The 55,874-nt window shown below is 69.1% G+C and carries 56 protein-coding genes (1 of these 56 running past the window's edge); 29 read left to right on the forward strand and 27 right to left on the reverse strand.

The window, feature by feature from the left end; translation table 11 throughout:
* Nucleotides 1–274: 274 nt before the first annotated feature.
* Nucleotides 275–508, reverse strand: coding sequence for a hypothetical protein (locus NVU01S_RS43915; RefSeq protein ID WP_156161580.1), 234 nt, complete (start codon nt 506–508; stop codon nt 275–277).
* A gap of 605 nt (nt 509–1,113) precedes the next feature.
* On the opposite strand from NVU01S_RS43915, the gene NVU01S_RS40590 reads away from it, so the two are divergent.
* The gene (locus NVU01S_RS40590) at nt 1,114–1,506 is read left to right on the forward strand and encodes a hypothetical protein (protein WP_209444800.1); all 393 of its coding nucleotides are present in this window, start codon (nt 1,114–1,116) and stop codon (nt 1,504–1,506) included.
* Nucleotides 1,507–1,561: 55 nt separating this feature from the next.
* On the forward strand, nt 1,562–2,206 hold the full coding sequence (locus NVU01S_RS40595) for an alpha/beta hydrolase-fold protein (protein ID WP_244896328.1): 645 nt from the start codon (nt 1,562–1,564) through the stop codon (nt 2,204–2,206).
* 29 nt (nt 2,207–2,235) lie between these two features.
* Here NVU01S_RS40595 and NVU01S_RS40600 read toward each other — a convergent pair whose 3' ends face one another.
* Nucleotides 2,236–2,919: a GntR family transcriptional regulator gene (locus NVU01S_RS40600; RefSeq protein WP_043670707.1), complete on the reverse strand. Its 684-nt coding sequence runs from the start codon at nt 2,917–2,919 to the stop codon at nt 2,236–2,238.
* Nucleotides 2,920–3,048: 129 nt separating this feature from the next.
* On the opposite strand from NVU01S_RS40600, the gene NVU01S_RS40605 reads away from it, so the two are divergent.
* From NVU01S_RS40605 to NVU01S_RS40635, 7 genes are all read left to right on the forward strand, one after another.
* The gene (locus NVU01S_RS40605; protein WP_043670704.1) at nt 3,049–4,500 is read left to right on the forward strand and encodes an amidohydrolase family protein; all 1,452 of its coding nucleotides are present in this window, start codon (nt 3,049–3,051) and stop codon (nt 4,498–4,500) included.
* A 43-nt stretch (nt 4,501–4,543) separates the two neighbouring features.
* On the forward strand, nt 4,544–5,395 hold the full coding sequence (locus NVU01S_RS40610) for a fumarylacetoacetate hydrolase family protein (RefSeq protein ID WP_043670702.1): 852 nt from the start codon (nt 4,544–4,546) through the stop codon (nt 5,393–5,395).
* Between the two features lie 24 nt (nt 5,396–5,419).
* Complete coding sequence (locus tag NVU01S_RS40615) at nt 5,420–6,343, forward strand: VOC family protein (RefSeq protein WP_043670699.1); 924 nt, start codon at nt 5,420–5,422, stop codon at nt 6,341–6,343.
* Nucleotides 6,344–6,367: 24 nt separating this feature from the next.
* Complete coding sequence (locus NVU01S_RS40620; protein ID WP_043670696.1) at nt 6,368–6,880, forward strand: SRPBCC family protein; 513 nt, start codon at nt 6,368–6,370, stop codon at nt 6,878–6,880.
* Nucleotides 6,881–6,966: 86 nt separating this feature from the next.
* A complete protein-coding gene (locus tag NVU01S_RS40625; protein WP_043670694.1) occupies nt 6,967–8,319 on the forward strand; it encodes a carotenoid oxygenase family protein in 1,353 nt (450 codons plus the stop codon).
* Nucleotides 8,320–8,321: 2 nt separating this feature from the next.
* A complete protein-coding gene (locus tag NVU01S_RS40630) occupies nt 8,322–9,740 on the forward strand; it encodes an MFS transporter (RefSeq protein ID WP_043670691.1) in 1,419 nt (472 codons plus the stop codon).
* 101 nt (nt 9,741–9,841) lie between these two features.
* The gene (locus NVU01S_RS40635) at nt 9,842–10,249 is read left to right on the forward strand and encodes a hypothetical protein (RefSeq protein ID WP_052280607.1); all 408 of its coding nucleotides are present in this window, start codon (nt 9,842–9,844) and stop codon (nt 10,247–10,249) included.
* A 120-nt stretch (nt 10,250–10,369) separates the two neighbouring features.
* On the opposite strand, the gene NVU01S_RS40640 is transcribed toward NVU01S_RS40635, so the two are convergent.
* Nucleotides 10,370–10,726, reverse strand: a complete 357-nt coding sequence (locus tag NVU01S_RS40640; protein ID WP_052280606.1) for a DoxX family protein — start codon at nt 10,724–10,726, stop codon at nt 10,370–10,372.
* Nucleotides 10,727–10,774: 48 nt separating this feature from the next.
* Here NVU01S_RS40640 and NVU01S_RS40645 point away from each other — a divergent pair, with 48 nt between their 5' ends.
* Together NVU01S_RS40645 and NVU01S_RS40650 are read left to right on the forward strand one after the other, a co-directional pair.
* Nucleotides 10,775–11,137 carry a winged helix-turn-helix transcriptional regulator gene (locus NVU01S_RS40645; protein WP_307685110.1) on the forward strand — a complete coding sequence of 121 codons (363 nt, stop codon included), beginning with the start codon at nt 10,775–10,777 and terminating at the stop codon, nt 11,135–11,137.
* A 114-nt stretch (nt 11,138–11,251) separates the two neighbouring features.
* Nucleotides 11,252–11,686 (forward strand): DoxX family protein, encoded by a 435-nt coding sequence (locus NVU01S_RS40650; protein ID WP_043670779.1) that lies wholly within the window; start codon nt 11,252–11,254, stop codon nt 11,684–11,686.
* A gap of 103 nt (nt 11,687–11,789) precedes the next feature.
* Here NVU01S_RS40650 and NVU01S_RS40655 read toward each other — a convergent pair whose 3' ends face one another.
* Entirely contained in the window at nt 11,790–12,518 is a 729-nt protein-coding gene (locus tag NVU01S_RS40655) for a dienelactone hydrolase family protein (RefSeq protein ID WP_043670684.1), read from the reverse strand.
* A 253-nt stretch (nt 12,519–12,771) separates the two neighbouring features.
* Here NVU01S_RS40655 and NVU01S_RS40660 point away from each other — a divergent pair, with 253 nt between their 5' ends.
* Nucleotides 12,772–14,283, forward strand: a complete 1,512-nt coding sequence (locus tag NVU01S_RS40660) for an FAD-dependent oxidoreductase (RefSeq protein ID WP_043670681.1) — start codon at nt 12,772–12,774, stop codon at nt 14,281–14,283.
* Between the two features lie 44 nt (nt 14,284–14,327).
* On the forward strand, nt 14,328–14,990 hold the full coding sequence (locus tag NVU01S_RS40665) for a GDSL-type esterase/lipase family protein (RefSeq protein ID WP_043670677.1): 663 nt from the start codon (nt 14,328–14,330) through the stop codon (nt 14,988–14,990).
* Between the two features lie 31 nt (nt 14,991–15,021).
* On the opposite strand, the gene NVU01S_RS40670 is transcribed toward NVU01S_RS40665, so the two are convergent.
* Together NVU01S_RS40670 and NVU01S_RS40675 are read right to left on the reverse strand one after the other, a co-directional pair.
* On the reverse strand, nt 15,022–16,470 hold the full coding sequence (locus NVU01S_RS40670; RefSeq protein ID WP_052280605.1) for an ankyrin repeat domain-containing protein: 1,449 nt from the start codon (nt 16,468–16,470) through the stop codon (nt 15,022–15,024).
* 156 nt (nt 16,471–16,626) lie between these two features.
* Entirely contained in the window at nt 16,627–17,028 is a 402-nt protein-coding gene (locus NVU01S_RS40675; protein ID WP_043670674.1) for a VOC family protein, read from the reverse strand.
* A gap of 56 nt (nt 17,029–17,084) precedes the next feature.
* On the opposite strand from NVU01S_RS40675, the gene NVU01S_RS40680 reads away from it, so the two are divergent.
* Complete coding sequence (locus NVU01S_RS40680; protein ID WP_043670671.1) at nt 17,085–17,531, forward strand: MarR family winged helix-turn-helix transcriptional regulator; 447 nt, start codon at nt 17,085–17,087, stop codon at nt 17,529–17,531.
* A 98-nt stretch (nt 17,532–17,629) separates the two neighbouring features.
* On the opposite strand, the gene NVU01S_RS40685 is transcribed toward NVU01S_RS40680, so the two are convergent.
* Nucleotides 17,630–18,193 (reverse strand): TetR family transcriptional regulator, encoded by a 564-nt coding sequence (locus tag NVU01S_RS40685; protein WP_043670670.1) that lies wholly within the window; start codon nt 18,191–18,193, stop codon nt 17,630–17,632.
* Between the two features lie 39 nt (nt 18,194–18,232).
* Between NVU01S_RS40685 and NVU01S_RS40690 the strand changes: the two genes are divergently transcribed.
* Together NVU01S_RS40690 and NVU01S_RS40695 are read left to right on the forward strand one after the other, a co-directional pair.
* Nucleotides 18,233–19,477: a KasA/KasB family beta-ketoacyl-ACP synthase gene (locus NVU01S_RS40690; protein WP_043670667.1), complete on the forward strand. Its 1,245-nt coding sequence runs from the start codon at nt 18,233–18,235 to the stop codon at nt 19,475–19,477.
* Between the two features lie 105 nt (nt 19,478–19,582).
* A complete protein-coding gene (locus NVU01S_RS40695) occupies nt 19,583–20,377 on the forward strand; it encodes a thioesterase family protein (RefSeq protein WP_042260149.1) in 795 nt (264 codons plus the stop codon).
* A 36-nt stretch (nt 20,378–20,413) separates the two neighbouring features.
* Here the strand turns inward: NVU01S_RS40695 and NVU01S_RS40700 are convergent, their stop codons facing one another.
* Entirely contained in the window at nt 20,414–20,821 is a 408-nt protein-coding gene (locus NVU01S_RS40700; RefSeq protein ID WP_043670664.1) for a VOC family protein, read from the reverse strand.
* 85 nt (nt 20,822–20,906) lie between these two features.
* Nucleotides 20,907–21,551, reverse strand: coding sequence for a TetR/AcrR family transcriptional regulator (locus NVU01S_RS40705; RefSeq protein WP_052280604.1), 645 nt, complete (start codon nt 21,549–21,551; stop codon nt 20,907–20,909).
* 85 nt (nt 21,552–21,636) lie between these two features.
* Between NVU01S_RS40705 and NVU01S_RS40710 the strand changes: the two genes are divergently transcribed.
* Together NVU01S_RS40710 and NVU01S_RS40715 are read left to right on the forward strand one after the other, a co-directional pair.
* A complete protein-coding gene (locus NVU01S_RS40710) occupies nt 21,637–22,722 on the forward strand; it encodes an epoxide hydrolase family protein (RefSeq protein WP_043670661.1) in 1,086 nt (361 codons plus the stop codon).
* Nucleotides 22,723–22,846: 124 nt separating this feature from the next.
* Complete coding sequence (locus NVU01S_RS40715) at nt 22,847–23,470, forward strand: NAD(P)-dependent oxidoreductase (protein WP_043670658.1); 624 nt, start codon at nt 22,847–22,849, stop codon at nt 23,468–23,470.
* A gap of 81 nt (nt 23,471–23,551) precedes the next feature.
* Here NVU01S_RS40715 and NVU01S_RS40720 read toward each other — a convergent pair whose 3' ends face one another.
* Nucleotides 23,552–24,751, reverse strand: a complete 1,200-nt coding sequence (locus NVU01S_RS40720; protein ID WP_043670655.1) for a GTP-binding protein — start codon at nt 24,749–24,751, stop codon at nt 23,552–23,554.
* Nucleotides 24,752–24,842: 91 nt separating this feature from the next.
* Here NVU01S_RS40720 and thiD point away from each other — a divergent pair, with 91 nt between their 5' ends.
* Entirely contained in the window at nt 24,843–25,688 is an 846-nt protein-coding gene (gene thiD / locus NVU01S_RS40725; protein ID WP_043670651.1) for a bifunctional hydroxymethylpyrimidine kinase/phosphomethylpyrimidine kinase, read from the forward strand.
* A 108-nt stretch (nt 25,689–25,796) separates the two neighbouring features.
* Here thiD and NVU01S_RS40730 read toward each other — a convergent pair whose 3' ends face one another.
* Both NVU01S_RS40730 and NVU01S_RS40735 read right to left on the reverse strand, forming a co-directional pair.
* Complete coding sequence (locus NVU01S_RS40730; RefSeq protein WP_043670649.1) at nt 25,797–26,519, reverse strand: TetR/AcrR family transcriptional regulator; 723 nt, start codon at nt 26,517–26,519, stop codon at nt 25,797–25,799.
* A gap of 204 nt (nt 26,520–26,723) precedes the next feature.
* Entirely contained in the window at nt 26,724–27,758 is a 1,035-nt protein-coding gene (locus NVU01S_RS40735) for an Lrp/AsnC family transcriptional regulator (RefSeq protein ID WP_043670646.1), read from the reverse strand.
* 106 nt (nt 27,759–27,864) lie between these two features.
* Here NVU01S_RS40735 and NVU01S_RS40740 point away from each other — a divergent pair, with 106 nt between their 5' ends.
* The 4 genes from NVU01S_RS40740 (at nt 27,865) to NVU01S_RS40755 (ending at nt 33,688) form a co-directional block, all read left to right on the forward strand.
* Nucleotides 27,865–29,379 carry an MFS transporter gene (locus NVU01S_RS40740; protein WP_043670643.1) on the forward strand — a complete coding sequence of 505 codons (1,515 nt, stop codon included), beginning with the start codon at nt 27,865–27,867 and terminating at the stop codon, nt 29,377–29,379.
* 106 nt (nt 29,380–29,485) lie between these two features.
* On the forward strand, nt 29,486–30,790 hold the full coding sequence (locus tag NVU01S_RS40745) for a bifunctional glycosyltransferase family 2/GtrA family protein (protein ID WP_244467244.1): 1,305 nt from the start codon (nt 29,486–29,488) through the stop codon (nt 30,788–30,790).
* Complete coding sequence (locus tag NVU01S_RS40750; RefSeq protein WP_043670640.1) at nt 30,787–32,784, forward strand: glycosyltransferase family 39 protein; 1,998 nt, start codon at nt 30,787–30,789, stop codon at nt 32,782–32,784. Before NVU01S_RS40745 ends, NVU01S_RS40750 begins: the two co-directional genes overlap by 4 nt.
* A 130-nt stretch (nt 32,785–32,914) precedes the next feature.
* Nucleotides 32,915–33,688, forward strand: coding sequence for an SDR family oxidoreductase (locus NVU01S_RS40755; protein WP_043670637.1), 774 nt, complete (start codon nt 32,915–32,917; stop codon nt 33,686–33,688).
* Nucleotides 33,689–33,691: 3 nt separating this feature from the next.
* Here the strand turns inward: NVU01S_RS40755 and NVU01S_RS40760 are convergent, their stop codons facing one another.
* On the reverse strand, nt 33,692–34,579 hold the full coding sequence (locus tag NVU01S_RS40760) for a phosphotransferase family protein (protein ID WP_043670634.1): 888 nt from the start codon (nt 34,577–34,579) through the stop codon (nt 33,692–33,694).
* Between the two features lie 257 nt (nt 34,580–34,836).
* Between NVU01S_RS40760 and NVU01S_RS40765 the strand changes: the two genes are divergently transcribed.
* Nucleotides 34,837–35,877: a hypothetical protein gene (locus NVU01S_RS40765; protein ID WP_043670630.1), complete on the forward strand. Its 1,041-nt coding sequence runs from the start codon at nt 34,837–34,839 to the stop codon at nt 35,875–35,877.
* A gap of 29 nt (nt 35,878–35,906) precedes the next feature.
* Here NVU01S_RS40765 and NVU01S_RS40770 read toward each other — a convergent pair whose 3' ends face one another.
* From NVU01S_RS40770 to NVU01S_RS40800, 7 genes are all read right to left on the reverse strand, one after another.
* Entirely contained in the window at nt 35,907–36,521 is a 615-nt protein-coding gene (locus NVU01S_RS40770; RefSeq protein ID WP_029893255.1) for a TetR/AcrR family transcriptional regulator, read from the reverse strand.
* A gap of 5 nt (nt 36,522–36,526) precedes the next feature.
* Nucleotides 36,527–37,309, reverse strand: coding sequence for an enoyl-CoA hydratase family protein (locus tag NVU01S_RS40775; protein WP_014988786.1), 783 nt, complete (start codon nt 37,307–37,309; stop codon nt 36,527–36,529).
* A gap of 58 nt (nt 37,310–37,367) precedes the next feature.
* The gene (locus tag NVU01S_RS40780) at nt 37,368–38,528 is read right to left on the reverse strand and encodes an acyl-CoA dehydrogenase family protein (protein WP_042260120.1); all 1,161 of its coding nucleotides are present in this window, start codon (nt 38,526–38,528) and stop codon (nt 37,368–37,370) included.
* 77 nt (nt 38,529–38,605) lie between these two features.
* Nucleotides 38,606–40,609 (reverse strand): acetyl/propionyl/methylcrotonyl-CoA carboxylase subunit alpha, encoded by a 2,004-nt coding sequence (locus NVU01S_RS40785; protein WP_043670627.1) that lies wholly within the window; start codon nt 40,607–40,609, stop codon nt 38,606–38,608.
* Between the two features lie 8 nt (nt 40,610–40,617).
* A complete protein-coding gene (locus NVU01S_RS40790) occupies nt 40,618–42,216 on the reverse strand; it encodes an acyl-CoA carboxylase subunit beta (RefSeq protein WP_043670624.1) in 1,599 nt (532 codons plus the stop codon).
* Complete coding sequence (locus tag NVU01S_RS40795; RefSeq protein ID WP_052280603.1) at nt 42,213–43,412, reverse strand: acyl-CoA dehydrogenase family protein; 1,200 nt, start codon at nt 43,410–43,412, stop codon at nt 42,213–42,215. Before NVU01S_RS40795 ends, NVU01S_RS40790 begins: the two co-directional genes overlap by 4 nt.
* The gene (locus NVU01S_RS40800) at nt 43,409–45,121 is read right to left on the reverse strand and encodes an acyclic terpene utilization AtuA family protein (protein WP_043670618.1); all 1,713 of its coding nucleotides are present in this window, start codon (nt 45,119–45,121) and stop codon (nt 43,409–43,411) included. The genes NVU01S_RS40795 and NVU01S_RS40800 overlap by 4 nt, the downstream gene beginning before the upstream one ends.
* 190 nt (nt 45,122–45,311) lie before the next feature.
* Here NVU01S_RS40800 and NVU01S_RS44440 point away from each other — a divergent pair, with 190 nt between their 5' ends.
* Entirely contained in the window at nt 45,312–45,482 is a 171-nt protein-coding gene (locus NVU01S_RS44440; protein WP_507762151.1) for a CG2302 family histidine operon protein, read from the forward strand.
* A gap of 1 nt (nt 45,483) precedes the next feature.
* On the opposite strand, the gene NVU01S_RS40805 is transcribed toward NVU01S_RS44440, so the two are convergent.
* The 6 genes from NVU01S_RS40805 to thiO form a co-directional block, all read right to left on the reverse strand.
* Complete coding sequence (locus NVU01S_RS40805; RefSeq protein WP_043670767.1) at nt 45,484–46,248, reverse strand: adenylate/guanylate cyclase domain-containing protein; 765 nt, start codon at nt 46,246–46,248, stop codon at nt 45,484–45,486.
* Nucleotides 46,249–46,786: 538 nt separating this feature from the next.
* Nucleotides 46,787–47,548, reverse strand: coding sequence for an ABC-2 transporter permease family protein (locus tag NVU01S_RS40810; protein WP_014988794.1), 762 nt, complete (start codon nt 47,546–47,548; stop codon nt 46,787–46,789).
* Nucleotides 47,548–48,492 (reverse strand): ABC transporter ATP-binding protein, encoded by a 945-nt coding sequence (locus tag NVU01S_RS40815; RefSeq protein WP_014988795.1) that lies wholly within the window; start codon nt 48,490–48,492, stop codon nt 47,548–47,550. The genes NVU01S_RS40810 and NVU01S_RS40815 overlap by 1 nt, the downstream gene beginning before the upstream one ends.
* A gap of 160 nt (nt 48,493–48,652) precedes the next feature.
* Nucleotides 48,653–49,417: a thiazole synthase gene (locus tag NVU01S_RS40820; RefSeq protein ID WP_042260109.1), complete on the reverse strand. Its 765-nt coding sequence runs from the start codon at nt 49,415–49,417 to the stop codon at nt 48,653–48,655.
* Nucleotides 49,410–49,628 carry a sulfur carrier protein ThiS gene (gene thiS, locus NVU01S_RS40825; RefSeq protein WP_043670615.1) on the reverse strand — a complete coding sequence of 73 codons (219 nt, stop codon included), beginning with the start codon at nt 49,626–49,628 and terminating at the stop codon, nt 49,410–49,412. Before thiS ends, NVU01S_RS40820 begins: the two co-directional genes overlap by 8 nt.
* Entirely contained in the window at nt 49,625–50,719 is a 1,095-nt protein-coding gene (gene thiO / locus NVU01S_RS40830) for a glycine oxidase ThiO (RefSeq protein ID WP_043670763.1), read from the reverse strand. The genes thiS and thiO overlap by 4 nt, the downstream gene beginning before the upstream one ends.
* 169 nt (nt 50,720–50,888) lie before the next feature.
* On the opposite strand from thiO, the gene thiE reads away from it, so the two are divergent.
* Complete coding sequence (thiE, locus tag NVU01S_RS40835; protein ID WP_029893276.1) at nt 50,889–51,587, forward strand: thiamine phosphate synthase; 699 nt, start codon at nt 50,889–50,891, stop codon at nt 51,585–51,587.
* Between the two features lie 46 nt (nt 51,588–51,633).
* On the opposite strand, the gene NVU01S_RS40840 is transcribed toward thiE, so the two are convergent.
* The gene (locus tag NVU01S_RS40840) at nt 51,634–52,299 is read right to left on the reverse strand and encodes an NUDIX hydrolase (protein ID WP_043670612.1); all 666 of its coding nucleotides are present in this window, start codon (nt 52,297–52,299) and stop codon (nt 51,634–51,636) included.
* A gap of 181 nt (nt 52,300–52,480) precedes the next feature.
* Between NVU01S_RS40840 and NVU01S_RS40845 the strand changes: the two genes are divergently transcribed.
* The 3 genes in view from NVU01S_RS40845 to NVU01S_RS40855 are tightly spaced (at most 6 nt apart) and all read left to right on the forward strand, a layout consistent with a single transcriptional unit that may run on beyond the window.
* Complete coding sequence (locus NVU01S_RS40845; RefSeq protein WP_043670761.1) at nt 52,481–53,869, forward strand: GlnX family signal transduction membrane protein; 1,389 nt, start codon at nt 52,481–52,483, stop codon at nt 53,867–53,869.
* A complete protein-coding gene (locus NVU01S_RS40850) occupies nt 53,866–54,846 on the forward strand; it encodes a glutamate ABC transporter substrate-binding protein (protein WP_042260103.1) in 981 nt (326 codons plus the stop codon). The genes NVU01S_RS40845 and NVU01S_RS40850 overlap by 4 nt, the downstream gene beginning before the upstream one ends.
* A 6-nt stretch (nt 54,847–54,852) precedes the next feature.
* On the forward strand, nt 54,853–55,874 hold the 5' portion of the coding sequence (locus NVU01S_RS40855; RefSeq protein ID WP_043670609.1) for a serine/threonine-protein kinase PknG. 1,381 nt of this gene lie beyond the right edge of the window; 1,022 of the gene's 2,403 nt are visible here — the first part of the coding sequence; it begins with the start codon at nt 54,853–54,855; its stop codon lies off the right edge, out of view.

Raw genomic sequence — 55,874 nt, forward strand, 5'->3', positions numbered from 1 at the left:
TGAGCGTGCGTTCGTGAGATCGGTCTGAGGGCCACTCTTGGGTCGGACCAGAGGGGGCACAGATCGGTCGGACTCGACAGCTACTCAGCATTGGCGCCAGGGCCTGATCCCGGCCAGGATCTGGTCCAGGTGTCCGGTGAGATGTTCTCGTTCAGCGGCTGCGCGCCCGCGGTATCGGTGTAGCTCGCACATGGCTTGCCGAACTGGGGCGGGCGATTCGCGGACAGCCCGCCCCGGATCGGCTCCGAGTGACGTCATTCACCGTTGAGTGGCGTCAGAGCCCCCAGCCACTGTCGTCACCGCCCTTCCAGTCTGTCGGCGCATCCGGCGCGACTTCACTGCACCGGATGGCAGCGCCCATGTGCTGCCACTGTGCGCTGTCCGCGCTCTTTCCGCAATGCAAGCCCCCCACAGACTGCGCCTCGGCCGGTCCAGCCATCGATACGACAGCACCGATCGCCACCGCGGAAAGAAAACCGACCACTCCACCCTTGTGCACCACAGACATCGCCACACTCCCTCATTCCTGTCACACCCCAGCGATGATCGCTCAACCGCCCGCCGCGCCGCGAAACCGGCGAACTCGGCGACTGGATACCGGGTCACCGGCAGGGTCGTCCCGTCGGCCGGCTCAGCTCCGGCCGGAACGCGGCCCGGTCGTCACAGTACACAGCGTGGTGGGTGAAAGCGGTTGCAGTACATAATCTTTCGATAACCGCGCCCGTCACGCATTCCGCGCGGCAGTCTCAGCGACGGTCGGGACGGGGTTCCGGCAGCCCCGGCGCCGGGATCAGCGCCTACGCCATATCCGCGGAAACTCCGGTAGGGAGCCCTGGGGCACGCCGGTCGAACACGCCGCATGATGGAGCAACCCGGTGATGCGACGAACTTCCGGAACAACACTCGGCACTGAAGACCGCCCCGAATTCGGCATTGCCGCGCGTCTCGAGGGCTGGTCCGGACAACCGAACTCACCATCGGATCCTGCCACCGGTTGACGCAAGACATCGGTCTTGTGCCGACAGGTTCAGCTGTCACCTTCAGGTTGCACCTGTCACCAGTCGACTTTCGTGCGCTGTGGCGTGACCCTTCATCGTCGACCATCCTGGGTTGATGGAGTCGGATGACCTTGTGGCCGTTGAACTGTCGGATATCGAGCGCAAGGTGCTCGTTGATGGCATAGGCCGTTGGGGTGGCCCGGCACGCTGTAGCGACGCGCTCGCGGTCGCGATGGGTTTCCGGGACGTGGGAGACGTAAGCGAACAAGGAAGCCGGCTGGAGTCGGCGCTGATCGCGGGCGAACCGTTGAGCGCCACCGACTGGCGGAGGGTGCTGGTGTCCACCGAGATCTTCTTCGCCAGTGATGTACTCGGCTGCGGAAGGGACTGGTCCATCATCATGGGCATCTCCGACGCAGAGACGCTCACGATTCTCCGGGGATTACAACGAAAGATCCCCTGGTGGGGCGTGCCATTGCCGCAGCACCTGAGTCCCCGCCCGCGGTGACAACGGCACACTTGTCGACACGGCCGCCGGCACCGCAACCAGAAAGGAGTCGCCGATGGCAATGGCGGGGGAACTGGTCACCGAGGCCTTCGACTACGACGGTGGGCGGCGTGTGACGGTCTATGTTCCGGCGGATCGGCCGGAGGCGGTGGTGTTCGCCGGTGACGGCGAGTTGGTTACGCAGTGGGGCGTTGATCCGGCGGCCGCGGACGTGCCGGCCACGGTGATCGTCGGGGTACACCGCGCGGCCGATGAGGCGCAGCGGCTCCACGAGTGCTCGCCAGGCTTCGATCCTGCGCGATTCTCGGCACATGAGCGGTTCTTCGGCGTAGACGTGAGCCGGTGGTTGCGATCGCGGTTCGGGATGGCCCTGCCCGCTGAGCGCACCGCGGTGTGCGGCGCGTCGGCTAGTGGAGAGCTGGCACTGGCCATGGGACTGCGGCATCCAGACGTCTACGGCACCATCTGGTGCGCCTCACCCGGCGGAGGATATCGACCACCTGCCGTCATGCCGAGTCCGCTGCCGCGCACGTACCTCGTCGCCGGCACCCTGGAGCCGTTCTTCCACCAGAACGCGACCCGGTGCGTTACGCGCTGCGGGGGCAGATGTCGTGCTGAACGAGCGGGCCGGATCGCACGGCGGCGCACTCTGGCGCAAGAATTTCCCATGATGGCGGCGTGGGCGTTCGGACAACGCTAGGCCGTTGGGACACAAACCATTTCGGCCGACTAGCGGTTCGGTTGATCGGCTGCGCAGCTGATCAGTAGTCGAGTGGTGTGCGTGATGTGGTCGCGCAGTAGGTGCTGTGCGTGGTCGGCGTCGCGGGCCAGGACGGCGTCGAGCAGTGCGCGGTGTTCGGCGGCGACGTCGCGGTCGGGTTCGTCACCCAGGGACACCGACCACTGCCGGTACAGCTCGGCCTCCTGCCGAAGCGACCGCGCCGTGTCGAGCAGCCGCCGGTTGGGACAGCCCGTCAGCAGCGCGTGATGGAAGGCGGCGTGGGCTTGCGACCATTCGTCGGTCAGGCGGTCCGGATCGGCCGGGTCCCGGTAGGGCGCGCGTTCCAGAAGATGGTGCGCCGCAACGGCATCGGCCTCCCAGCGCATATCGCCCTCCGTCACGGACAGTCGCAGGACCAGGGATTCGATCTCCGCCCGCGCCTGCGTCAGCTCGGCCAGGTCCTGATGGGACAGCGGGCGGACCTGGTAGCCCTGATGCGGTTTCGCCACCACCAGCCCCTCGGCGACCAGCCGGGTCAGCACCTCGCGGGTGGCGCCGACGCTCACCTGGTACCGATCGGCCAGGTCCGGGAACTTGAGCCGGGCACCCGGCACCAGCCGACCGCCGAGGATGTCGGCACGCAACGCCTCGTGGATGCCGTCGGTGCGGGTCGTCCCGCCACTCTTCGCCATGACCCCACTCTAGCAGTTTACGAATACCTCTTGAACTTTCGAAAGTTTGCGTCTAGTTTCGAAACAGCGGGTTGGTCGGCCTCCGAGCGCCGGAAACCCCTGCCGAGCAGCACTATTGGAGGAGTTGCCATGCACTCGCACACCGTTGGCCGTCCGTCCGTGCTCCGCGGCGGCACCGTCCTCACCATGGATTCCGCCCGTACCGTTCTCGAGGGCCACGACGTGCTCGTGGTCGACGGCCGGATCGCCGCCATCGGCGTCGACCTCGTCGTGCCCGACGGCACCGACGAGATCGATGCCCGCGGCGGCATCGTGATGCCCGGGATGGTCGACACGCACCGGCACATGTGGCAGACCACGACCCGTGGCTACGGTGCGGACTGGACACTCACGCAATACTTCGTCTGGTACTACCTGAACTGGGGCACGAAGTTCCGGCCCGAGGACATCTACGCCGGGAACCTCCTCGGCGCACTGGAGGCGCTCGATGCCGGGGTCACCACCTGTGTGGACTGGTCGCACGGCCTGCAGACGATCGACCACGCCGACGCGGCGGTCGACGCGCTCGCCGCGGTACCGGGCAGGTTCGTGCTGGCCTACGGCAACATCCAGGACGCGCCCGCGAACTGGACGGGCACACCGGAATTCCGCAAGTTCTTCGACCGTCGGGCCGGCGAGCTCGAGGGCTTCCAGATCGCCTTCGACGTCACCGGCGATCCGAGCTTTCCCGAGCAGGCGGCGTTCGAGGTCGCCCGCGAGCTGGACCTGGCCGTGACCACGCACGCCGGAGTGTGGGGCGCGACCGGTGACGACGCCGTGCGACTGATCCACGAGCACGGCTACGCCGAGGCCAGGACGGTGTACGTGCACGCCTCGACGCTGTCGGCGGATTCCTACGCCCGCATCGCGGCGAGCGGCGGATCGGTGTCGGTGTCCACGGAGAGCGAGCAGAGTGCCGGGCAGGGTTATCCCGCCACGGCCGCGCTGCGCGCGCACGGAATTCCCGTGTCGCTGTCGCTGGACAGCTGTGTGCTCTGCAGCGGTGACCTGTTCTCCGCCATGCGCACGACGTTGGGCGCCGACCGCGCGGCCGAGCATCAGGCGGCGCACACGCGCGGTGAGACCGTCACCCATGCCTCGCTGCATGCCGAGCAGGTCGTCGAGTGGGCGACCCGGGGCGGCGCGCGAGCGATCGGGCGCGACGACGAGATCGGCAGTGTGCAGGTCGGCAAGAAGGCGGACCTCGTGCTCGTCCGCAACGACGCTTCGCCGGCGATGTCGCCGCTGCTCAACCCGCACGGACACGTCGTCCTGCACGCGCAGCGGGCCGATGTCGACACGGTCCTGGTCGACGGCCGGATCGTGAAACGCGACCACCGGCTGGTCGGTGTCGACCTGGCCGGTGCGCGTCGAGCGGCGCAGGCGACGGTCGACTACCTGCGCGCCGAACTCGGGGAGCAGGCGTGGCGCGCGGGCATGAATCCGGAGATCCCCGAGACCAAGGTCCTCGACAACCCCTACACCTACACCGACTACCGGTCCGCGACCACGCACGGCGACCCCGCGCCGACGCCGCGCTGACCCCTTCCGAACCGCTCACCTCTTCAGGTCAGGAGTCCACACCATGCGTTTCGCCACCATCTCGGATCGGCTGTCGCTGATCACCGCGTCCGATACCGTCATCGACATAGCCCGCGCCAGCGGTGGGTGGTTCAGTCCGAATATCCAGGACGCCTACGAGCACTGGGACGAACTGCTCGAGTTCTGCCCGACCGTCACCGCCGAGGGCACGCCGCTGTCCGAGTTCCCCGTAACGGAATTCGGCAATCCCGCCCCGCATCCTCGGCAGCTGTTCGCCATCGGCCTGAATTACGCCGACCACGCCGCGGAGTCGTCGCTCGGGGTGCCCGCCGAACCACCGGTGTTCACGAAGTTCGTGACCTCGCTGGCTGATCCGTACGGAACGGTCACGCTGGTGCCGGGCAAGGTGGACTGGGAGGTCGAACTGGTTGTCGTACTCGGCCGCCGAGCGCATCGCGTCGCCGCCGCGGACGCGTGGGATTACGTCGCGGGAGTCTCTGTGGGACAGGATATTTCCGAACGTGTCCGGCAGCGGGTAGGCCCGGCGGCGCAGTTCAGCATGGGTAAGTCCTTCCCGGGCTTCGGGCCGATCGGGCCGGTGCTGGTCACGCCGGACGAGTTCGATGACCCCGACGATCTGGAACTGGGCTGCCTGATCAACGGTGAGCAGATGCAGCAGGGCCGGACCTCCGACATGGTTTTCCCGGTCACCGAGCTGATCGCACGGCTCTCCGCGATCACGCCGCTGCTGCCCGGCGATGTCATCTTCACCGGCACCCCGGCCGGCGTCGGGTTCGGTCGCACTCCGCAGCGGTATCTCGCCCCCGGCGACGAACTGGTCAGCTACGTGCGCGGCGTCGGCGAGATGCGTCACCTGATCGTCGCCGGGCAGTAGGCCCCCGAATTCCCTGGAGACACAATGGCATTACACCGACTGTCGTCGGTCACCATCGGCGTACCGGATCCAGCGGCGACCCGCGACTACTACACCGAATTCGGGCTCGCGCCCCGACCCGACGGCTGGCTGTCCACCCGCGACGGCGGCGACCAACTCCGGCTCATCCGCGCACCCGCCCGGCGGCTGGCCGAAATCGTCATCGGCGCAGACGATTCCGACGATCTGGACGCGGTGGCCGCCCGCCTGCACAAGCTCGGCCTGCCGGTGGAACGCACCGCCGACGCGGTCGCCACCACCGAACCGGTCGCCAATTTCCGTGCCGTAGTGCAGGTCTCGGGCCGTATCACCCAGCCGGTCACACCGGCGACCCCGTACAACGGGCCCGGCCGCATCGAACGCCAGGGCACCCGTGCCCCCGGTGTGCTGCGTGCGGAGCCGATCCGGCCGCGCAAGCTCGGCCACGCGGTCCTGGGCTCGGTGGACTACGCGGCCACCCGCCGGTTCTTCGTCGACGGTCTGGGTTTCAAACTCTCCGACGAGATCAAGGGCGAAGGCGCGTTCCTGCGCTGTTCGACCGACCACCACAACGTGCTGGTGCTCAACGCGCCGGTCAACTTCCTGCACCACACCTCGTGGCAACTCGACGACATCGACGACGTCGGCCGTGGGGCCACCGCGATGCTCGAGGGTCATCCGGAACGACACATCTGGGGACTCGGACGCCACCACGCGGGCTCGAACTTCTTCTGGTACCTCAAGGATCCCGCGGGCAACTTCTCCGAGTACTACTCCGACATGGACTCGATCATCGACGACCAACTCTGGACCCCGGAAGTCTTCGAAGGCGCCCAAGGCCTGTTCAGCTGGGGCCCGCCACCGCCGCCGTCGTTCCTGCACCCCGAAGACCTCGCCGCGCTGATGACCGGCGCCCACCACGCCGGATAGCGGCCTACCTACCTAGGAGAGATCATGTCTGACCTGTACGAACCGCAGATCCCGGACAACCTCAACATCCGGTTCGTCGAGAACCGCATCATCGTCGAACGCCCGGCGCAGGTCGTCTACGACTGGGCGACGACCTGGTCGAATCTGCCGAAGTGGCTGCCGTTCGCCTCGGGAACCGAGGTGCGACGCGGCACCGAAGGGGTCCCCGCCGAACTCGGGGATGTGCTGCTCGAGTACATCTTTCCGGAATTGAACGAGAAGCCGAAGGAATACACCGTGGTGGCGCGGGTTCCCGGCAAGCTGTGGACCGTGGTCGGCCGCGACATCCTCGACGACGGCACCCCGGCCCCCGCGATGCACGCCATCGCCACCTTCACCACCTTCGACCTCGGCGACGGAACGACCTTGTTCTGCAGGGTTTTTCAGCGGCTGATCCCCGACACCGAGCCGCCCGGCCCGCACCCGGTCGAAGACCCGGTGCAGGTCCAGCCCGGACTGGAACTGCTGAAGGCGCACATCGAGGGCACAGCCGGATAGTTCGGCGACCGGACGACGGAAACCCCTGGCATGGACGCGTTCTCGGAACGCGCCGCTGCCGCTAGAGCACATCACGAGGTAATCCGATGAACAGCGACACCACGCTTGCCAAGCCTTATCTGACCGGCCACTACCAGCCGGTGCCGGATGAGGTGACCGCGCACCACCTGACGGTGCGCGGAACCATCCCCACCGAACTGAACGGCCGCTACTTCCGCAACGGCCATAATCCGAAACCCGGTGACATACCGACACATTGGTTCAAAGGCGCGGGCATGCTCCACGGCCTGCGGCTGCGTGACGGTCAGGCCGAGTGGTATCGCAACCGGTGGGTGAAGACGCCCGCCCTCGACGGCGCACCCTACATCCGCGAGGACGGCAGCATCGATCTGACCGCCAGTGTGGCGGGCACCCACATCATCGAGCACGCCGGTCGCATCCTGGCGCTGCAGGAGTCGAACCTGCCGTTCGAGGTGACTCCGGAGCTGGATACGGTGGGCGCCTACGACTTCGGCGGCAAGCTGAAAACCGCGATGACCGCGCACCCGAAGGTGGACCCGGTCACCGGTGAACTGCATTTCTTCGCCTACTCCCCCGTGGCGCCGCACCTGATCTACTACATCGCCTCGGCCGAGGGTGACATCCGGCACCAGCAGGTCGTCGAGGGGGCGGGCCCGTCGCTGATGCACGACTTCGCGATCACCGAGCACTACGCGGTGTGGCTGGACCTTTCGGTGACGTTCAACCCTGCCGAAGCCTCCGGCATCCCTTACCGGTGGGACGACGCCTACCAGGCCCGCATGGGTATCCTGCCCCGCACCGGCACCGGTCCGGTGCAGTGGTTCGACGTGGAACCCGGTGCGATGCTGCATGTTTCGAATGCTTACGAAGACGAGGCCGGGCGGGTCGTCGTGGAAGGCCCCCGGCTGGATCGGTCGGCCTGGGAGACATCGTGGAAGTGGTGGATCGGCGCACCCGGATACCAGACCGACCCGGTCGCCGGGGCGCTGCAGTACCGCTGGGTCCTCGAACCCGGGCAGGGCACCGCACGCGAGGAAATGATGGACTCACTGGTCACCGAATTCCCGACCATCAACCTCGACTACCTCGGGCGCCGCAACCGCTACAGCTACGCCGTCGCCTACCCCGGCTCCGGATACGACGGCGTCGGAATCGTCAAGTACGACAACGACACCGGCGCACGCCTGCTGGCCCCGACCGGCGCGGGGCGCATCCCGGGTGAGGCCGTTTTCGTTCCCGCCACCGACGCCACGGCCGAAGACGACGGCTACCTGCTCACCCTCGTCGGCGACCGTGCCGGCAAGGCATCGGAGCTGTTGATCCTCGACGCGCGCGACTTCACCGCGCCGCCGGTCGCGACCGTCGAGCTGCCCCGGCACGTGCCCGGCGGTATCCACGGCTCCTGGATCGCGGACTGATCATGCACTCCCGACGACAACCCGTCCCCGCCACCCGAACCCCCACGCCGTCGGCCCGGGCATGGATCGGGCTCACTGTCCTGGCCACCGCGCAGTTCCTGGTGGTGCTGACCACCTCGATCGTCAATATCGCCCTGCCCGACATCGCGCGCGGGCTCGACCTGTCCTCCGTCGGGCTCTCCTGGGTCGTCAACGGCTACGTACTCGTCTTCGGCGCCCTGTTGATTCTGGGCGGTCGAATCGGCGATGTATTCGGACGGCGGCGGGTATTCCTCACCGGCACAGCGATTTTCACGGTCACTTCGATCGCGGCGGGACTCGCTCCCACCGCCGCGGTCCTGCTCGCCGCCCGAGTCGGACAGGGGGTGGGCGCGGCACTGCTCGCCCCCACCGCACTCGCCTTGGTGCTGACCTTGTTTCCCGCAGGCGCGGGCCGTGCGCGGGCGATCGGGGTGTGGGGCGCGGTATCGGGCATCGGCGGCGTCGCCGGGGTGCTGTCGGGCGGCCTCTTGTCCGGCGTATTCGGCTGGCGCGCGGTGTTTCTCATCGGCGCACCGGTCGCGATCGCGGTGCTGGTCGCCACGATATGGCTGGTGCCCGCCGATCTTCCGGCGGGCGGCCGGATCGACCTGTGGGGCGCGACCTTCGTGACCGGTGGCCTCGCCGCACTCACCTACGCGCTCTCGGTCGGCGGACAGTACGGCTGGACCGCGCCCCGCGTCCTCGCCCCGCTGATCGCGGCGGTATTACTGCTCGCCCTCTTCGTCGGATCACAGCGGCGGCAGCCGCAGCCGCTCATCGCGCCCGCGCTTTTGCGCATCGGCGGAGTACTGGCCGCGAACATCGTCATGACACTGCTCGGCGCGGTATGGCTGGGACTGTTCTTCTTCCTCCCGCTCTACCAGCAGAAGGTGCTCGGCTACACCCCGATCCGAGCCGGCCTCACCCAACTGCCGCTGGCGATCATGATCACAGCGGCCTCCACGATCACCCCGAGACTGACTCGATATCTCAATACCCGCGCGCTGCTGACCGCCGCACTGGCCCTGCTCGCAGCCGGACTGGCGTGGCTCGCGCGCACCCCCGTCGACGGACGATTTCTGACCGACATCGCCGCCCCGTCACTACTCATCGGCACCGGACAAGGCGTCGCGTTCGTCCTGCTCACCGCGCGCGCCACCACCGACGTCCCCGCCGAACACACCGGGCTGGCCGGCGGGCTGATCAACACCACCCGCCAAATCGGCGGTGCGCTGGGGCTGGCCGGACTACTCGCCATCACCACGGCGACCGGCGACTCCGGCCAACCCACTGCATCGCAGCTCGCGCACGCGTACGGCACCGCGTTCGCCGTCACCGCGGCCATCGCCGCAGCCGCGGCCCTGCTGACCGCCATCCTCCGCGACCGACCCACCGGGTGAGATCGGCTGAACACCGCTTGGCTGTGCCCCGGTACGCCGATCTGTGATATGACTGGGGCACGCCATTTCGCTTGGTGTATAGGACAACTGGAGATCTCGACGTGCGTTTTCGGATCGTCGTCGCCGCATTCGGCGCCGCACTCGTCCTCGTGGTCAGTGCGGTAGGGCTGTACTACTACGACGGCGGGTCCCGGGACCATACGCATCTCCAGGTCGGCGACTGCTGGGATTACAGCGCTCGATTCGATGAAGCGGTACACCTGAAGTCGTGTGCCGAGCCGCACTACGGCGAAGTGATCCTCAGGGCAGGGTACGGTGCTCTCGCCAAGCACCCGTCCGGCGGCCTCGACGCCTGGGGCTTCTGCAAACAGCGGCTGAGCGAAATCCTCGCCGAGAACACCCATCTCGACTACTGGATGGTCCCGAACGACGGAATCCTCTGCGCGGTGACCGCCGCAGACCATGCCGATACCCGGATCGGCGGTCTCACCGGCAGAGTCGACCGCTGATCCGGCTCACCACCCGGCCCGCACAGCTCATCCGCCCACTGTCTCGACCGATACGAGATCCCTACGGACAGTAGGGATCTCGTCGGCCGCGTGGCTTCTCGGTGCCGAAGACGGAACCGCTCAGGCGAGGAACATCTCGAGACCGAGCACGAACAACGTCGCGAGCGACAGCAGGAGAAAGACCATGGCTCCCGACATGTTCCGGTCGCCGGTGCGCAGGTGGACGACGATCGCGCCGCCGAAGTAGAGCACCAGGCCGATCGCGGCGGCGATCGCGAAGGGCGGGAACCAGATACCCCAGATCAGACCGATGGTCGCGGCGATCTGCAGGCTGCCGAGCACGGTGAGCTGGGAATCGGTGAGGTGGACCGCGTCGGCGAAGCGGCGGATCCACGCGGGGCGGACGAATTTCATCACTCCGGACTGGAGCATCGCCACGGCGAGCAGGACGGACAGGATCAAGGCTGCGATATGCATGGGGGAAACGCTAGAAATCCGATAGGTACCTTTTGGTAACCTTCGGCCGTGCCTCCTCCTGCCGGAATCATGTTCATGTCCGACTGCCCTGCGCGCACAGCGCTCGAGGTCATTGCGAACAAGTGGTCGGTGGTCACCCTGTACGCGCTCGCGGACGGCCCCAAGCGGCACAGTGAACTCGTCGCTCTGTCCGGCGGCATCTCCCGGAAGGTGCTGACCCAGACTTTGCGCCGACTGCAGAGCAACGGCCTCATCGATCGGCACCGCTACGCCGAAGCACCACCGCGGGTGGAGTACAGCCTGACCCCGCTCGGCCGGACACTGCAGGGGCCGATAGCGATGCTGACGGAGTGGGCACAGGTCCACGGAGCAGCGCTCGTCGACTTCCAAGAATCGACAGGCACAACCTGACCTGACCCACGGTCGGAAAAATCTTGGGACGCGACCGATTAATTCTCTTCGGGGTCTCCGTCTTCTCAGGTGAACGCGCTACCCGACAGCGCGACCAACCCAGAAGGAAAGACCATGACCGCCATCTCCGCCACCGCCGCCCCCACCACCGCCCGTCCCGGCAAGGTCCGCAACCGCGTCCTGTGGGGCCTGCAGATCGTGCTGGGCCTGTTCTTCATCCTGGCCTCGGGCCTGCCGAAACTGCTGAACATGGTTCCCGAGGAGAACACGGTGGCCATGCGGGAAGCCGGTCTCGGCTCGCCGTGGCTCATGTACTTCATCGGCGTCTGCGAGATCGCGGGCGGTATCGGCCTGCTCGTGCGGTACCTGAGCGGGCCGGCCGCGGCCGGTCTGTCCGTCCTCACCCTGCTGGCCGCCGCCACCAACGTCTTCCTGACGGATATGCCCGCGTACGCGCCCTTCCCGCTGGTGCTGTCGGCGATCTTCGCCTGGATCGCCTACGAGCGCCGCGACACCATCACCGGACTGCGCTCGCTGCGCACCCGATGACCTCGCACTGAGACCGAGAACGATCGGCAGGCTCGAGCCTGCCGATCGTTTCCGGCGTGGCCGGCAAGGGTGTTCCAGGGTTGGTCCCCTTGCCGGCTCGGCCCTACTTCAGGTGCCGCGCGAAAAACCTGCTCCCCGAGTCGCCTTCGAAGTGCGGGACTCCGGTATGTCCGCCCATGTTGGCGTGCAGCGTCTTCTCCTCGGTGCCGAAGGCGTCGAACAGATCCAGCGCCAGCTGCCGATCGTTGCCTTCGTCGTCCCATTGCAGCAGCACCAGCAGCGGGATGGTGACCTGCCCGGCTTCCTCGAACATGCTGCGCGGCACGAAACTTCCGGCGAACAGCAGGGCGGCCGCGATCCGCGAGTCGACCCTCGCCAGCCGGATACCGATGCCGATCGGACCGCCCGAGTACCCGACCGGCCCGCCGATCTCGGGCAGCGCGAGAACGGCATCCATGGTGGCCTGCCATTCCGGGACGGCTTGTGCCACCAGCGGAAGGATCAGCCGGGCGACGATCTCGTCGTCGACCGGACCGCCGGCCTCGATGGCTCGGCGCAGGTCGAGGCGGGCCTGCTCGGCGGCGGCCGAACGGGGCCGGTCACCGCCGCCGGGGAGTTCGATGGTGACCGAGGCGTAGCCGTCCGCCGCGGCGTGCCGGGCTCGGCCCACCAGCCGGGGGTACATGCCGGGCAGCCCGCCCGGGTGCCCGACCAGGATCAGCGGCGCGGGCGCGGCGGTGGCGGGCGTCCACAGGATGCCGGGGATCTCGCCGAGAGTGAAGACGCGTTCGAGGACGCCGTCGTCGAAGCGTTGTTCGGAAGTGAAGTGCATGGTCGTGCCTTTCGGGAGTGCGTTCAGCGGCGCTCCCGGACGACCTATCGCCCGACCGTGACCCCAGAGGGGAGCACCCAGGTAGATATAGCGTTCACGGGTACCACCTCCTCGTCCTTGCACGGTCATCGGAAACGTAGCAGTGGTCGCGGTGAACGGCCAACCGATTTTCCGGTGGCGGGAGAATTCACCCGTAGGCGCGCCGCAAGTCCGGCGTCAGCCCGGTGCAAGAGCGCCCGAAAACCATCGAGGCATGGACGAATTCGATGTCGTGATCGTGGGAGCGGGCCCGGTCGGCCTCCTGCTCGCCTGCGAGTTGGGTCTGGCGCACTGTTCGGTACTGGTGCTCGAGCGGGAACCGGACCCGGGCTCGCCGTGGCGGGCCGAACCACTCGGCCGCCGAGGGCTTTCCGCCGCCTCGGCCGAGGCGTTCTATCGCCGCGGGCTGCTGCCGGTGCTGCGGAAAGCCTCCGGTGCGCCCGACGACGTCCGCGCCGCCTTCGACGCGGAGCTGCCGCCGCGCCAGATCGGCCATTTCGCGGGCCTGGTCCTCGATCCGGCCCGGGTCGAGTTCGCGGACCTGCCGTACTACCTGCCCAGCCCGGCGCTGCACTCGATGATGGTGTCCCTCGCGGCGCTCGAGTCGGTGCTGACCGAGCGGGCCGTCGCGCTCGGGGTGCAGATCCGGCGTGGCACAGCGGTTTCCGCCCTCGACCAGGACGACGAGCGGGTGCTCGTGCGCGCCGGGGAGAGTGCCTACGCGGCGCGCTGGGCGGTCGGCTGCGACGGTGGGCGCAGCGTGGTGCGCAAGCTGGCGGGCTTCGAATTCGTCGGCACCGAGCCACAATTCACCGGCTACGTCGCGCTCGCCGATATCGCCGATCCGGCGCGGCTGGACGAGGGAATCATCAACCGCACCGAGACGGGCGTGTATCTCCGGCTGGCCGCGAACGGGCATATCGGCATGATGGATTTCGACGGCGGCGCGTTCGACCGCACGCAGCAGCTGACCCGTGACCATCTGCAAGAAGTGCTGCGCCGGGTCTCCGGCACCGACGTCACGCTGAACGCGGTCCACTTCGCCTCCAGTTTCACCGATCGGGCGATGCAGACGACGACCTACCGGCAAGGGCGGGTGCTGCTCGCGGGCGACGCCGCGCACATCCACTCCCCGCTCGGCGGACAGGGACTCAACCTCGGCATCGGTGACGCGATGAATCTGGGCTGGAAGCTCGCGGCGACCGTGCACGGCACCGCGCCGGCGGGACTGCTCGACACCTACACCGCGGAACGGCATCCGATCGGGGCCGCGGTGCTCGACTGGTCCCGCGCTCAGGTGGCGATCCTGCGACCCGACCCGATCGCCGGCGCGCTCCGCGGTGTGATCGGGGATCTGCTCGCGACCGCCGACGGCACGACCTACGGTTTCGAACGCAGTTCGGGCGCCTCGATTCGCTACGACCTCGGCGGCACCCACCCGATGATCGGCCGCAGCGCACCGGATTTCAGGTTCGACGACGACACCCGGTTGGGCGATCTGACCCATGACGGACGCGGTGTCCTGCTCGACTTCGGTGCCGATCCGAGCCTGCGCACGGCAGTTGCCGCCTGGTCGAACCGGATTCGATACGTGGCCGCGACACCCTGCGACGATCTCGGCGTCGGTGCGGTACTGATCCGTCCCGACGGATTCGTGGCGTGGGCGGGCGAACGCGACGCCGCGGCGTTCGAGTCCGCCGCCGCGCACTGGTTCAGCGCCGCCTGACTCACGCGAATCATGATCTACCCCAATATTTTTCAGGAGTTCAAATGACGATCACCCTGCGCTCGGGCGACACGGTGCTGTTCACCGGCGATTCGATCACCGACGCCCGGCGCGACGACAGCGCGGACGGTCTGGGCTACGGCTACCCCCTGCGCATCGCGGGCGAATGGGGTCTGCGCCATCCCGACCGTCCGGTGCGCTGGCTGAACACGGCGGCGGCCGGGGCCAAGGTCACCGATCTCGAACCGCGCTGGCAGGCCGAAGTGCTCGACCGCCGCCCGGATGTGGTGTCCGTCCTCGCGGGCATCAACGAGGTCGGCTGGCACTCGCTCGACCCCGACGGTTACCTGATCTCCGCGGAGGACTTCGCCGCCGGATACGACCGGCTACTCGCCCCGCTCGCCGAAACGGGCGCCCGGCTGATCCTCATCGAGCCGTTCCTACTGCCGATCAGCGGCGTCGTCGACAAAGGCCACGTGCGACTCGACGCCGCCATACGCCGGAAATGGCGGGTCGACCTGGACCCGAAGATCCAGGTCGTCCGCGAACTCGCCCGCGCCTACGACGCACGGTTGCTCGCCGCCGACGGCATGTTCGCCGAACTCGGCGCACGGACCGGCCCGGACTACTGGGCCGCCGACGGCGTGCACCCGACCCCCGCCGGGCACGCCGCCCTGGCAGCCGCTTGGCTCCGCCTGGTCGCGTAACTCGAACCGCATCCGGAGCACCGGTCCTGGATCAAACGGTGTCGGGCGGCGGGTCGGACAGGGTGCGCAGATAGGTTGCGGCAGAATCTTTTTGGCCGTATTCAGCGAATTCGAGCGGGGTGGCCTCGTGGTCGAGATCCTCGATCGTGGGGTCCGCGCCGAGGGCGACGAGGGTTTCGGCCATGGGCACGTCGTCGTTCCATGCCGCCTCGTGCAGCGGGGTGCTGCGCCGCCGATGGTTGACGTCGAAGCCGAGGTCGACGAGGAGCCGGACCGCCGCGCGATGGCCGTGCTCGGCGGCCCGGTTGATCAGATCGGGAGTGTCGGCGAGGGCCTGCGCCAGCAGTTCCGGCGCCGCTGTCGCGGCGGCACGGTCGCCCCGCAGGCAGGCGGCGACGAATTGGTCCTGCGGCCCGAGCACACCGGAAGCGCCTGCTGCCCTGAGGATTTCAGCCACTTCGCGGTGGCCGTTCAGCATGGCCAGTGCGTAGGGCGTCCGGCCACCGAACGCCGGATGCGCACCGCGGCCGTCGATTTCGGCGCCGTGGTCGAGCAGCAATCGGGTGCGCCGCGGCCCGCCGCGCAACGCGGCGGTCGCCAGTTCCTCGCGCAGCAGTTGCGCGGGCGTGGCGAGGACCGGCCCGAGTCGCGCCTTCCAGGGACCACCGTCGCCCGTGCCGAGCCCGAAGTCCAGGAGCAGCTCCAGGTGCGTGGTGTCGTCGGACCAGGACCCACCGAGTCCCAGGTTGTACAGCGCCTGACTGTCGTTGGCGTTCGCACCCGCCTCGAGCAGCAGCCGGGCCAGCGCCGGCCCCTGCGGATGCCTCGGCTGATCCTCCTCCCCGCCGCCCAAGGCTCCGGTCACAGCGGTGAACGGAGAGGGCAACCCGTCCCAGAGAAAGCCCGCGTTCGGATCGGCACCGTGTTCGAGCAGCAGTCGCGCCGCATCGACGGCGCGCCCCGGCACGGCGAGGCGGGCATAGCAGAGGTAGAGCAGCGGCGGCCAGCCGAAGGGACCGCCGTCCGCCCGGGCGAGCGCGGGTTGTGCGGCGAGCAGCACGCGCAGCGCATCGAACGAACCGGTGGCGGCCATGGTGTAGACATTCGCCTCGGCCGCCTGCGCGCGCAGTGCGTCTGCTGCCGCGCTGCGGCCGGGATAGTCGTCACCGTAGGTGAGGCAGGCCAGCCGGAGAAATTCTGCGGGCAGGTCGGCACCGGTCTCGACCTGGTGCGGCGAACGGCTGTAGCGCGCGACGACGTCGATGTGCTGCTTCAGTTTCGGCCAGCTCGCGAAGCCGTAGCGCCGGGCCGTGACCAGCTGGGCCCCGGCCAGTTTCACCGGTGCGGCCGGATCCGGATGGAACTCGGCGAACAGCGCGAGCGCCGCGGGATCGCCCGCCTCGGCGGCCTTGCGCAGCGCTTTCGCCTGCTTGCGCAGGTGCTCGAGGTCAGGGTTGTCACACAAACGTTGGACGGGCACGAGGGCCTCCTTTCCGTCAGCGCCTGGTGTCCGCGGCTCAGGCCGGAAAAGAGGAGGTGCGTCGAGCGTCGCAGCATCAGGTGGGCTGTGCCCTTCCCGCGGACCGGTCGCACCCTGACGGTGCCCGACCAGCTTAACCGGAGCACGCGAGCCTGATCAGTACGACTGCAACTCGATCAAGGTGCCCTCCGGATCACGCACGTGCGCGGTGCGCAGGTTCGGCCCCCAGTGCGGCCGCTCGGTGACCCCGGTGACGACCGTCGCCCCGTGCCGGACGCACAGGTCGAATCCCGCGGCCACCTCGGGGACGCGGCACACGAACATGACCGTGTCCTGCGCCGGCTGGACGGGTCGCGCGGCGGTCCCCGCGACCTCGGCCATCGCCGCGCGGTCGAACAGCACCAGCACACCTTGACCGTGCACGTCCCAGTTGGCGTAGGGACCCGCCGCGGTGCCCTTGATCAGCTCGGCGCCGAGCAGTTCGGGCAGCACGGCGGAATAGAAGTCGAAACATTCCGCGAAGCGGCCGACCAGCAGCCTCGGATGCAGCGCGTCCACGACGGTCTCCTTTTGTAGGTGCGAGCCTATTATTGGTGTGCACCTACAATAGATCGATGGACACCGGACGCGCAGTGCCGCCCAGCCTGCTCGAGCTCGACATCTATCTGCTGTCGCGAGTCGGCAAGACCGCCCGTGGCCGATTCGCCGACCGGCTGGCCGAACGCGGACTTCGCCTGTGGCACATGGCGATCCTGGCCGCGCTCGCCGATTTCGGCCCGCACGCGCAACGCGATCTGGCCGAGCGGCTGGCGATCCATCCGAGCGATATCGCGAAGATCGTCGACGAACTCGCGGCCGCGGGTCATGTCGAACGCACCCGCGACGACAGCGATCGGCGCCGGGTGACCGTCCACATCACCCGCACGGGCCGGGCCGCCCGCACCGCGCTGACCAAGCAAGCCACCGCCGTAGGTGACGACCTGCTGACACCGCTCGCCCCTCGGGAACGCGCCCAACTGACCACGCTGCTCCGCAAAGTCTTCGACCACACCCAGGTCTGATCCAGCGGGCAAGAGCGCGGCCGCCGCGGCAGTGCCGGCCGCGCCGCAGCCGAGCCCGAAGAGGCCGAGTAACCCCCGCAGCGGTGCGCGAACGCGGTTCAGGACAGCGGCAGCGACTGTTCGATCAGCAGGCGCGCGGCGCGATCCGTACGCTCGCTGTCGCCGGTGACGAGGCGGTCTTGCAGAATGCCGCGCAGCCCCGAAACAAGCAGCGTGGCAACCAATTCCGGTTCTTCGACGGTCCCGAGACCGCGCAGCCCGCCGGCCAGGGCGGCGACGAAGGTCGCGATCGCCGCGTTCGCGTACTCCGCATAGGGACTCGCGGCCGCACAGGCCGCGCCGAGCACCTGCAACATCACCCGGACACTGATCCGCCCGTCCCCCGCGGCGTTCGCCTGCCAGAAATCCCAGAGCCGGGCGCGGAGCGCGGCCGTGTCGGCCGCCTCGGCGAACAGCGCGACGAGGTCGGGCCGCTGCGTCGCCAAGGCCTGCACCAGCAGCTCTTCCTTGGTGGCGAAGTAGTAGATCAGCATCCGCGAGCTGGTGCCGAGTTCAGCGGCGAGCGGCCGCAGGGACAGGTCGACGAGACCGTGATCGGCGATGTAGCGCACCACGGCGGCGAGCAGTTCGGCGCGTTTGACGTGATCCAGGGGCCGGGCCATGGGTTGACTGTAGCGATTGCTACAGGTATTCATGACATCGTGACTGTAACGATCGCTTCAGAAACTCGGGACTCCGTCGTCGTTACCGGCTATGCGGCCACCACCTCGCTGGCCGGGGACATGGACACGACCTGGTCCGAGTTACTGCTCGGGCACAGCGGGATCGGCGAGCTGACCGACGATTTCGTGCGCGACTACGACCTGCCGGTGCGCATCGGCGGCAAGTTGACGACGCCGCCCGGGGCTCACCTGACCAGGGTCGAACAGCGGCGACTGTCCTACGTCGAGCAGCTGGCCCTGGTGCTGGGCCGTGAAGTGTGGCGCAGCGCGGGCGCGCCCGAGGTGGACGGCGAGCGGCTGGCCGTCGCGATCGGCACCGGGCTCGGCGGTGCGGATGCGCTCATCGGCGCGGTCGACGCGATGCGCGGCGGCGGCTACCGGAAGGTGCCGCCGCTGTCGGTGCCGATGGTGATGCCGAACGGCCCGGCCGCCACGGTCGGCCTCGAAATCGGCGCCAAGGCAGGTGTTTTCGCGCCCGTTTCGGCCTGCTCGTCCGGCTCGGAGGCGATCGCGAACGCGTGGCGGCTGATCCGGACCGGCGAGGCCGACGTGGTGGTGGCGGGCGGGGTGGAGGGGCATATCCACGAGGTGCCGATCGCCAGCTTCGCCATCATGCGCGCGATGAGCACCCGCAACGACGAACCGCAACGGGCGTCCAGGCCGTTCGACCGGGACCGGGACGGGTTCGTCTTCGGCGAGGCGGGCGCGCTACTGGTGCTCGAATCGGAGCGGCACGCGCGGGCGCGCGGCGCCGAGATCCACGGGCGCGTGCTCGGTGCGGGCATCACCTCCGACTCTTTCCACATCGTCGCTTCCGAACCCGAGGGAGTCGGCGCGGCCCGCGCGATGCGCAAGGCGATCCAGACGGCTGGCCTGCAGGCTTCGGATATCCAGCACATCAACGCCCACGCGACCTCGACCTCGATCGGCGACGCCTCCGAGGCCAACGCGATCGCCGCGGTCGCCCCCGAGGCCTCGGTCTACGCGCCCAAATCCGCGCTCGGCCACTCGATCGGCGCGGTCGGCGCGCTGGAATCGCTGGTCACCATGTTGACGCTGCGGGATCAGATCGTCCCGCCCACCTTGAATCTCGACCACCAGGACCCGGCGATCGAGCTGGATATCGTGGCGGGCGCGCCGCGCGCCCAGCGGATCGATTACGCGCTGAACAATTCGTTCGGGTTCGGCGGGCACAACGTCGCGCTGGCTTTCGGCCGGGTCTAGCCGGCCGCGCGGCGGAGCCCGGAATCCCGGGCGCGCAGCGGCCGTTGTACAACGGTTGACGACGCACCACCAGCAATGCCGCCGAACCGAAGGACGGACAACGACGTGAGCGACGCCTTCTACGTGCCCGATCCGGCTGATCCGCAGCGGTTCGTCTCGACCGAACTGACCCGCGGCCCCTGGTCACCGGACGCGCAGCACGCCGGCCCGCCGTCCGCCCTGCTCGGCCACGCGATCGAACGGTGCGAGCCGCGCGAAGGCTTCCAGGTCGGCCGGGTCTCGGTGGAGATTCTCGGCCCGGTACCGCTCGCACCGCTGACCGTCCGGACCCGCGTCGCGCGACCGGGCCGCAGCGTCGAGTTGATCGAAGCGACGCTGTCGACCGACCGCGGCCCGGTAATGCAGGCCAACGCCTGGCGATTCAAACGCGCCGACCCGGAACTCGAACTGCCCGAACGGATCCTGCCGCAAGGCCTGCGCCCCGGTCCGGCGCACGCCACACCGGAGCCCTTCCCCTCCGATCAGCCGGTCGGGTTCCACACCGGTATCGAATACCGTTTCATCACAGGATCTTTCGTCGACCCCGGCCCGGCGATCTGCTGGATCCGGCTGAAGTACCCGATCGTCGCGGGCACCGACCCGAGCCCGTTGGAACGCGCGCTGGCCGCCGCCGATTCGGGCAACGGCGTCAGCTCCGTACTGGACTGGTCGGCGTATCTGTTCATCAACACCGACCTGACCGTCACGCTGCATCGCCAGCCCGCGGGGGAATGGGTGTGCCTCGACGCGGCCACCTACCCGCAGCCGCACGGCATCGGCCTCGCCGAATCCGCGCTGTACGACGAGAAAGGCCCGCTCGGACGCAGCACCCAGACGCTGTTGCTGGCCCCGCGAGGCTAGGTTCAGGCGAGGCTAGGGTTCAGGCGCGGCCAGGGTTCACGCGCGGCTGGAGATCTGCTGCACGGCCCAGCCGTTGCCGTCGGGGTCGGTGAAGAACACGAAACCGACATTGTCGAGCGGGTCGGGCATCGGCCGCGGGTTCTCGCCGAGCACCTGGACCTCGCCGACCGCCACGCCGCGAGCGGTCAACTCGGCGTGGGCTTTCCGGATATCGGGGACCACCAGCTGCAAGCCCTGTAGCGAGCCGGGCGTCATCGTCGTGAAGGAGCCCGAGCCGATCACGATGGAGCAGCCCGAGCCCGGCGGCGTGAGCTGCACCATGCGCATCTCGTCGCCGAACACCGTGTCGTGGTCCACGACGAAGCCGAGTTTCTGCTCGTAGAATTCCTTGGCCCGGTCGACGTCCGAAACGGGGACGATCACGACCTCGAGCGTCCAGTTCATGGCGGGTCCTTTCGCAGCCTGGTGCGGTATTCCTACCAGTGCAGACCGGGCCGGGCGGCGGAACTCACCGGTCTCGTGCGGCGGTTCACCGCCGTTCCCAGCGCCAGGCGAATTCGCCAGGCGCCGGTGGCGGGCCCGGCAGGTCGCCCTCGACAGTCAGACCCGCGATCAGCATGGCGAGCACCCGGCGGCGCAACTGCGCGGTACGGGCCGGATCGGGCATCGCGATGGCAGCGCACGATTCGAGGACCAGACCCAGATCCTCGGCGGTGACGTCGGGGCGCAGCTTGCCGGTGCCGTGTGCGCGGCGCACGAGCTCGGTGTTCACCTCACCCGCGTGCACCACGTCGGGCAGCATCGATTCGTCCGGGGTGAAGGTGCCCGCGAGATGCACGGTCAGCGAATGCACGTCGGCGTCGACGACCCGCTCCAGGAAGCCGACCAGCGCCCGCCAGCCGTCCGGATCTTCCAGCGCCGCATCGGCTTCCACGTTGTACCGGCGCAGGCCCTCGTGGCACAGCGTGCGCAACAGCACCTCCTTGCTCGGATAGCGGCGATACAGCGCGCTGATCCCCACGCCCGCGCGTTCGGCGACGGCCGCGATCGGGGCGTTGGCATCGGCCAGGAACACCGCCCGCGCGGCCGCCAGGATGATCCCGTCGTTGCGGGCGGCCTGCGCCTTGCGCCCGGGCAGACCCTTCTGAGCTGGGGCATCTGATGTCTTCGGCATGATTTCAGGATAACACTTGAAACGGAATGATCCGTTCTGTTACGATTCAAACAGAACAGAGCATTCCGTTTCACTAGGAGATCAGATGACCGCCATCACCCCCTTCCGCATCAATATCGACCAGGCCGAGCTGGACGACCTGCAGGCTCGGCTGACGCGCACCCGGTGGGCCGACCAGATCCCCGGCTCGGGCGATACCTACGGCGTGAGCGTCGAGCGGGTCCGCCACCTGGTGAACTACTGGCGCGACGGGTTCGACTGGCGCGCGGTGGAGGCGAAGCTGAACGCCTACCCGCAGTTCACCACGGAGATCGACGGGCAGAACATCCACTTCCTGCACGTGAAGTCGCCGCGGGACAACGCTTTTCCGCTGATCCTCAGCCATGGCTGGCCGGGCACGTTCGTCGAATTCCTCGGCGTCATCGAGCCGCTCGCCGCCGCGGGCTTCGATCTGGTGATCCCCTCGGTGCCGGGCTACGGGTTCTCCGGACCGACCACCGACGCCGGCTGGCACGACACCAGGATCGCCAAGGCGTGGGCCGAGCTGATGCGGCGCCTCGGATACGACAAGTACGGCGCGGTCGGCAACGACGGCGGCGCCCAGATCTCCCCCGAACTCGCCCGCGTCGACCCGGAACATGTTGTCGCCGTGCAGGTTTCCCAGGTCTACTCGTTCCCGTCCGGCGACCCGGCGGAGTTGGCCGACCTCACCGAGGACGAGGCGCAGTCGCTGGCCACGCTGGACTGGTTCGCCAAGAACAAGATGGGGTTCAACATCCTGCAGTCCCAGCAGCCGCAGACGCTGGCGCACGCGCTGATGGATTCGCCGACCGGGCTGGTCGGCTGGAACAGCCAGCTGCTCGGCCCGGATCTGGACGACGAGTTCGTGCTCACCAATATCGCGATCCATTGGCTCACCGGCACAGCGGGTTCCGCGATCCGGCACTACTTCGAGAAGGCGCAGGCCGAGCACGCCACCGAGCCGATCACGGTGCCGCTGTCGCTGTCCGGTTCGAAGGGCGATTTCCACGGCATCCGGCGCTTCGCCGAGCGTGATCACAGCAATATCGTGTCCTGGAAGACCCACGATGTGTACACGCACTACCTGCACCACGTCGCCCCCGAGCTGATGTCGAGCGAGATCGCCGAGTTCTTCGCGCAGTATCGCTGAGCGCATCGGTGCCGCTGAGACTGTCTCTTATGTCATCGAGATTCCCAGCCATGGTTCGTCTCGCTGCGCGCTGTTGTACTTGATCCAGCAACAGCACAACAGCTTTCGACAGGAAGAGAAAACCATGAAAATCGCAGTCTTCGGCGCCACCAGCACCGTCGGTCGGCTGGTCGTCGAGCAGGCACTCGCCGAGGGACATCAGGTCACCGCGTTCACCCGGAGCGCGGCCGGCCTCCCGCAGCGGCACGAGCGCCTCGATATCGTGGAAGGCGATGTGCTGGACTCGCATTCGGTGCAGCGCGCGGTGGCCGGCCAGGACGCGGTGCTGGTCTCGCTCGGCGCGGGTCGCAAAGGTGTGATCCGCGCCGAGGGCACCCGCGCGGTGATCGAGGCGATGAACCGGACCGGGGTGAAGCGGCTGATCGTGCAGACCACGCTCGGTGTCGGCGACAGCAAAGCCAACCTGAACTTCCTCTGGAAGTACGTCATGTTCGGGTTGCTGCTGCGCCAGGCCTTCGCCGATCACGTGCAGCAGGAGGCCTACGTGCGGGCCAGCGACCTGGACTGGACCATCGTGCGACCGAGCGCCTTCACCGACGGCCCGCGCACCGGCGGTTTCCGGCGCGGCTTCCCGGCCGGCGAACGCGGTCTCACGTTGAAGATCGCCCGGGCCGATATCGCCGCCTTCATGCTCGAGCAGCTCACCGACACCACCTATCTGCGCCAGGCCCCCGGCATCTCCAACTGAGGCCCGGCCGCCATGCCGCGGCCCCGCTGCCGCAGCCGGCCCCGCGACCCACGCCCCGCACCGGGCGTGGGTCGCCGTCGTTCACAGGTGTTCGTGCACTGCGCCCCAGGCCGGGAACGGATCGGGATAGCTCACCCAAACCGCCGGTCCCGCAGCGAATTCCGCATCGTCGAGTAAGGCATCGTCCAGTAGCGCACGCACCCGTTCGCGATCCAGGTCGAGGCCGATGAAGACGATCTCCTGTCCCGCGGGCACTTCCAGCGACGACCACCACGCCGCGGGCTCGAAAACCAGGTTGGGCCCGGCCTGGGACCAGATGGCCGCCAGCGTCGGGCGACTGGCGATCCAGCAGAAACCCTTGCTGCGCAACAATCCCCGCAGCGCGCCGAGCGCCGCGGAGAGCCGCTGCGGATGAAACGGGCGGTCGGCGGTATAGGTCAGGCTGCGGATGCCGTACTCCTCGGTCTCGGGTGTGTGCCCGCCCGCGAGTTCCTCCGCCCAGCCGTCGGACTCGGCCGCGACCACCGGGTTGTAGCGGCCGGTCCCGAGCACCTCGTCCAGCGCGACCACGCCGTTGCGCGTCCGCAGCACGTGCGCGCGCGGATTGAGTTTGCGCACAGTCGCTTCCACCCGCCCCACCGTGGCGTCGCCGACCAGGTCGGTCTTGTTCACCAGCAGCACGTCGGCGAATTCCACCTGATCGACCAGCAGGTCGGCGATGGTGCGCGCATCGCCCTCGCCCGCTTGCAGATTCCGGTCGGCCAGCGCCTGCCCGCGCGCCACCTCGGGGAGGAAGGTGGACGCGTCGACCACGGTCACCATCGTGTCCAGCCGCGCGATATCGCCGAGCTTGAAACCGTCCTCGAATTCCCAGTCGAAGGTCGCGGCCACCGGCATCGGCTCGGAGATGCCCGTGGATTCGATGACGAGCTGATCGAACCGGCCCTCGCGGGCGAGCCGGCCGACCGCCTCGATGAGGTCCTCGCGCAGGGTGCAGCAGATGCACCCGTTGGTCAGCTCGACCAGCTTTTCCTCGGTGCGGGCCCACCCGTCACCCGACCCCCACCCCTTGTCGAGCGGCTCTGCCGCGCGGCGCATATGCCCCTGCCCGGCGACGAGGGCCGCATCGATGTTGACCTCGCTCATGTCGTTGACGATGACCGCCACCCGGCGGCCTTCCCGGTTGGCGAGGATGTGGTTGAGCAGCGTGGTCTTGCCCGCACCGAGAAAGCCGGACAACACGGTGACGGGAAGCAGGTCGGGCTGCGGTGACGTGGTCATTGCTTAATGATAATGGTTTTCATTTGCCATATCCCGGCCGGGTGGACGGTTGGTCACCACGACCCGCCCCGGCGGCCGTAGGGTTTGTCTCGTGAAGCTGTTGCCACTGACCCCCGGGGGCGAGACTCCCGTCCGGGTGCTCACCATCGCGGGCACCGACTCCGGCGGCGGCGCCGGCATCCAGGCCGATACCCGCACCATGGCACTGTGCGGCGTGCACGCCTGCGTGGCGGTCGCGGCGGTGACCGTGCAGAACTCGGTGGGAGTCAGCGACTTCCACGAGATCCCGCCGCATATCGTGGCCGGGCAGGTGCGCGCCGTGGCCACCGATATCGGGATCGGCGCGGTCAAGACCGGCATGCTGGCCTCGACCGCGATCATCGACGCCGTCGCGGCGGTCTGCGGCGAAGTGGGCATCGGCCGCAACGGCAGCATTCCGCTGATCGTCGATCCGGTCGCGGCCTCCATGCACGGCGATCCGCTGCTGCACGAGGAAGCGCTGGACGCCGTGCGCAACACGCTGATTCCGCTGGCCACCGTGGTCACCCCGAACCTCGACGAGGTGCGGCTGATCACCGGCATCGACGTGACCGACGACGCCACGGCCCGGCAGGCCGCGGTGGCGCTGCACAAGCTGGGCCCGCAGTGGGCGATCGTGAAGGGCGGGCACCTGCGCTCGTCCGAATACAGCACCGACCTGCTGTTCGACGGCGCCGACTTCTTGGAGTTCACCGCGCCGCGGATCAGCACCGGCAACGATCACGGCGGCGGCGACACCCTGGCAGCCGCGATCGCCTGCGCGCTGGCCAACGGCTATTCGGTGCCCGAGGCCGTGGAGTTCGCCAAGGAGTGGACCTACCGCTGTCTCGCCGCGTCCTACGACCTCGGCGCGGGCCACGGACCGGTGTCGCCGCTCTGGCGGCTGCACTCCGACTGAACCCATTCCTGTCGGTGGGTGCTGCGACAATAAGGGTGTCGCAAACGCAGCTGACCTCGACGAAGCGGTTCAGCGAGAACACCGTGGTTCACGTGGGTGCGACGGACCTCATTCGCTCGCGAATGCGAGATGCAGTGGCAGATCGGCATCGATGGTGATGCCGTTGAGCCGGGCATTCGCTTCGGTCAGCGCGGAAATGGTTTCCGCGAGATAGGCGACGAACTTTTCGATCGGCATGGCCTGGGTCGACAACCGATTCGCGCCGAGCCACCAATCGGTGGCCGAGGCGACCGCGCCGAAGATCGAATAGATGACCAATTCCACCCCGTCGACCTCGACCGACTTCTCCGCGAGCAGCTCCGCGAACAGATCGGCGGCGCGCTTGGCCGACTGCCGGGCCGATTGCAACGCGCGTTCGGAATCGTCGGACTGCTGCGCGAAATGGCTGTGCAGCATGAACCGGAAGACGTTCGGGTGCTCCGACACCACGAGCACATACTCCGCGGCGCCCCGGCGCACGAGCTCGCGCGCCGAGTCGTTGGTCAGGTCGAAGCTGGCGATGATCTGTTCCCACAGCATGTCGCGGACCCGGTCGACGATCGCGTTGTAGAGATCGGTCTTGTCCTCGAAATGCCGGTACAGCTTGGGTTTCGCGGCGCCGGCCTCCTTGGCGATATCGCCCATGCTGACGTCTGGGCCGAACTTGTCCAGCGCGCGGAATGCCGCGTCCACGAACTCCGCGCGCACCTTCATCCGGTGTTCGCGCCACCGCTCCGTGCGTGCGTCGACGCGCTTGCGCGGCACCTCGTCCAGTTTTCGCCCGCTGCGCATCACGATTCGGATGCTACCTGCTACCAGCGGTACCGATGCCATCGTCCGGCCGTCGACCTCGCTCGAGCCGTGAGACGGCCCGGGTACGGCGGCGACGTGGCGTACAGCGTCCGCATGCCGATCGGCGCGGGCGAGCGCCTTCCGCCTGGCGCCGCACCTGCCCTACGTGGAGTCGAAAGGCCGCTGCACCGGCTGGGCCCGGAATCACGTTGTCGCCCTTCGGTTCCGCGGCGGCACCGGCGCCGGTGGGGTGAGCAGGCCCGCCGTGATCCGGGCGCCCGCCTGTTTGCAGCGCTCCAGCACCGGGGTCAGCTCGAAACTGTGCACGCCGTCCAGGGCCGCCATCTTCGTCGTGACATAGCGGTACAGGTCGTCGGCGGTCGCCGCGGTGAGCACCGCGTAGAGATTGAACGGCCCGGTAACCGCTGCCGCGTAGTCGGTTTCGGGATGCTCGATGAGGGCGCGGCCGACGGCGTCGAGCCGTGCGGGCGCGACGCGCAACCACAGGAAAGCCGACAGGCTCGGACCCAGGGCGGCAGGGGCGATATCGAGGTCGAAGTAGAGAATGTGCGCCGCCTGCAAGGCGGCGATCCGGCGCATCACCCGCCCGGTCGTCAGGCCGGTGGCCCGGGCCAGCGCCGAGTAGCCGGTGCGCCCGTCCCTGGACAACAACTCGACCAGGGCGAGATCCTCCGCACGCAACCGGAGCTCGGCGTCGGCGTCTTCCGGATCGGCGGCGCCGGCCGCGCTCCGCGCGAATTGTCTACCGCGCCAGTCGATCACGTCCGCGTCGACGAATCGGTGCAACACCATCGCGGCCGAGATGTCGTGCACCGGCGCGGACCGCTGCAGCCGCTGGACCAGCAGTTCGTCGCGTTCCTGCGCGCTGCGCGGGTGCAGGGAGAACGACACTTCAGCGCCCGCCGCGGCGATGCTCACCCAGGCCGCGTCGTCGCGGCGCGCCAGCGCCTCCGCCACCTGCCGGGCGCCGTCGGGACGGCAGCGCACCCGGATGATCCAGTCGTTCTCGCCGAGCGCGCGCGGGTCGACGGCCCCGATCACCCGCACCACCCCGTCCCGGCGCAACCGGCGATAGCGGCGGGCGACGGTCTGTTCGGCGACGCCGAGCTCGGCGGCCAGCCGATTGAACGGTATCCGGGGATCGAACTGGAGCGCGTGCACGATCTGCGCGTCCATCTCGTCCAGCAGGGCACTTTTTTCTACCAGCGGGGCGGCCACAAGGAGGAAATCTACGCCCGAGCCGCGACGAGGCGACCGGCCACCGTGGCACTGCGAATACTCGACGCCGTCTCACCTCCCCCGAAACCCAGAGAGGACAACGGCTTTGCGGAAATGGCTGCCGCTGCTGACGGTGTGTCTGGGCACCTTCATGCTGCTGATCGACGTCACCATCGTGAACGTCGCGCTATCGGACATCCGAAACGATCTGGACGCGTCGTTCAGCGCACTGCAATGGGTCGTCGACGGCTACGCCCTCGCGATGGCGGCGCTGATGCTCGGAGCGGGCTCGATCGCCGACCTTGCCGGGCACCGGCGCACCTACCTGATCGGTTCGATCGTCTTCGCCGCCGCCTCGCTGGTCTGCGGCATCGCGCCGAATCCGGCCGTGCTGGTGGCGGCGCGCGTGGCGCAGGGCGTCGGCGCGACCGCCATGGCGTGCACCACCTTCGCGCTGTTGAACGACGCGTACGACGGCCGGGACCGAGGCGTCGCCTACGGCGTCTGGGGTTCGGTCGCGGGCGCGTCCAGCGCCATCGGGCCGATCGTCGGCGGGCTGCTCACCGACCTCGCGTCCTGGCGGTGGATCTTCTTCGTCAACCTGCCGGTGAGCGCGGTGGCCATCGCGCTCACCTGCTCGGTGCTCGCCGAACCGGAACGGGCACAGCGCGGCCGCGTCGACCTGGCAGGCCTGGCGACGTTCACCGTCAGCGCGGCGGCGGCCACCTACGCGCTGATCCGAGCCGGTGAGCACGGCTGGTCCGACCCGCTCACCTGGGGCTTGCTGCTGCTCGGCGCGGCGGCGCTGGCCGTGTTCCTGGTGGTCGAACGGGTCTCGGCGCAACCCGTGCTCGACCTGGCGCTACTGCGGGACCGCTCGTTCCTCGGCGTGCTGATCGCCGCGGGTACCTTGTTTTTCGGCGCTTTCGGCGCGTTGATGTACACCCAGATCTGGTTGCAGTCGGTGCTCGGGCTCAGCGCGATCCAGGCCGGGGCGGTCGGACTTCCGTTGTCCGTCATGGCTTTTCTGGTTTCCGGCAGCATCGGCCGGTTCCTGCACGGTGAGCGGCGCGGTCCGATCATCGCGGGCGGGCTGGGCGCGACGGGCGCCGGCGGCGTCCTCGGCGCGCTGCTGGTGGACGGCGAATCCGGTTGGTTCGCAGTGCTTCCCGGATTCTTGGTGGTCGGCCTCGGCGTCGGGTTGGCCACCGCCACGCTGAGTTCGGCGGCCATGGCGGCGGTGCCGTGGCAGCGGGCGGGCATGGCGACCGGCTCGCTCAATACCGCGCAGCAGCTCGGCTTCACTTTCGGGATAGCGACGCTCGGCAGCGTGTGCACCGCCCGCGCGGGGAACGTACTCGCCGCGCACGGCGTACCGGAGCCGCAGGCCGCCGCGCGGGCGGTGGCGGGCGGGCAGTCCGCGCTGCTGGTGCAAGCGGCACCCGCGCAGACGCGGGCGGCCCTCGATGAGGCGATCCGGATCGCGGCCGCGGCGGGCGTGCAGGCGAGCCTGGCGGTGAGCGGCGCGGTCGCGTTGCTCGGCGCGGTCCTCGCGCTCGCGCTGCTACGGCGGCGTGCGCCCGCGGCCCCCGCGATCGCGGAGTCCTCGATGCTCGGCTGATCGACCGGAAGACCGCTGAGCGGGGCCGCGTGGACCGGCGGGTCCCCCAGCAACCTCACAGCTGAGGCCCAGCTCCGTGGCAGCGTGACCGTCGAGGGTGGTCACCATGACCGAGACTGTGACCGTCGCGGCTGCGGAAAGAGCCGAGAAAAGCGGGACACCCGTGCTCGATGTGGTGATCCCGGTCTACAACGAAGAAACCGACCTCGGCGTCTGTGTGCGCAGGCTGCACGCGTATCTGCGCGAGGGGTTCCCCTTCAGTGCGCGGATCACGGTCGCCGACAACGCCAGCACCGACGCCACCCTCGAGGTGGCACGGCTGCTCGCGGACGAGCTGGACGGCGTGCGGGTGGTGCACCTGGACGCCAAGGGCCGAGGGCGGGCGCTGCGCGCGGTATGGGAACACTCCGACGCCCAGGTGGTCGCCTACATGGACGTCGACCTGTCCACCGATCTCAACGCGTTGCTGCCGCTGGTCGCGCCGCTGATCACCGGGCATTCCGATCTGGCGATCGGCACCCGGCTCAGCGCGTCGTCGCGGGTGGTGCGCGGGCCGAAGCGGGAATTCATCTCGCGCTGCTACAACCTATTGCTGAAAGCGTCACTGCAAGCACACTTTTCGGACGCCCAGTGCGGTTTCAAGGCGATGCGCACCGAGGTGGCGCGCCGGCTGCTGCCGCTGGTGCGCGACGGTGAATGGTTCTTCGACACCGAATTGCTGGTGCTCGCCGAGCGGGCCGGGCTGCGCATCCACGAGGTGCCGGTGGACTGGATCGACGACCCGGACAGCCGGGTCGACATCCTGGACACCGCGCGTAAGGATCTGCTCGGCATCGGCCGGCTCGGCCGGGCCCTGGCCACCGGCGCGCTGCCGATGGACGAGCTGCGCCGCGCGGTGGGACGCGAGCCACTGGTGCCCGGCGTGCCGCTCGGCATGGTCGGCCAGCTGGTGCGCTTCGCGATCGTCGGCGTGCTCAGCACGCTTGCTTATCTCCTGCTTTACGTTGCGCTGCAATCGTTTACCGGCGCGCAGGTGGCCAACTTCCTCGCGCTGCTGATCACCGCCGTCGCGAACACGGCCGCCAACCGGGCGTTCACGTTCGGCGTGCGCGGGTCGACCGGCGTGGTCTCACATCAGTTCCAAGGACTGGTGATCTTCGGCATCGGGCTGGCCCTGACCAGCGGGTCACTGTTCACGCTGCACCATTGGGCGCCGGACGCGCCGGTGCACCTGGAGTTGTTCGTGCTCGTCGTGGCGAACCTGGTGGCGACCATTCTGCGCTTCGTCGGGTTGCGCTGGGTCTTCCGGAACACACCCGACAGCACGTCCAGAACGGCGGTGACAGTGCGGCCCGAAACGAGCGACGCACCCGGCGCGACGGTGCTGGGCACCGAGGGAGGAACCCGATGACGGCGACCCTGGCACCGCCGACCGCGGCACCCGAGCAACCCGCGCGGCAGCGTGGAAATCGCTGGGAATTACCGGCTTTGGCCGCGCTCCTGCTCGGCACCGGGATCGCCTACCTGTGCAACCTGAGCGCCAACGGCTGGGCCAACTCGTTCTATTCCGCTGCGGTACAAGCCGGTTCGGTGTCCTGGAAAGCGTTCTTCTTCGGCTCCTCGGACGCCGCGAACTCGATCACCGTGGACAAACCACCCGCCTCGCTGTGGTTGATGGAGCTGTCGGTGCGCGCCTTCGGCCTGAACAGCTGGAGCATTCTGGTACCGGAGGTGCTGCTCGGCGTGGCGAGCGTCGCCCTGGTCTGGGCGACCGTGCGCCGGCCGTTCGGCCCTGCCGCCGGACTGCTCGCCGGGCTGGTGCTCGCGGTGACTCCCGTTGCCGCGCTGATGTTCCGGTTCAACAACCCGGACGCGCTGCTGGTGTTCCTGATGGTGGCCGCCGCATGGGCGATCACCCGCGCGGTCGAGGACGGCCGGTGGCGCTGGCTGGTGCTCACCGGCGTGTTCGTCGGGTTCGGTTTTCTCACCAAGCAGTTGCAGGTGCTGCTGGTGGTACCGCCGCTCGCGCTGACCTACCTGATCGCCGGACCGCCGAAACTCGGCAAGCGGGTGCTGCAACTGCTGGCCGCCGGGGCCGCCATGGTGGCGGCCGCGGGCTGGTGGCTACTGGCCGTCGAGCTGTGGCCCGCTGGTTCGCGGCCGTGGATCGGTGGGTCACAGAACAATTCGATTCTCGAACTCACCCTCGGTTACAACGGGCTCGGCAGGTTGAACGGCAACGAGCGCGGCAGCGTCGGTATGGGTGGCGCCGACCTGCCGACCGGTGGCGGCGGTATGTGGGGCAGCCCGGGCATCACCCGGATGTTCGAGCCCGCGCAGGGCGGTCAGATCGCGTGGCTGATCCCCGCCGCGCTGGTCGCCCTCGTGGCCGGAATACTGTTGCGCGGCAAGGCCGCCCGGACCGATCGCCAGCGCGCCGGACTGATCCTGTGGGGCGGTTGGCTGTTGGCGACCGGACTGACCTTCAGCTTCATGGCCGGGATCTTCCACCAGTACTACACGGTGGCACTCGCGCCCGCCGTGGCGGCGCTGGCCGGGACGGGCGCGGTTCTGCTGTGGCGGGAACGGCAGCGGCTGTGGGTGCGGCTGACACTCGCGCTCGCAGTCGGGCTGACCACCGCGACGGCGTGGATGTTGTTGTCCCGCAGCGCGCACTGGCAACCCTGGCTGCGCTGGACCGTGCTCGTCGCCGGGATCCTCGCAACGCTCGTCGCGCTCGTGCCCGCGCGGCGCAAGCTGGCCGTCGTCTCCGCGCTCACCATCGCGTTCACCGGTTTGGCCGGGCCGGCCGCGTACGCCGTCGACACCATCGCGACGGCGCACGAGGGCTCGATCCCGTCGGCGGGCCCGAATGTCGGCCGGTTCGGGATGTTCGGCCCCGGTCCGTGGGGTGAAGGCATGCCCGGCGGCGGGATGCCGCACGGTGACGGCGGACAAGGACCCGGACACCAGGGCGGTGCGGCACCGGCCACCGGTCAGGGCCGCGAAATGCTGGGCGGCCCGGCGGGTGGGCTGCTCGGTGCGAGCAAACCCAGCGACAAGGTCGTCGCCCTGCTGGCGCAGAACGGCAGCACCTACACCTGGGCGGCCGCCGCCATCGGCTCCAACAGCGCGGCAGGCTTCCAGCTCGCCACCGAGCTACCCGTCATGCCTATCGGCGGCTTCAACGGCAGCGATCCCTCACCAACCCTTGATCAGTTCAAACAGTATGTGGCAGAAGGGAAGATCCACTATTTCATCGGCAGCAATCGCGGCGAACGCGAAGGCGGACCCGGCGGCGGTGGACAATCCACCAGCAATCAGATCACGCAGTGGGTCAAGGACAACTACACCGCCACCGAGGTGGACGGCGTAACCCTGTACGACCTCACCGCCACCCGATAGTCCGCTCGATCCGCACCGGCCCTCGCCCGGTGCGGATTGCGCATGCCACCGGCGATGTCACACTCGGGCGGGCTGGTTCGTCCTCTCTGTGAACGCGGCAGAACGCGCAGGAACACAGAGGAGTGCAACGATGACGAAGAAGATCGCGGTGGCCGGGGCGACGGGTCGGCTGGGACGGCACGTGGTGGACGTGCTGAACGAGCAGGGCCACGAGGTGGTGGCCTTCTCCCGGAAAGACGGTGTCGACATCGAGACCGGGGCGGGGCTGACCGCGGCGCTGGCCGGCGTGCAGGTGGTCATCGACGCGTCCAGCACACCGTCGGCGGATCAGGACATCGCGACCGAGTTCTTCACCGCCGCAGCGCGAAACCTGCACGAGGCGGGCCGGCAGGCCGGCGTCGAACGACTGGTGGTGGTCTCCATCATCGGCATCGACAACGCCACCGGCGGATACAACGCGGCCAAGCTGGCGCACGAGCGCGCGCTCGCGGCGGGCCCGCTGCCGGTGCAGATCCTGCGCGCCGCCCAGTTCCACGAGCTGGTCGAGGTGATGACCCAGTGGGGCACGCAGGGTGATGTCGCCTACCTCGCGAACATGCGCACCCAGCTGGTCGCCGCACGCACGGTCGCCGAAGCACTGGTGGAGCTGGCCGTCGCCCCGGCGCCCGCGGCGACCGGTGCGCCGATCCCCGAGATCGCGGGCCCGCAGCCCGAGACCATGGCGGGCGCGGCCCGGCTGCTCGCCGCGCGGCGCGGCGCGCCCGCTCGGATCATCGAATCCAGCGACCCGGCCAACCCGGATCGCGAGACCTTCGAGAACGGCGGACTGCTGGCCGGCGCGCACGCCACCCTCGCAGGCCCCACCTTCGCCGAATGGGTCGCCGCCGCCTACCCGGCGCAGTAGGCGCTACAGCTCGGCGACCAGCTTGCCGTACACCGCGTCTCGGATCTTCGGACTGAGATCGCTTTGGCTGGTGAGCAATTCGAGCATCCGCAGGATCTGCAGGGCGCGCACGCGCTCGGCGAGCTCGGGTTCGGCAGGGTCGAATTTCGCGGCCTCGAGGAATCCGGGCCAGGCGGGCGCCAGCACCTCGGCGCCCGCGAAACCGACCGACCAGGCCCACCACGCGGGATCGAACAGCGGATCGGCGAGCCGGACGGACTCGAAATCGAGCAGGCCCGTGATGGTTTCGCCGTCGGTGAGAATATTGACCGGGGTGAAGTCCCCGTGCGCGAGCACCGTGCGGCGCTCGGCGAACAGCGCGGGATAGCCCTTCAGCACCTGGTCCAGGTTCGCGCGCTGCGAGCCGGACAGCTCGGGTTCGAGCCGGGCGGCCCAGCCGCTCGCCTGCTGGGCGAGCCGGGTCGGGGTGGCCCAGAGGTCGTCGAGTTGCAGACCGGCGGTGGGCAGGCGGCGGAAGGCCGCGAGCAGCAGGCCCATCTCCCGCGCGATGGCCGGGAAACGCGCGCTGTCCGGACCGATCGCGGCGCTGGCCGGGACGGGCACACCGGGCAGCGCGTCGAAGACGATCCAGGCGGGATCGGCGTCGAGATCGAAGCGGCGGATGCGCGGAATGGTGATGCCCCGCTTGGCGGCGGGCTCCAGCAGCGTGTGCATGATCCGCAACCTGCGCTCGGCGTCGTCGGGATCGCGGTAGCGCTGCAGGACCATCCGGTCGCCGTCGGCCAGGGTGAGCAGGTCGGTACGGTTCTGGAAGCCCCATTCGGCGGGCGCGCTACCGGCAATCGGCTGACCGAGGGTTTGCTCGAGCCCGCCGTACTCCGCACTGTCCATACGCCAGACCCTAAGGCAAGCAAGGACGGTTGCGCGCGGATCAGCTCAGGTGCGCCGACGACCGCGACCGGCGCGCCCCGGTACCTGGCCGCACAGACCCGCGAAAGCCGGTGAACCACACGGCGTTGCCCCTGACTATGGGGGTCGACAAGGCACCGGCGCAGTCAATACCGTGCAGCCGTGAACGAACGCAGTGAACCTACCGTGCGGCAGCGCGCCGCACGCACGACGGAACCGAGCGCCGGCGAGGTGGTGTCATGAGTTCGGGCGACGACCGTTTCTGCACTGCCGTCGGCGCGTTCATGCAGGCGCTCTCGGCGCGCGAACCCGAGCAGACCCGGTTCGCGCAAGAGGAACTCATGGCCTCGCTGGACGGGGCAGGCGCCGAGATCATCGTGCGCGGCTGCACAGCGCTCGCCCCGCTGCTCGATCATGTGCCGCCCGGGGCGCGGCCACAGATCGCGAACATGGTGGGCGCGTACGTGACCACCGCGGACGACGCGGTGGAGTGCGCGCCGGTGATCCTCGCGAATCTGGCCAAATCACTCGGATACGCCCGGCAATTCGCCGAGCAGTGGCGCAACGACATGGGCACCGAGCCGCCCGACCCGGACACGACCGACACCGACTACGCGTGGCTCGACCGGTTCGGGCTGGAGCCGCTGATGGGATGGTGGACGCTGTCCCAGTGGGTCTCGCCCGCGCTGGCGATGCTGCAGCATCGGCGGGTGCGAGAGTTGTTCGGGCCCGAGGGTTGTCAGATCCTGGCGCAGCGCCATGGCGACCTCGCCGAGTGCTCGGGGCGCTGGTTCAAGGAGCTGGCCTACATGCTGGCGCTGCTCGACGACGCACCCCTGGTGGCCCTGCACCGCGAGACCGGGACCGGCTACCTGCTGCGAATGACCGGGATCGCCGACAACTTCCAGTTGCACACTTTGCTCGCCGACGTGCTGCTCGGCGATCAGCATCTGCCCGGCGCGCGCCCGTCGGCCGAAGCCGCGGCGATGTGCCGCGACGCCGCGGGGCAGGCGCCCACCGTCGGTGCGTTCAATCTCGTTGCACCCGATGGTGATCGGATATGGAACGAGGGTACGCCCGCGGATATCCCGGTGTTCGGCGGGACCAGGGTGCTGGTGCTCGATCCGCCGCCGTACGAGCGCCATTGGCCCGCAGGCCGCTACTTCCCGTTCGTACCCGCCGATCTCGTGCTGGAGCGGGCCCTCACCGCCGAAGAGGCGGCTCAGTGGTTCGAGCACGTTCGCCCAGCAAACGACCCGACCGGCGCAGCACCCGCGTAACCGCGGGATTCGCAGGCGGACAACTGATCTCAGCGGCGGCCGTGCAGCGCCTCGTGCAGCGTCGCCGCCCACTGCTGCACGATGTCCTTGCGCCGCGCGGAGTCGTCGGTGAGCACGTCGGCCAGGCCGAGCCCGCGCGCCATGTCCAGCGTGGCCTGGACCAGATGGTGGGTGACCGGATCGGAGTCGTCCACCCCGAGCGCCTCCACCGCGCGCCGGTGCGAGATCCGGCCGAACTTGGCTTCCAGCGGGACGATTCGCTCCCGCAACGCCGGATCGGCGGCCGCGTGCGTCCACACCTGCAACGCCGCCTTGAACAGCGGGCTGGTGTACGACTCGACCAGCCCGGCCACCACCGCCTCGGTGCGACCGACCCCGCTGGCCACCTCGGCCATGGCCACCGCCTCGTCCTTGGCCTGCTGGGTCCTGGTGTCGAACATGTACTCGAGCGCGGCGGTGATCAGATCCTCCCGGGTGGGGAAGTGATGCTGTGCCGCGCCCCGGGACACCCCCGCCCGCTCGGCGACCACCGCGACCGTCGCCGCCGCCCAGCCCGTTTCGGCCAGGCAGTCGATGGTCGCCTCCAGCAGGCGCTGCCGGGTGGCTCGGCTGCGGTCCTGCTTGGGTTCGTGGGGTGTCGCCATGAGGGCTATTCTGCCCAGCTCGCGGGACGGCGCTGCAGGAAGGCCAGCATGCCCTCGTGCACCTCGGGGGTGCCGAAGAAGCTCGCCGAACGTTGCGCGAGTTCCTCGGCCGAGGTGTCGAACTCGGCCAGCATGGCCGCGTTGACCAGCCGCTTGCTCTCGGCCAGCCCCTGTGGCGAGCCTTTGCGCAGCTCCGCGCGCAGCCGCGCCACCTCGGCCACCGGATCGGCCGCGGCGGTGCTGATCAGCCCGATCTGCTCGGCCACCGCGGCATCGAACTTCTCCCCGGTCAGGAAGTAGCGCGACGCCGCCCGCGAGCTCAGACGCGGCAGCAGGGTGAGCGAGATCATGAACGGGGCCAGCCCGATGCGCACCTCGGTGAGCGCGAAACTGCTCGTCGGCCCGGCCACCGCGATATCGCAGGCCGCGACGATGCCCATCCCGCCGGCCCGCACGTTGCCGTCGATCTGCGCGATCACCGGCTTGGGCGTGGCGATGAGACGGCGCAGCACGCCGATCATCACGCGGGTGCGCTCGTCGGCGGCCACCGCGGGGTCGGCATTACTGGCCTCGGACAGGTCGGCGCCCGCACAGAAGGTGTTGCCGGTGTGGGCCAGGACGATGCCGCGCACCTTGTCGTCGGCCGCGGCGGCATCGAGGCCCTGCAGGAGTTCGGCCACCAGTTTCGACGACAGCGCATTGCGGTTGTGCGGCGAATCCAGCGTGAGCGTCGCGAAACCGTCCGCGACGTCGTAGCGGACGTAGGGCGCGGTGGATGTCTCGGTCATCGAGTCTCCTGTCGCCCCGCCGGGGTACCGCACTCGGCACCCCGGCGGGCGGACGTGGTCAGTAGGACTTGGGCAGGCCGAGCGAGTACTGCGCGACGAAGTTCAGCACCATCTCCCGGCTGACCGGGGCGATCCGGCCGATGCGCGCGGCGGCCAGCATCGCGGCCAAGCCGTACTCCTTGGTCAGGCCCGCGCCACCGTGGGTCTGGATGGCCTGATCCAGCGCCTTGATACTGGCCTCGGCCGCAGCGTATTTCGCCATGTTCGCGGCCTCGGCGGCACCCATCTCGTCGCCGAGGTCGTAGAGCGTCGCGGCCTTGCGCATCATCAGCTTGGCCAGCTCCAGCTCGATCTTCACCTGCGCCAGCGGATGCGAGATGCCTTGGTGCGCACCGATCGGCGTCTTCCACACCGTGCGCTCCTTGGCGTACTCCACCGCACGATCGATGGCGTAGCGGCCCAGGCCGATCGCCATCGCGGCACCCATCACCCGCTCCGGATTCAGACCGGCGAACAACTGCATCAGCGCGGCGTCTTCCTTGCCCACCAGCGCGTTCGCCGGCAACCGCACGTCATCGAGGAACAGCGTGAACTGATGATCCGGCTCGATGATGTCCATTTCCTGCGGCGTCTTGTGGAAGCCTGCGGCATCGGTCGGCACGATGAACAGCGCGGGCTTGAGCTTGCCGGTCTTGTGATCCTCGGTGCGCGACACGATCAGCACGGCCTCGGCCTGATCCACCCCGGAGATGAAGATCTTGCGGCCGTTGAGGATCCACTCCTCGCCGTCGCGGCGCGCGGTGGTGGTGATCTGGTGCGAATTGGAACCCGCGTCCGGCTCGGTGATGCCGAACACCATCTTGCCGCTGCCGTCACCGAGTTTGGGCAGCCAGGTCTGCTTCTGCTCGTCGGTGCCGTACTTGGTGATGATGGTGCCGCAGATGGCCGGGGAGACCACCATCAGCAGCAGCCCCGCACCCTGCGCGGACAGCTCCTCCATCACCAGCGCCAGCTCGTAGAGCCCTGCGCCACCGCCGCCGTATTCCTCCGGCAGATTCACCCCGAGGAAGCCGAGTTTGCCTGCCTCGTCCCACAATTCGGTGAGCGGCTCGTTGGCGCGGGCTTTCGGCAGCACGTAGTCGCGATAGTTGTACTTCGCGGCCAGCGCGGCAACAGCGGTTCTCAGCGCTTGCTGTTCTTCAGTCTCGACGAAACTCATGCCTGCACCTCGCTGACGCTCGGTTCCGGCATGTGCTCGGCACGCTGGCACATGATTCGTTCGCTGCGCTCTCTCATTCAGGACTCCTGGTTTTCGTTGCTCTCGGCGGGATCGACGACGGCAAGGACGGCGCCCACGTCGACCTGCTGGCCGACGGTGACATTGACGGCGCTGAGCACGCCGGCGGCGGGGGCGGCGATGGTGTGCTCCATCTTCATCGCCTCCAGCCACAGGATGGGCTGGCCCTGTTCGACCCGGCTGCCGACCTCGGCGCCGAGCCGGATCACGCTGCCGGGCATGGGCGCGAGCAGGGAGCCGGTGGCCACCTGGTCGGCCGGATCGCTGAAGCGCGGCAGTTTGCGCGCGCTGACCGGCCCGAGCGGCGAGTCCACGCACACCAGCTCGCCGTACCTGGCTACGTCGAAATGCCTACGGACCGAGCCTCTTTCGCCCGGCACCGCGAGCACCACGCGGTCGGGGCTCGACTCGACCAGCGCGAGCCCGTCGTGGCCGTCCACCGCCACCACCCCACGGGTGTAGCGGTAGCCGATATCGTGGGTGCCGCTGGTACGGCTCTCGAACAGCTTGTGCGTCGACTGCGACGGCAGGTTGCGCCAACCGCTGGGCAGTCCACCGCCGGCCCGGGCGGCGGTGCGGTTCGCCGCGGCGTCGGCCAGCGCGGCCGCCACCAAAGACAGTGCCTCGTCGGCCTCGGACACCAAAGGCGCTGCCAGCGTGTCCAATCCGTGCGTGCCGAAGAACGCGGTATCGGTGTCACCGGCCAGGAAGGCCGGGTGGCGCAGCACCCGGACCAGCAGGTCGCGGTTGGTCACCAGGCCGTGGATCCGGGCCCGGTGCAACGCGGTCGCCAGCAGCCGCGCCGCCTCGTCGCGGGTTTCGGCGTAGGAGATGACCTTGGCCAGCATCGGGTCGTAGTGCACGCCGACCACCGATCCGTCCACCACACCGGTGTCCAGCCGGATACCCGGCCGGTCGAGCAGATCGAATTCGGTGCGCACCAACGGGATGTCGAGCCGGTGCACGGTACCGCTCTGCGGCTGCCAGTCCTGCGCCGGATCCTCGGCGTAGAGCCGGACCTCGATCGAATGCCCGTGCATCGCAGGCGGTTCCGACGGCAGCGCGGCGCCGTCGGCCACGTCGAGTTGCAGGCGAACCAGATCCAGGCCGGTGGTGCACTCGGTGACCGGATGCTCTACCTGCAGGCGGGTGTTCATCTCGAGGAAGAAGAATTCGCCGCGCTCGTCGGCGAGGAATTCCACCGTGCCCGCGCCGGTGTAATCGATCGCGCCCGCAGCCAGCCGCGCCGCCTCGAACAGCCGCGCACGCATCCCTTCGGTGCGCTCGACCAGCGGCGAGGGCGCCTCCTCGACGACCTTCTGATGCCTGCGCTGGATCGAGCATTCGCGCTCGCCGACCGCCCAGATGGTGCCGTGCGTATCGGCCATCACCTGCACCTCGATATGCCTGCCGGTCTCGAGGTACCGCTCGCAGAACACCGTCGGATCACCGAAGGCCGACTCGGCCTCGCGCCGCGCGCCTTCGAGCTGCGGGGTCAGCTCCGCCAGGCTGCGGACCACGCGCATACCGCGCCCGCCGCCGCCCGCGGACGCCTTGATCAGGACCGGCAGATGATCCTCGGTGACCTCGGCCGGGTCCAGCTCGGCGAGCACCGGGACGCCCGCGGCGTCCATCATCTTCTTCGAAGCGACCTTGGAGCCCATCTGCTCGATCGCCTCGACCGGCGGGCCGATCCAGACCAGCCCCGCCGCGAGCACCGCCTTCGCGAAATCGGCGTTCTCGGACAGGAATCCGTAGCCGGGGTGCACGGCGTCGGCACCCGCGGACAGCGCCGCCTCGATGATCAGATCACCACGCAGGTAGGTTTCGGCCGGGGTGTTGCCGGGCAGGCGGACCGCCGAATCCGCCTCCGCCACATGCGGGGCCGTCGCGTCCGCGTCCGAATAGACCGCGACGGTACTCAGACCGGTCCGCCGACAGGTGGCGAACACGCGGCGGGCGATCTCACCCCGATTGGCAACCAGGACACTCGAGATTGGCATCTGATCCCTCACATTCGGAAGACGCCGAAGCCGTCGGCGCCCTTGATCGGGGCATTGTGAATGGCCGACAAGGACATTCCCAATACGGTGCGGGTATCGCGCGGATCGATGACGCCGTCGTCATAGAGGCGACCGGACATGAACATGGCCAGCGACTCGGCCTCGATCTGCGCCTCGACCATGGCACGCATCCCGGCGTCGGCCTCCTCGTTGAACGGCTGCCCCTTGGCCTCGGCCGCCGCCCGGCCCACGATCGAGATGACGCCGGCCAGCTGCGCGCCGCCCATCACGGCGGATTTCGCACTGGGCCAGGCGAAGACGAACCGTGGGTCGTAGGCGCGTCCGCACATGCCGTAGTGCCCGGCGCCGTAGGAGGCGCCCATCAGCACCGAGATATGCGGCACCGTCGAATTGGAGACCGCGTTGATCATCATCGCGCCGTGCTTGATGATGCCCTTCTGCTCGTACTCCTTGCCGACCATGTAGCCGGTGGTGTTGTGCAGGAACAACAGTGGCGTGTCGGTCTTGTTCGCCAGCTGGATGAACTGGGTGGCCTTCTGCGATTCCTCGGAGAACAGCACGCCCCGCGCGTTGGCCAGGATGCCGATCGGATAGCCGTGCAGCTCCGCCCACCCGGTGACCAGGCTACTGCCGTACAGCGGCTTGAACTCGTCGAAATCGGAGCCGTCCACGATGCGCGCGATCACCTCGCGCGGGTCGAACGGGATCTTCAGATCCGAGGGCACGATGCCGAGCAGATCCTCGGGGTCGTACAGCGGTTCGAGCACCGTCGGGCGCGGTGCCGGGCCCTGCTTGCGCCAGTTCAGCCTGCGGACGATGGCACGGCCGAGCCGGATCGCGTCCTGCTCGTCGATCGCGTAGTAGTCGGCCAGACCCGAGACGCGGGCGTGCATATCGGCCCCGCCGAGCGATTCGTCGTCGGACTCCTCGCCCGTCGCCATCTTGACCAGCGGCGGGCCGCCGAGGAACACCTTGGAGCGCTCCTTGATCATCACCACGTGATCGGACATGCCCGGGATGTAGGCGCCGCCCGCGGTCGAGTTACCGAAAACCAGTGCGATGGTGGGGATTCCGGCCGCCGAGGCGCGGGTGAGGTCGCGGAACATGCGACCGCCGGGCACGAAGACTTCCTTCTGCGTCGGCAGGTCCGCGCCGCCGGACTCCACCAGCGAGATCACCGGTAACCGGTTCTCCCGCACGATATCGTTGATCCGCAACGTCTTTCGTAGTGTCCATGGATTGGACGTGCCGCCACGCACGGTCGGATCGGGCGCGACGATCATGCATTCGACGCCCTCCACGATCCCGATGCCCGCGATGGTGCTCGCGCCGACGTGGAATTCGCTGCCCCACCCCGCCAGCGGGCACAGCTCCAGGAACGGCGAATCCTCGTCGACGAGCAGCTCGATCCGCTCGCGCGCGGTCAGTTTGCCGCGCTTGCGATGCCGGGCCAGCTTCTCCGGCCCGCCGCCCGCGATCGCCTTGGCGAACTCGCCCTCCACCTCGGTGAGCTTGGCGGTCATGGCGTCCGCCGCGGCCGCGTAATCCGGCGACGCGGTGTCCAATGTGCTGCGCAGGGTGGTCAAGACTGGTACCCCAATCGTTTGGCGGCAAGGCCGGTCAGGATTTCGGTGGTGCCACCACCGATGCCGAGGATGCGCATATCGCGGTATTGGCGTTCGATCTCGGATTCGCGCATGTAGCCGAGGCCGCCGAACAGCTGGACGGCCTGGTTGGCCACCCATTCGCCCGCCTCGACGGCGGTGTTCTTGGCGAAGCAGACCTCGGCGATCAGGTCGGTCTCGCCATTCGCACTGCGCTGGGCCACATCCCGGGTGTAGACGCGGGCGACGTCGATGCGCCGCGCCATCTCGGTGACGGTGTTCTGCACGGCCTGCCTGCTGATCAGCGGGCGGCCGAAGGTTTCCCGGCTGCGCACCCAGTCCAGGGTGAGATCGAGGCAGCGCTGCGCGCTCGAATACGCCTGCACCGCAAGGCCGACCCGCTCGCTGACGAACGCGCCCGCGATCTGGAAGAAACCGGAGTTCTCCGCGCCGACCAGATTCGCCGCGGGCACCCGGACGTCCACGTAGGACAGTTCGGCGGTGTCGGAGGCGCGCCAGCCCATCTTGTCCAGCTTGCGGCTCACGGTGAAGCCCGGCGTGCCCTTCTCCACCACCAGCAGCGAAATCCCTTGCGAACCGGGGCCGCCCGTGCGGACGGCGGTGACCACGTAGTCGGCCCGGCAGGCCGAGGTGATGTAGGTCTTGGCGCCGTTGACGATGTAGTGGTCGCCGTCGCGGCGCGCGGTGGTGGTGAGGTGGCCGACATCGGAACCGCCGCCGGGCTCGGTGATGGCGAGCGAGCCGATCTTCTCCCCCGCCAGCGTCGGGCGCACCCAGCGCTCGATCTGCTCGGGGTTGCCCGCGGCGATCATGTGCGGCACCGCGATACCGCAGGTGAACAGCGAGGCGAACAAGCCACCGGAGGCCCCCGCCTGGTGCAGTTCCTCGCAGACGATCATCGCGTCGATACCGTCACCGCCGGAACCGCCCGCGGATTCCGGGAATTGGATGCCGAGCAGGCCGAGCGCACCCGCCTTCTTGTGCAGCTCACGCGGGATCTCGCCGTCGCGCTCCCACTCGTCCAGATAGGGCAGGATCTCGCGCTCCGCGAAACTGCGCACCGTGGCACGCAATTCGCGCCGCTCCGGCGTATTCCAGTGCCCACCCGTCACCCGACCGCCGCCCCCGGCGGAATCGCTTCGCGATACTGAATTCATAGAAACTCCAATGGGATGTCGAGATGACGGGACCGCAGCCATTCGCCGAGTCCTTTGGCCTGTGGGTCGAATCGGGCCTGATAGGCGACGCCCTGTCCGAGCAGTCCCTCGATGATGAAGTTGACCGCGCGCAGATTGGGCAGCACATGCCGGGTCACGGTCAGCGCGGCAGCCTCGGGCAGCAGCTCTTTCACCCGGTCGACGGTGAGTGTGTGCACCAGCCAACGCCATTGGTCCTCGGTGCGCACCCAGACCCCGACATTGGCGTTGCCGCCCTTGTCGCCGCTGCGCGCCAGCGCGATGCTGCCGAGCGGCGCACGCCGGGTTTCCCTGTCCGCCAATGGTTCCGGCAGCGCGGGCGCGTCCACCTCGGCGAGCGCCAGCGTGTCCGCGGCGGGCGCGATATCGGTGCGCGAACCATCCGGCAGCACCGCGACGTGCGGCACCTCGGTGGCCGCGACGTAGCCCGGCGTGTAGACGCCGTAGGGTGAACCGTTGCCGGGCAACGTGGTGAAGCTGCATCCCGGGTAGCTGGCGAGCGCCAATTCGACGGCGACGCTGGAGAAGGCACGGCCCACCTTGTTCGGGTCGGCGTCGCGCACCACACAGCGCAGCAGCGCGCTGGCCTGCTCCTCGGTGTCGGCATCGGGCCGGTCCAGGCGGGCCAGTGTCCAGTCCAGCTCCGCAGGCTTGGTCGGCAGCCAGGACGCCAACTGCCGCTGTGCCAGTTCGGCTTTCGCCTCGATGTCGAGTCCGGTGAGGATGAAGGCCATCTCGTTGCGGAAGCCGCCCAGGGTATTCAACGAGACCTTCAGCGTGTCGGGCGGAGCCTCGCCGGCGACACCGCTGATCAACACCCGGTCCGGCCCGTCGGCGGCGAGTCGCACGGTGTCCAGCCGGGAGGTGACATCCGGCCCGGCGTAGCGCGCGCCCTGGATCTCGTACATGAGCTGCGCCGCGACCGTGTCGACCGTGACCGCGCCGCCGGTGCCCTCGTGCTTGGTGATGACGCTGCTGCCGTCCCTGCGGATTTCGGCGATCGGGAAGCCGGGCCGGCCGAGATCGGCGAGTTCGGTGAAGAAGGCGAAGTTGCCGCCGGTGGCCTGGGTGCTGCACTCGATCACGTGCCCGGCCACCACCGCACCCGCCAGCTGGTCGTAATCGGTTCGGCCCCAGCCGAAGTGGGCGGCCGCCGGGCCGACGACCACCGACGCGTCGGTGACCCGGCCGGTCACCACGATATCGGCGCCGGCGTGCAGGCATTCGACGATGCCCCAGGCGCCGAGGTAGGCATTGGCGGTGAGCGGGGCGCCGAGGCCGAGTTCGCTTGCGCGCCCGACCAGATCGTCACCTTCGACGTAGGCGATCTTGGCGTCGAGGCCGAGGTCCGCGGCCACCTCGCGCAGTCGCTCCGCCAGCCCCGCGGGATTCAGACCGCCCGCGTTCGCGACGATCTGCACGTTGCGTTCCAACGCCAGCCCGAGGCAGTCCTCGAGCTGTTTGACGAAGGTCTTGGCGTAACCGAGGCTCGGGTCCTTCATCCGGTCCCGGCCGAGGATCAGCATGGTCAATTCGGCGAGGTAGTCCCCGGTGAGCACGTCGAGCTGCCCACCTTCGAGCATCTCGCGCATCGCGCTGAACCGATCGCCGTAGAAGCCGGAACAGTTGCCGATCCGGAGGACCTCCGGATTCGCGGCCAGCGTACTCATCAGCGGGTATGCCTCCTCTGCGGTGCCGGACCGGCGGGGCGCAGCCGCGTGCCGCACCCGTGAAGTCCGCGTTCCGGGGTTCAGCATCACACCGCGCACAGAAAAAAGCAAGCGCGCGTGCTTGTTAATCGGCAGTGGGTCAGATCACCGCAGGAAGCGCGTGCGAAGCGAGTCATCAGGACAGAGCACAATGGGCCCCGTGTCTACTGATGTCACCGTGATTCTCTTGATCGCCCTGGCCGGATTCCTGCTCGGCGGGGCGTATACGACGTGGAAGACCGCGCGACCGCTGTCGATCGCACTCGGGGTCTGCGCGGTACTCGCCGCGGCGGGCGGCATCACCTGGTGGGTCGGATCCTGACTCAGTTCTCGGACAGCCGGAAGATGCGCAGGTCCTCGGGGACCCCGCTGAGCGGCGCGGCGAAGAAGCTGCGGCGGTACGGCTTCACGGCGTAGCCCAGTTCCGCGAGCGTCTCCGGCCGCAGCGACTGCAACGTCGCCTCGGACAGCATGGTGTTGCCGTTGCCGCCCGCCTCCATCACCCGGGCCGCGATGGTGACGTCCACGCCGAGCCAGTCGCCGCCGATCTCCCGCGGCGAGCCGGTGTGCAGGCCGATCCGCATCTGCGGGCGGTAGTCCCGCACCTTCACGTCGGCCAGGTTGCGCTTGGCGTTGATCGCGGCCCGGACCGCGCGCTCGGCGGACGGGAACACCGCCATGACGCCGTCACCCATCCGCTTGACCACCTGACCGCCGCGCTCGGCGATCGGCGGCTCGATCGCCTTGGCCACGCGGCGGAGCAACTCCAAGGTCGCCTCGTCGCCCGCGGACAGCGACCAACTGGAGAACGCGACCAGGTCGGTGAACATGACGGTTATCTCTTGGTTACCTTTGCCGCGGCCGACACGCTCCAGCATCGCCTGCCAGACCTGCAGCGCACCGAAACCGATCTCCCTGGCCGCGCTGGGGGTGTCGCCGACCAGCTTGTCCGCGGCGCGCGCGACGGCCCGCGCACCACCGGGGCCCGAAACCGACAGCGGGTCACCGAAAGAAGGGTCACCGGGCAGCTGCTCCCGCGCTTTGCGGAGCACTCCGATGAGATCTTTCCGGTTGTTCGCCGCGTTCATCAGCGTGGACAGCTGACCTTTGCGCAGCCCCGCGCGGGAGCGGCGGATCGGGCCGTCCGCGTCCGCGGGTACCAGCGGGATGACGACCTCGGGTGGAAGGGCATCCTCGCCCTCCGAATCCGACCCGGGCGCAGCACCGCCGGAAGGTGTTTCGCTCACGTGCAGAGGGTATCTCAGCCGTCCCGCGGCTGGTGGATCGCTGATCATGGCCACCTTGCTACCTCCCGACGGACGCAGCGGGCACGACATTGGGGCCGCCGATGGATAACGAGCTGGTTGCTGGTTCGAACTGTACCCGCGGATCCGGCCCCGCTGAAGCGACGTGATTCACAGTTTCCGCGATGTTCACAGTGCCCGCCGACCGGCCATAATGCCCTCGGCCGAAACCTCATCGGCCCGGCGCGAAGGGGATTCGCACCGGGCCGATGATCACACCGTCCACCGGGCAGTGGCGGGCGGTGCAGGGGCGCGCGGACCTCCCGACAAGGTCGGCGCCCCGACCCGAGTGGCGAGGGAGGGCGACTCGGGTAGTTCCAGGTCAGGCGTCGCGCTGGTTCACCAGAACCAGTGCGGCGCCGTAGACGATCGCCGTGAAGGCGGCGAAGTAGAGCAGGCTGCCCCACGGACCCCAGTGCCAGTTGGCGCCGGAATCCGAGACGCTCAGGAAGTGGCTGGCGTTCTGGAACGGCAGGAACGGTCCCACGTTGCGCCCGAAGCTGCCGAACGCGCCGAGCAGCGGCTCGATCAGCAGCGACCAGAGCACGATCAGCGAGATCGCGGCCGCGGACTGCCGGACCAGCACACCGACGCCGATCGCGACGGCGATCATGAGGAAGGCGTAGATCGGGATGCCGTAGACCGCCCGCCACTGTCCGTCCAGGGCCAGATCGGCGTTCGAGGCCGAGCCCGCGATCGCCTTGGCCACGCCGACGGCGAGGAAGGCCAGGATCGTGGTGAGCACGGCGCTGAAGACGCCGACCAGCGCGGTCTTGGTCAACAGCACCTTGGTGCGGTTGGGCACCGCCTGGAAGGTGGTCCGGATGACGCCGAAGCGGTACTCGCTGGTCACGGTCAACGCGGCCATGATCATCAGCACCATCACGCCGAACCCGACGACACCCGAGGTCGCGGTGCTCACGTCCAGATTCGGGGTGCCCTGCGCGGGCTCGTCCCCGGAGGACTTGACCACCAGGGAGAACAGCGCGGCGAGGCCGAGACCGAGGGCGACGACGACCGCCGAGCACCACCAGGGCGACCTGGTCGAGGTGAGCTTGATTCGTTCTGCTGCCAGCACGCCCATCAGAGCGCACCTCCCATCGCCTGGTCGAGGCCTTCGCCGTGGTACTGCACCGCGCCGCCGGTCATCCGCATGAACGCTTCCTCCAGCGAGGCGCGCTGCGGCGCGAGCTCGAACAGCGTGATGTCGTTCGCGCCGGCCAGCTTGCCGACCGCGTCGCTGGCCACCCCCGCCACGACGAGCGCGGGCCCGTCCTGGCCGCTGCCGTCTTCGCGCACGGTCATGCCGTTGGAGGTGAGCAGGCTGCGCAACTGGTCGAGCTGCGGACTGCGCACGCGCACCGACTGTTCGGAGGCACGCTCGATGAATTCCTGAGTGGTGGTGTCGGAGATCAGCTGTCCGCGCCCGATCACCACGAGGTGTTCGGCGGTCTGCGCCATCTCCGAGAGCAGGTGGCTGGAGACCAGCACGGTGCGGCCCTCGGCGGCCAGGCGCTGCATGAACCGGCGGATCCACAGGATGCCCTCCGGGTCGAGGCCGTTGACCGGCTCGTCGAACAGCAAAACCTGTGGGTCGCCGAGCAGCGCGCCGGCCAGGCCGAGCCGCTGCGACATGCCGAGCGAGAAACCGCCCGCGGTCTTGCCCGCCACCTCGGACAGGCCGACCAGTCGCAGCACCTCCTCCACCCGCGACTTCGGGATGTCGTTGGAGGCGGCCATCCACTCGAGGTGGGCGCGCGCCGAACGGTTCGGATGCACCCACTTGGCATCGAGCAGCGCGCCGACGGTGCGCAGCGGATGGTCCAGTTCCCGGTATGGCTTGCCCAAGATGTGCGCGGTCCCCGCGGTGGGCTTGTCCAGCCCGAGGATCATTCGCATCGTCGTCGACTTACCGGCGCCGTTCGGGCCCAGGAACCCCGTCACCTGTCCGGGTCGAACGGTGAAGGAGAGATCCTGAACCGCGACGGTCTGCCCGTAGTGCTTGGTCAGCCCTCTCAGCTCGATCATGACGACCAGCATTCCCGAAAATCAGGCGACGCGCGTCACTAGAAGGTGTCGATTTCGATCATCCTCGAGGATGATCCACACCCTGACGAGCTGCTACCCGCACCCTGACAAACCCCCGAAGATCACGTATCGGGGGTCATCCTGCAGAGATAGGCGCTGGTCAGAGCGCGGGTGAAGAGGCCTGCGCCCAGAACCGCTTCGGGATCCGGCCCGCCTGCCTGGCCAGGTATCCGGCCCGCACCGCGGCGGCCATCGCCTCGGCCATCAACTCCGGTTGACGCGCCCTGGTCACCGCGGTCGCCAGCAGCACCGCCGAGCAGCCCAGTTCCATGGCGAGCGCGGCGTCGCTCGCGGTGCCGATGCCCGCGTCCAGGATGACCGGGACCTTCGCCTCGGCGACGATCATCTCGATGTTGTGCGGGTTGCCGATGCCCAGGCCGGTGCCGATCGGCGCGCCGAGCGGCATCACCGCGACACAGCCCGCCTCCTCCAGCCGGCGCGCCAGGATCGGGTCGTCGCTGGTGTAGGGCAGCACGGTGAAGCCGTCGTCGACCAATTGTTCGGCGGCGGTGAGCAATTCGACCGGATCGGGCAGCAGCGTGCGCTCGTCGGCGACCACCTCGAGCTTCACCCAGTCGGTGCCGAGCGCCTCCCGGGCCAGTTGCGCGGTGAGCACCGCCTCGGCCGCGGTGCGGCAGCCCGCCGTATTGGGCAGCGGCTGAATATCCAAGCGCTTCAACAGATCCAGCACGCCGGTGCCGCCCGCGGCATCCACCCGGCGCATGGCGACGGTGGTCAGCTCGGTGCCCGAGGCGACCAGCGCCTCCTCCAGCACCGCGAGGTTGTCCGCCCCGCCGGTGCCCATGATGAGCCGGGAACCGAACTCGCGGTCCGCGATGCGCAGCGGGGCGTATGCCTCAGCCACCCTGGACCGCCGTGAGCACCTCGATCTGCCAGCCCCGCCCGACCGGTTCGTCCCAGCGGGACTTGGGGAACACCGCGCCGTCCACCGCGAGCGCGATGCCCTGACAGGGCAGCTCGAGGCGGCTCAGCAACTCACGCACGGTGAGGGTCTCGGCGAACTCGTGATCGGTACCGTTCACGGTGACGCCGATGGGGACGGATGTCGAAGTCATCGAACTCCTCCTGCGGATGACAAGGACGGCGGGTGAGCCGTCGAAAAGCGTTGCGGGTCGGCGTGTTCCGCCTCGGGCAACGGGGTTCCGGCGAGCTGGGCGAGCACCGCGTCCACGGTCAGCGGCATGGTGAGCATGCCGTTGCGGCCGTGGCCGGTGGCCGCGATGATCCGGTCGGTGAGCCTGCCGAGCAGCGGCAGGTTGTCCGGTGTGCCGGGGCGCGCGCCGGCGCTCGCCTCGGCCAGCTCGTATTCGCCGATGCTCGGGAATATCGCCTCGGCGTCGGCGATCAGATCGCGGACCCCGGCGACGGTCACCGTCGTGTCGAAACCCGCCTCGTATTGGGTTGCGCCGACCACGATTCCGTCGGCGCGCGGGACCAGGTACACCGCCCGGCCGTGCACCCTGGCCCGGATCACCCGCTGCGGCGCGGGCGCCACGCCGGGCCGCTGCCGCAGCCGCAGGATCTCGCCCTTGACCGGGCGGACCGGCAGCCCGGGCCACAGCCGGGCCGAGGCGGCGCCGGCGGCGAGCACGATCTGATCGTGGTCGAGTGCGTCGAGCGAGTCGACCGATTCGGCGCGGATCCGCACCCCGGCGGCCTCGGCCGCCTGGCGCAATCCGGCCACCAGCCGTCGATTGTCGATCGCGGGCTCGGCGGGCGCGTGCAGTCCGGCACGCACCGTGCGCGCCAACGACGGCTCCAGCGCGCGGACGCCCGCGCGATCCAGCAGCCGCAGGTCGTGGCCGCGGCCGCCGACCCAGTCCGCCACGGTGCGCAGGTCCGCGACGTCGGCGGCATCGAGCGCGACGGTCAGGGTCGCATCGGCCACCAGGACCGTTACCCCGGTGGCGGCCTCGATCCGGGCGGCGAACTCGGGCCAGCGGGCCAGTGCGGCGGCGCCGAAATCGAGCACCCGATCCTCGCCGGGCCAGCCTTCCGACAGCGGAGCGAGCATCCCGCCCGCCACCCAGGAGGCCCCGGATCCGACGGCGGGATCGAACAGGGTGACCGACCAGCCGGCCTCGGCGGCCCGACAGGCCACGCCGAGTCCGATGACGCCGCCACCGACGACGGCCAGCGTCCGCATCCGTTCCACCTGCCTTTGTATCTGGTCGGCGACGTTCCGGGCGCCTTCCTGGTCACCCGCGCCCGAACTCCGGCGGGCCGCCGTGCGCGGCCATCGCGCGAGCGGCCGGCGGGCCCGGCGCTCGTGCCGCCGTTCGCTTCCCCACGGTAGCGCGGCTACGGTCGAAGGCGTGCAACCGTCCCACCCCAATCGACCCGCATCGCCCAGGGAGCGCTTGGCCACCGCTCGGCTCTATCTCTGTACCGACGCCCGGCGGGAAAAGGGCGACCTCGCCAAGTTCGCCGAAGCCGCGCTCGCGGGTGGGGTCGACATCATCCAGCTCCGCGACAAGGGTTCGCCCGGCGAGGCGAAGTTCGGTCCGCTGGAGGCACGGGCCGAGCTCGGCGCGCTGGCCGAACTGAAGGCCGCGGCCCGCAGGCACGGCGCGCTGGTCGCGGTGAACGACCGCGCCGATATCGCGCTGGCCGCCGGCGCCGACATCCTGCACCTCGGGCAGGGCGATCTGCCGCCCTGGTACGCCCGCCGCATCCTGGGCCAGGACGTGGTGATCGGCCGCTCCACGCACAACCGCGCACAGGCCGGTCTCGCCGCGATCGACGAGCACATCGACTACTTCTGCACCGGCCCGGTGTACGCGACACCGACCAAGCCGGGCCGCCAGGCCGCGGGCATCGACCTGGTCCGGTCCACCTCCGACGCCCACCCGACCCGGCCCTGGTTCGCGATCGGCGGCATCGACGCGCACAACCTGCCGGAGGTGCTCGGCGCGGGCGCGACCCGCATCGTGGTGGTCCGCGCGATCACCGCGGCCGACGATCCGCAATCGGCGGCCCGAGCTCTGAAGACCGCGCTCCTCGCGAACGCCTGACCGCTCGAACAGCGTGCGGCGGTGGCAGTTCCGATGCTCGGCACCCTCAGGAGAGCACTTGGCCCCTGGTGAGCGACAGCACGGTGCCCGCCGCCGCGTCGTCGGACGGGGCGTCGGTGATGCGTGCGCAGTCACCGGGGCCGTCGGGATCGGTGTGCAACCAGAAGAAGCCGCGGGCCGCGAGGTCGACGGTGCGCGGCAGCGCCGCGGCGACGGCCCGGTCCTCGTCGAGTTCCTCGAGGCAGATCCGGGCCGGCGCGGCACGCAGGCCGGGCCAGGCGGCGGCGAAGCCCGGATGCAGCAGCCGCGCTTCGACCTCGGCCTCCGGAATCCAGGCGAGTTCGGAACTCTCGCGGTTGCGGCTGGTCGGCAGCGTGCGGCCGGCGTCGGCGATCACCGTCGTGTAGGTCCAGCCGCTCTGTGCGGCCGCGGTCACCCGCTCGCTGCGCACCCGGACATCGGCGGGATCGATGCCCGCTTCCTCCCAGGCCTCGCGCACCGCGGCGTGCACCGGGGTCTCGTGACTGTCCCGGGCGCCGCCGGGCAGGGCCCAGGTGCCGCCCTGATGACTCCACGCCGCCCGATGCTGCATCAGCACCGCCGAGCCGCCGTCGGTGAGCGGCGCGCGCAGCAGCAGCCCCGCGGCGCCGAAGCGGCCCCAGTGTTTCAATCCGTCGGGCCCCCGCGACCACCCGTCACCGTCACCACGCATCTCGTACCCATCTTCATCCAGCCGTCCCCGGACCTACCGCTGACTGCCAACCAGGGGTATTTCACACGCCACGGCGCCACTACGACCACAATAAACTCCGCACCAGCACACGCGGAGCGATCGACCGGTCGGTCGAACCGTCGAGAAATCCGCGGATACGGCCCAGACTGAGGAGGTGGACATGGCTCGAACCGGGCAGACAACGACAGCACTACGACCGTCGTCGATCGCCGAGCCGGCCGCTGCGGACAGTCCGGCGGCCCTGCGGGTCGCGCTCGTGCGCGAACAGTTCGACCCCGCCCGGCTGCGACTGTTCGCCCGCTCCTCGCCCGGCCGGTTGATCGCGATCGGACTGCTGCTCATCACATTGTGTGTGGCCGCGGGCTGGGTGACCGGCGCGACCGTGGGCGACCGGCAGCAGGCACTCACTGTCCTGCTCGACGACACCGAACCGGATTCCTACTCCGCGCACCGCCTCTACACCTCGCTGTCCATCGCCGACGCCGCGGCGAGCACCGCGTTCATCGCGGGCGGGCTGGAGCCGCAGACGGTGCGCGATCGCTATACCCAGGCGATCGGTGAGGCGGCCGCGGAACTGGTCGCGCAGACCGGCCACACCCGGGGCGCCGGGGCGGGCGTGGCCGACACGACCGACACGAACCTCCGGATCGGAATTGCCACCCGGTTGCCGGTGTACACGGGCCTCATCGAGACCGCGCGGACCAACAACCGCAGCGGTTATCCGGTCGGCGGCGCGTATCTGAGCGAAGCGTCCAACCAGATGCAGACCGATGTGCTGCCGATGGCCGAGGAACTTCAGAACCGGCGTTCGGCGGCGGTGACCGAGGCCCAGCGCAACCATGTCCGGCCCCCGTGGACCGCGATCGTGCTGCTGATCCTCGCGCTGACGGCGTTGGTGTGGGCGCAGTTCGATCTCGCGAAGCGCTGGCGCCGGGTGCTCAACCCCGGGCTGCTGCTCGCCTCGGCGGCGGTGGTCGTGCTGCTGGTGTGGACCGTGGTCGCGGGCGCGATCTCGGCCACCTCGATGATTCGCGCCCGCGACGACGGCGCGGTGCCCGCCTCGCGGCTGACCGAGAGCCGGATCCTGGCCCAGCAGGCCCGCTCCGCGGAAACGCTGAAACTGGCCCGCCGCGATGCCACCGGCGACTACGACCGCACCTTCGACGCGAACATCGCCCGCCTCGCCGACCTGCTCGGCGGGTATCCGAGTTCCGCGCCCGCCGCCGAAGACGTGCGCAATGCCGTTCCGGCACTGTCCCGTTGGCGGGTCGCACACCAGCGGATGAACGACACCCTGGCCCGCGGCGACTTCAACGGTGCGGCGACGGTGGCGACCGGCCCGGGCGCGGCCGACGCCGCGGCGCAGGTCGAGGCGCTGGACAGCGCACTGGAAAAGGGCATCGACAAGACGCGTAATACGTTACGGGACAAGATATTCCGCGCCGCCTGGGTGCTCGACTTCATGGGCCCCGGGGCGTTGCTGCTCGGCATCGTGGCCGCGGGCTGCGTCGGAATCGGCCTCTGGCCTCGATTACGGGAGTACCGATGAGACCCGGCCGCGGCCTGCTCGCCGCCACGCTCGCCGCCGTCGCGCTGCTCGGCGGTTGTACGAGCCAACCCGCCGCACCCTTGCCGACCAACACGACCAAGTACACCGAACCGCCCTATCCGGCCAAAGCCATTCCGGTACTGACGGATTCGCCGTTCTCCTCGGACAAGGCGCCGCAATGCGGCGACCCGACATTGAGCCTGCGCCCCACCGGCGCCGCGGCCGGGGCACGCGGTCCGAGCATCGACGCGATCCGGGCCCGCGGTCGCCTGCTCGTCGGATTGGACGCGGGCAGTAACCTTTTCAGCTTCCGCGACCCGATCACCGGGTCCATCGTCGGCTTCGACTCCGATATCGCCCGCGAGGTCGCGCGCGATCTGCTCGGCAGCCCGGACCTGGTCGAGTACCGGATGCTCGGCTCCGCCGACCGGGAGATCGCCCTGCAGAGCCACGATGTGGACATCGTGGCCAAGACCATGACGATCACCTGTGAGCGGCGGCAGCGGGTCACCTTCTCCACCGTTTATCTGCACTCCTATCAGCGGGTGCTCGCGTTCAAGAACTCCGGGATCAACGGTGTCGGCGATCTGGCGGGTAAGCGGGTGTGCGTGGTGCGCGGCACCACGTCGCTGGATCGCATCCGCGTGCAGCAGCCCGCCGCCACCATTCTCACCGTGCCCAACTGGGCCGACTGCCTGGTCGTGCTGCAGCAGGGCCAGGTCGACGCGGTGACCACCGACGACTCCATCCTCGCCGGATTGGCCGCACAGGACCCCTACACGCAGGTGGTCGGCGACAAGATCAGCGTGGAGCCGTACGGCATCGGCATCCCCAAGGGCGACGACGACCTGGTGCGGTTCGTGAACGGCACCCTGGAGCGCATTCGCAACGACGGGACCTGGGATCGCTTCTACCGCCAGTGGTTGTCCGTCCTCGGTCCGTCGCCCGGTCCGCCCGCACCGAACTACCTGGACTGACCGCCGATGAACGACTCCGACGATCCTTCCCTCGACGCGGACGAAAGCGCCGCCGCCCCGGGCGGTTCGACCGCTTCGTCCGATGTGACGGTGCACTCGAACCGCACGCCGAAACCGGCCGCCCCCGCGGCGAACTCGGCCGCCGAACCGCCGCACACCGAGTTGGCCAGGGCCGCGAGCCGTCCGGCCAAGTCCGCCGCGGCCGCGGAAACCGTCGTCGGCGTGGAACGGCCCAATTCGGAGCCGGGTTCGGCGGCGACCATGCGCACCTCCGGCCGCAGCTTCCGGACCGCGCGCTCGCGGCCGACGGTGCGCAGGCTCGGCGGCGGACTGGTGCCCATCCAATCGGTCGCCCCCGCGGACCCGCGGGCCGCGGTGCTCACCGACCCGGTGGTGTCGGAGGGCAGGCGGTTCTGCTGGCGCTGTGGCAGCCCGGTCGGCCGGGCCAGTGCGACCCGCCCCGCGGTCACCGCCGGGACCTGCGAAACCTGTTCGGCTCCTTATGATTTCCGGCCGTCGCTGCACGAGGGCGATATGGTGTCCGGCCAGTACGAGGTGCAGGGTTGTATCGCGCACGGCGGGCTCGGCTGGATCTACCTGGCCATCGACCGCAACGTCAGCGATCGCTGGGTGGTGCTCAAGGGCCTGCTGCACGCCGGTGACGCGGAAGCGCAGGCCGTGGCCGTCGCCGAACGCCAATTCCTCGCCGAGGTGGCCCACCCCAGCATCGTGAAGATCCACAACTTCGTCGAGCACACCGACGACGACGGTGCGCCGATCGGCTACATCGTGATGGAGTACGTCGGCGGGCGCTCCCTGCGCGACATCCTCAATTCCTATGCGCGGCCGCATCGGATGCCGGTCGCCGAGGCGATCGCGTACCTGCTCGAAATCCTGCCCGCGCTGGACTATCTGCACAACATCGGGCTGACCTACAACGACCTCAAGCCGGACAACATCATGGTCACCGAGGATCAGGTCAAGCTGATCGACCTCGGCGCCGTCGCCACCATCGAATCCTACGGAAA

The organism is Nocardia vulneris (genome assembly GCF_001613425.1).
Lineage (GTDB): Bacteria > Actinomycetota > Actinomycetes > Mycobacteriales > Mycobacteriaceae > Nocardia > Nocardia vulneris.

Bases quoted from the DNA above. Each gene is read 5' to 3' on its own strand.
- NVU01S_RS40730 (WP_043670649.1), bottom strand. From the start codon at position 26,519: ATGCGCAGCGGGCGAAAACTGGACGAGGTGCCGCGCAAGCGCGTCGAC.
- NVU01S_RS40810 (WP_014988794.1), bottom strand. From the start codon at position 47,548: ATGGGCGTGCTGGCAGCAGAACGAATCAAGCTCACCTCGACCAGGTCG.
- NVU01S_RS40845 (WP_043670761.1), top strand. From the start codon at position 52,481: ATGGCTCGAACCGGGCAGACAACGACAGCACTACGACCGTCGTCGATC.
- NVU01S_RS40630 (WP_043670691.1), top strand. From the start codon at position 8,322: ATGCACTCCCGACGACAACCCGTCCCCGCCACCCGAACCCCCACGCCG.
- NVU01S_RS43915 (WP_156161580.1), bottom strand. From the start codon at position 508: ATGTCTGTGGTGCACAAGGGTGGAGTGGTCGGTTTTCTTTCCGCGGTG.
- NVU01S_RS40665 (WP_043670677.1), top strand. From the start codon at position 14,328: ATGACGATCACCCTGCGCTCGGGCGACACGGTGCTGTTCACCGGCGAT.
- NVU01S_RS40815 (WP_014988795.1), bottom strand. From the start codon at position 48,492: ATGATCGAGCTGAGAGGGCTGACCAAGCACTACGGGCAGACCGTCGCG.
- NVU01S_RS40780 (WP_042260120.1), bottom strand. From the start codon at position 38,528: ATGAGTTTCGTCGAGACTGAAGAACAGCAAGCGCTGAGAACCGCTGTT.
- NVU01S_RS40785 (WP_043670627.1), bottom strand. From the start codon at position 40,609: ATGCCAATCTCGAGTGTCCTGGTTGCCAATCGGGGTGAGATCGCCCGC.
- NVU01S_RS40705 (WP_052280604.1), bottom strand. From the start codon at position 21,551: ATGCCGAAGACATCAGATGCCCCAGCTCAGAAGGGTCTGCCCGGGCGC.
- NVU01S_RS40615 (WP_043670699.1), top strand. From the start codon at position 5,420: ATGGCATTACACCGACTGTCGTCGGTCACCATCGGCGTACCGGATCCA.
- NVU01S_RS40770 (WP_029893255.1), bottom strand. From the start codon at position 36,521: ATGGCGACACCCCACGAACCCAAGCAGGACCGCAGCCGAGCCACCCGG.
- thiO (WP_043670763.1), bottom strand. From the start codon at position 50,719: ATGCGGACGCTGGCCGTCGTCGGTGGCGGCGTCATCGGACTCGGCGTG.
- NVU01S_RS40750 (WP_043670640.1), top strand. From the start codon at position 30,787: ATGACGGCGACCCTGGCACCGCCGACCGCGGCACCCGAGCAACCCGCG.
- NVU01S_RS40640 (WP_052280606.1), bottom strand. From the start codon at position 10,726: ATGCATATCGCAGCCTTGATCCTGTCCGTCCTGCTCGCCGTGGCGATG.
- NVU01S_RS40685 (WP_043670670.1), bottom strand. From the start codon at position 18,193: ATGGCCCGGCCCCTGGATCACGTCAAACGCGCCGAACTGCTCGCCGCC.
- NVU01S_RS40765 (WP_043670630.1), top strand. From the start codon at position 34,837: ATGAGTTCGGGCGACGACCGTTTCTGCACTGCCGTCGGCGCGTTCATG.
- NVU01S_RS40775 (WP_014988786.1), bottom strand. From the start codon at position 37,309: ATGACCGAGACATCCACCGCGCCCTACGTCCGCTACGACGTCGCGGAC.
- NVU01S_RS40660 (WP_043670681.1), top strand. From the start codon at position 12,772: ATGGACGAATTCGATGTCGTGATCGTGGGAGCGGGCCCGGTCGGCCTC.
- NVU01S_RS40840 (WP_043670612.1), bottom strand. From the start codon at position 52,299: ATGCGTGGTGACGGTGACGGGTGGTCGCGGGGGCCCGACGGATTGAAA.
- thiS (WP_043670615.1), bottom strand. From the start codon at position 49,628: ATGACTTCGACATCCGTCCCCATCGGCGTCACCGTGAACGGTACCGAT.
- NVU01S_RS40720 (WP_043670655.1), bottom strand. From the start codon at position 24,751: ATGACCACGTCACCGCAGCCCGACCTGCTTCCCGTCACCGTGTTGTCC.
- NVU01S_RS40655 (WP_043670684.1), bottom strand. From the start codon at position 12,518: ATGCACTTCACTTCCGAACAACGCTTCGACGACGGCGTCCTCGAACGC.
- NVU01S_RS40850 (WP_042260103.1), top strand. From the start codon at position 53,866: ATGAGACCCGGCCGCGGCCTGCTCGCCGCCACGCTCGCCGCCGTCGCG.
- NVU01S_RS40710 (WP_043670661.1), top strand. From the start codon at position 21,637: ATGACCGCCATCACCCCCTTCCGCATCAATATCGACCAGGCCGAGCTG.
- NVU01S_RS40805 (WP_043670767.1), bottom strand. From the start codon at position 46,248: ATGAACGCGGCGAACAACCGGAAAGATCTCATCGGAGTGCTCCGCAAA.
- NVU01S_RS40795 (WP_052280603.1), bottom strand. From the start codon at position 43,412: ATGAATTCAGTATCGCGAAGCGATTCCGCCGGGGGCGGCGGTCGGGTG.
- NVU01S_RS44440 (WP_507762151.1), top strand. From the start codon at position 45,312: ATGGGCCCCGTGTCTACTGATGTCACCGTGATTCTCTTGATCGCCCTG.
- NVU01S_RS40590 (WP_209444800.1), top strand. From the start codon at position 1,114: ATGGAGTCGGATGACCTTGTGGCCGTTGAACTGTCGGATATCGAGCGC.
- NVU01S_RS40760 (WP_043670634.1), bottom strand. From the start codon at position 34,579: ATGGACAGTGCGGAGTACGGCGGGCTCGAGCAAACCCTCGGTCAGCCG.
- NVU01S_RS40605 (WP_043670704.1), top strand. From the start codon at position 3,049: ATGCACTCGCACACCGTTGGCCGTCCGTCCGTGCTCCGCGGCGGCACC.
- NVU01S_RS40745 (WP_244467244.1), top strand. From the start codon at position 29,486: ATGACCGAGACTGTGACCGTCGCGGCTGCGGAAAGAGCCGAGAAAAGC.
- NVU01S_RS40610 (WP_043670702.1), top strand. From the start codon at position 4,544: ATGCGTTTCGCCACCATCTCGGATCGGCTGTCGCTGATCACCGCGTCC.
- NVU01S_RS40650 (WP_043670779.1), top strand. From the start codon at position 11,252: ATGACCGCCATCTCCGCCACCGCCGCCCCCACCACCGCCCGTCCCGGC.
- NVU01S_RS40800 (WP_043670618.1), bottom strand. From the start codon at position 45,121: ATGAGTACGCTGGCCGCGAATCCGGAGGTCCTCCGGATCGGCAACTGT.
- NVU01S_RS40715 (WP_043670658.1), top strand. From the start codon at position 22,847: ATGAAAATCGCAGTCTTCGGCGCCACCAGCACCGTCGGTCGGCTGGTC.
- NVU01S_RS40680 (WP_043670671.1), top strand. From the start codon at position 17,085: ATGGACACCGGACGCGCAGTGCCGCCCAGCCTGCTCGAGCTCGACATC.
- NVU01S_RS40755 (WP_043670637.1), top strand. From the start codon at position 32,915: ATGACGAAGAAGATCGCGGTGGCCGGGGCGACGGGTCGGCTGGGACGG.
- NVU01S_RS40620 (WP_043670696.1), top strand. From the start codon at position 6,368: ATGTCTGACCTGTACGAACCGCAGATCCCGGACAACCTCAACATCCGG.
- NVU01S_RS40600 (WP_043670707.1), bottom strand. From the start codon at position 2,919: ATGGCGAAGAGTGGCGGGACGACCCGCACCGACGGCATCCACGAGGCG.
- NVU01S_RS40595 (WP_244896328.1), top strand. From the start codon at position 1,562: ATGGCAATGGCGGGGGAACTGGTCACCGAGGCCTTCGACTACGACGGT.
- NVU01S_RS40625 (WP_043670694.1), top strand. From the start codon at position 6,967: ATGAACAGCGACACCACGCTTGCCAAGCCTTATCTGACCGGCCACTAC.
- NVU01S_RS40700 (WP_043670664.1), bottom strand. From the start codon at position 20,821: ATGAACTGGACGCTCGAGGTCGTGATCGTCCCCGTTTCGGACGTCGAC.